Genomic DNA, 56,356 nt, shown 5'->3' with positions numbered 1-56,356 from the left:
GGCTGATCGGCTCGGGACCGGGCTGCTCGGGCTGGAGCCGCACCTGTACGGCTCCGCGATCGCCGAGTTGCGCGAGCAGGCGGTCGCCGCGGACGAGACCGGCTGGACGTCGCTCATGCTCTCCGAGCAGCACTTCGAGGTCGAGGGATACCAGGTGACGCCGAATCCGCTGCTGGTGAACGTCTACCTGGCGCAGCACACGTCGAGATTGCGCCACGGGCAGATGGGGCTGGCGGTGCCGGCCTGGAATCCGCTGCGGCTTGCCGAGGACATCGCGGTCGCCGATCACCTCACCGGGGGGCGGTTGGACGTGGGCCTCGGCTGTGCCTACCGATCCCGCTCGGGCGGGGTGCTGGGGCAGCACTACGGAGTGACCGGCGATCGGGACGCCGAGCGCCGCAACCGCGAGATCTTCGAGGAGTGGTTCGAGGTCATGCTGCTGGCGTGGACCGAAGAGCTCTGGTCCTACGAGGGCGCCTACATCCAGGTTCCGCCACTGGGCATCACCTGGCGTCACCCGGTCTCCGAACGGCTCTCCGCGGGCGTGGAGGACGGCCTGCTCACCCGGATCGGGACGGTGCCCAAGCCCCTCCAGTCCCCGTACCCTCCGCTCTACACGGTGTTGACCGGAGGGCTGACCGGAGGCCGCGAGACCATCGAGTGGGCCGCTCGCGTGGGCAGCACACTGGTGACCATGGCGACCGAGCCGTGTGAGGTCCGGCAGGTGACCGAGACCTACACCCGCGCGGCCAACCGCTACGGCCGCAACGTCTACCTGAACCGCTGGGAGCCGGGCGCCGGGGTCGCACTCTGCCGTTTCCTCGCCGTCGCCCCCACCCACGAGCAGGCGTTGCGCACCGGCCGGCAGGCCGTGCCCTACGTCTGCGACCGGCTCGCCGAGCTCGGCTTCTTCGACGATCAGGCGGGCGGCGTCCCACGCACCCTCGAAGAGCTCATCTCCAGCGGCGCGATACTCCTCGGCACCCCGGACGACGTGGGCGAGCAGGTCACGGGTCTGATCGACGACTACGGCATCGACCACCTCGTCTTCGTCGCCTGTGCGGGCTCCATCAACCACGACCGCATGCTGGACACGATCGCCAGGTTCGGAGACAAGGTCATCGCACGGGTGAGCTGAGGCTGAACGGGTGAACTGAGACTGATCAGCGGCCGGCCTCGGCGAGTTCCGCAAGCTGCCCGATCAGGACGCCGACGTCCTGCCACCGGCCCATGGCGTAGGCCCGCTCGAAGGCCTCGGGGCCGATCCGGTTCACGATCCGGGCCTGTGTCCGCGCCAGCTCCGGACGCTCGCATGCCGGAACCTGTGCGCCCGTCTCGTCGCGGAGCCGGCCGGCCGTCCCGAGAAGTCCCGCGGCCAGCGGTGCGCTGCGCGCGACGAGCGCGCCCGCGAGGGCGTCGAGCACGCTCGCCAGCCGCCACCGGTCGCCCAGTTCGTGGTGCAGGTCCAGACTGGTGACCAGCCGGCGCAGTGCCTGCCGCCCTCGGCCGAGCCGCAGGTCGACCAGGGCGAGCAGGTTCTCGGCCCAGGCGATGCCCTCCCGGAACCGGATCTCGAACGAGATGATCAGGGCTTGGTGCAGATGGCGGACGGCGGTGTCGAGATCCCCCGCGTAGTACGCGGCCGCGCCGAGGTCGATCTGGCACCAGGCCAGCCGCTCGCGATCGCCGATCGGCTGGAAGCAGTGGATGGCCTGCCCGGAGTACCGGACGGCCGAGGCTCCGTCGCCCGACAGCCAGGACAGGAACGCAAGAAGCTGCAGCGCATGTCCTGCCGCCCACCGATCGCCGCTGAGCTCGGCCGCGGCCAGCGACTGCCGGGCGAGGTCCCGAGCCCGGTCATAGTGCCCCAGCTCGCGGGCGATCGCACCGAGCAGGGCCCGGGTCTCCGCCACACCGGCGGGATCGTTCTCCAGCGTGTAGAGCTCCAGGGCGCGCCGAGCATGATCGTCGGCCTCGCGGTAGTCGCATTCGAGTGCGGCGAGCCTGGCCAGGGCCCACAGCGCCTTGGCCCGGACGCCGGAGGGCACGTCGCCGGAGGGCACGTCGGGCGTGCAGGCGGCGAGCGCGGACGAGAGCCAGGCGCGGCCCTCCGCGTAACCGCCACGGAGGTAGTGGTAGCGCCACAGCGACGCGGCCAGCCGCAACGCGCCTTCCGGATCGTCGTCGACCAGCCAGGTCACCGCCGCCCGGACGTCCTCATGACGCTCGGCGATCTTCACCACCTGGGAGCCGAGGTGCGGGCCCTGCAACTGCCGTTCGAACTCCTCCGCCTGGTGCCGATGATGCCGGGCGTGATCCCGTCGCGCCCGGACGTGCTCGCCGGGATGGGCCCTGAGCCGGTCGAGCGCGTGCTCGCGGATGGCGGGCAGGAGCTGGTAGCGCGTCCCCGCGGCCGTCGGCACGACTTTCAGCAGCGACTTGTCGACCAGCCGGCCCAGCATCTCCAGGGGGGAGGTCTCCGGATGCACGGCTCCGGCCGCCTCAAGGGAGAAGGGGCCGTTGAACACGCTGAACCGTCGCAGCGCCCGCCGTTCCTCCGCGGTGAGCAGGTGGTAGCTCCACTCGACCGTCGCCCGTAGCGCCCGGTGCTCCGGGCGTGTCCCGCGTGAACCGTCGGTCAGCACCGCGAACGGATCCCGGAGCCGCTGCGCGATCTCCGGCAGGGTGAACATCCGTGTCCGGGCCGCGGCCAGTTCAATGGCCAGCGGCAGCCCATGACACCGGGCGCAGATCGTGGCGACGGCACGGGCGTCCTGGACCGACAGCGCCTCCACCTTGCCGAGCCCGGCCCGGTCCGCGAACAGGACGGCCGCGTCGTGCCTGACGAGATTCGCGCCCGACCGCACCAGCGCGGGAGGCGGAACGCGCAGCTCCGGCACCGGTTTGAGTAGCTCACCCGGCACCCGGAGCGCCTCCTGGCTCGTGGCGAGGACCCCGAGGTGCGGGCAGCGCCCGAGCAGTTCCCCGAGGATCGGCGCGCACTCTCCGACGAGGTGTTCGCAGTTGTCGGCGACCACGAGAATCCGGTCGTGGGCGATCCGCCGGGAGAGCTCGCCGAGAAGGGGACCGCCGCGGGCATGCAGGCCCAGCGCCTCGGCGATCGCCGCCACGATGCCGTCCCCGTCGGTCAACGGCAGGAGGTCGACGAACGCGATCTCCGCGAAGTCGGCCGCGGCGGCCCCCGACGCGGCGATCGCCAGCCTGGTCTTGCCGATCCCGCCGGGGCCCGTGAGGGTCACCAGCCGCGCCGTGCGCATCAGCTCCCGGATCTCGGCGATCTCGGTCTCCCGGCCGATCAGCGTGCTGATCTGCTGCGGAACGGTCAACGGCCCGGTCGCCCCCCGGGCCGCGGCGACCGGCAGGCGCAGCAGCTCCCGCGGGCTGGTCATCCCTTGCAGGATGCCTGTCTCGACATGACGCAGCCCTTCCCCTGGATCCAGCCCGAGCTCGTCGACGAGCCCGCGGCGGACCCGGTGGTAGGCGCTCAGCGCGTCACTCGTCCGGCCGCTCACGTGCAGCGCGACGATAAGCAGTTCCCACAGGCGTTCCCGGAGCGGATGCTCCGCCACCAGGCGGTCGATCTCCCCGACACCGGACTCCTGCAGCCCCAGTGCCAACCTGGACGCGAACAGTCCCTCGTAGCCCTGGAGCCGCAGTTCGTGGAGGTAATCCACCTCGGCGAGCGCCCAGCCGTGCACCGGGCAGTCCGTGAGCGGCTCACCCCGCCACAGCGCCAGAGCCGTCGACAGCCCCCGCGCCGACTCGGTGAACCGGCCCTCGGCGAAGGACCTCAGCCCGCCGGTGACCAGTTCTTCGAACCGGACCCGGTCCACCCGGGCCGCGTCTGAGTTGAGCAGATATCCCGGATCCCTCCGCTGGATGAGGCGTCCGTCCCCGTGCTCCGGCAGCAGGGCCGCCAGCTTCGCGATGTGGCTGTGCAGCGTGCGGACCGCGGTCGGCGGCGGATTCTCACCCCACAGCGCGTCCACCAGCCCGTCGACGGTGACCATCGCGCCCGCCCGCAGCGCGAGCACGGCGAGCAGGCTCCTGCGCCGCGGTGGCAGTTCGACGGATCGGCCGGCCCGCCGCACGTCGAGCGGACCGAGCACATCGATGTTCCAGCTGCCGGTCCGAATTCCGTCGTCCCCTCGGATGGCACGCTGAACCGTCGGCGATCCGTTCATATCGGCATGGTAGGCCGGGCAATGACAACGATTTCTGTCGATTCAGCGCGGTATCAGCGCTGTTCCAGCGGCTTCTCCCAGAATGCAGAATGGCGAGCTGGTTGTCTTGCGGCTGCTACACCATCGGGGCAGCACCGTCAAGGTCCGGTGGGTGGCGCCCGAGGAGTGACACCGGAAACACCAGGCGAGAAGCAGGTAACCTCGCGGCAGTCTCGTAGACGCTGTTGAGGAAGCCATGTCAGTCCTTGTTCGGCTGCTGGGACCGGTGGACGTCACCGTGGCCGATGAGGCCAGGCCGGTGCCGGGGCTGCGACGCAAGGCGGTCCTGAGCAGGCTGGCGTTGCGTCCGGGAGACGTGGTGAGCATCGACCAGCTCATCGACGCGGTGTGGGACGGCGAACCGCCTGCCACGGCCGTGAACACGCTGCAGAGCAACGTCTCCTACCTGCGACGGGTCCTCGGGACGCCGAAGGCGATCGTGGCCCGTCCCCCGGGCTACGCTCTCGGCACACCGGCGACCGACCTCCGGCTGGCCGAGGACCTGATCAAGCGGGGACGCGGCGCGGCGGAGCCCGCTGAGCGCCTGTCCGCATTGGAACAGGCCCTGGGGCTGTGGCGCGGACAGCCCTTGGCGGACGTCGCCGAGCTGTCCTGGTTCGGCCAGGAGGCGGTACGGCTGGAGCGAATGCGCAGGGCCGCCGAGCTCACGGCCCTGGAGTGCCGCCTGGCGCTCGGGCGGCACGCGGAGCTCGTGCCCGAGTTGGAGGAACTCACCCGCAGGCACCCGTTCGACGAGGATCTGCACGGGCAGCTGATGATCGCGTTGTATCGCAGCGGCAGGCAGGCCGACGCACTGTCGGTCTTCCGGGGGCTGCGCGTGCGGCTGCGCGGCGAACTCGGCATCGACCCGAGCGGCCCGCTGCGCGACCTCGAGGCCGCGGTCCTGCGCCAGGATCCCGGCCTCGATCCCGCGCCCGCGCCCGCCAGGCCGACCGGACGGTCACCCGGAGAGAGCGCAGTCCTGGTCGAGCGAGCCGAGGAGACGGGCCTCATCGACCGGGCGCTCGATCAGGTGATGCGCGACGGCGAAGGCCGGGTCCTGATGTTCGAGGGCCCGGCCGGCATCGGGAAGACGAGCCTGCTCGACCATGCGCGTGAGCGGGCGGCGGCCGTGGGGTTCACCGTTCTCACCGCCCGCAGCACCGACTTGGAGACGGACTATGCCTGGAGCTGCGCGCGTCAGCTCTTCCAGCGGCACCCGGAGGCGGACGAGGTCGTCTCCCCCACCGAGAGCGGCCAGGTCGCCGGCGAGTACGCGATCATCAACGTCCTGTACCGGCTGACCGGCTCGCTGGCGTCCCGCAACCCGCTGTTGATCAGTATCGACGATCTGCACTGGGCGGACGCGGCGTCGGCGCAGTTCCTGGCCTACCTGGCCACCCGTCTCGACGGCCTGCGCGCCGTCCTGGTCATCGGGGCGAGGCCGGGCCACGAGCGCATCGGCCGCATCGCCTCAGCCATCGCCGGGCTTCCGCACACCACCACAAGGGTCCTCCAGCCGCTCACCCACGCGGGCTGCGCGCAGCTGCTCACCCGGGTGATCGGCTCCGAGCCGGATGCCGAACTCGTCGGCCGGTATCACGCCCTGACCCGCGGCAACCCGTTCCTGCTGCGCGAGCTCGCCCAGGAGGCGACCAGCGACGACCCCGTGCAGCCGGAGGGCTCGCCGAGCGTCGCCCGGTTCGTCACCCGGCAGCTGCGGTACCTGCCCGTCGCATCCGTCGCCGCGGCCCAGGTCCTGGCCGTCCTCGGCGACGATGTCGGCAGCGGACTGCTCGCGCAGGTGGCCCGCACCTCGCCCCAGGAGGCGCTGGAGGCGCTGACTCCCCTGGTGTCCAGCCAGCTGGTGACGGTTGACGGGGTTCCCGTCCGGTTCTCCTTCAGCCATCCACTGATCCGCACGGCCGTCTATGACGCGATCCCTGCGACGGCGCGAACCGACCTGCATCTGCGGGCCGCCCACGTGCACGCGCACGACCCGATCAAGGCGGCCACCCACCTGGTGCGGGTCCCGCCCGGCCTCGGCCGGCGTGACCCGGTGCCGGTTCTGAGCGAGGCGGCGGACCTCAGTCTGGCGCGCGGATCGGTCAACGGCGCGGTCTCCTTCCTGCGCCGGATCCTGGAAGAGGATCTCGGCGACCGCCGAGCCGACATGCTGACGCGGCTCGGAACCGCCGAATCCCTCGTCGACGCACCCCTGGGCATCGAGCGCCTGTCGGAAGCGCTGGCGCTGGAGCCCGATCCAGAGAAACGCGCGCAGATCTCCTTCTCCCTGGCCACCGTCCTCTGGCTGACCTGTCGTCCGAGAGAGGCTGCCCGGGTGTGCATGGCATCACTCGAACGCGACCGCGCGGCCTCGACCGGCGCGCGGCAGGCGTTGCAGTCATGCGTGGCGATGGTCGCCTACGGGGCGCGCAACGGCTCTGACCTCGTCGCACTGATCGACGACTACGCCGCCCAGCCGATCGACACGTCCTCTCTGGGCGGCCTCATGCTGGAGTCCAGCCTGGCGCTGCACGATATGCACCAGAACCGGCGGCGCTCGGCCGAACGGCGGGCGCTGAACGTCCTCGAAGGGGACCGGCTGATCGGGATTCCGGCCGGTGAGACGGTGCTGACCTGCTCCTTCTACGCGCTGCGCGCCTGTGACACGCCTCGTCTGATGGCGTCCGTCGACACGCTGCTCGATCACAGCCGCCGGTCCGGTTCCCTGCGCGGGCTCTCACCCGCCCTCTACTTCCGGGCGGAGTGCCTGTACGTGCAGGGCCGTCTGCCCGAGGCGGTCGCCCACTCCCGCCAGGCATGGGGGGTCAGCACCTACGCCACGATGGGCCTCGCGGAGGTGTTCATCGCGGACGTTCACATCAAGGCGCTGGTGGCGACCGGACAGATCCAGGAAGCCGTGTCGGTTCTGAGCCAGGTGAAGGCCGTGCAGGCTTCGGGCGTGACGCCGATCCTCTACTCGCAGGGTGAGATCGCCGTCCATCTCGCCGCCGGCCACACCCAGCGCGCGTTCGAGGTCGCCCTGGCGGCCCGGGACGACTGCCGGTCGCGGCCCTTGGTCAATCCGCTGGTACACGACTGGCGTGCGCCGCTCATCCGGTGCCTGGTCTCGTTGGGGCGCATGGAGGAGGCCCGTGACGTCGCCAACGAACTGCTCGCCGTCGCCACGACCTGGAACACCCCACGGGCAATCGGCCGTGCGCTCCGGTTCGCGGCCTCGACCGAATCCGGGCCACGGCGGCTGGAAATGCTGGCCGAGTCTGCTCGCCTGCTGGACCTCACCCAAGCGAACTTCGAACGCGCCACGTCCCTGTACGCATTCGGTGACGCACTGCGGCGGGCCGGTCATATCCAGGACGCGCGGGCCCGGCTGGGAACAGCCTTGGAACTGGCGACCTTCTGCGGTGCCGGCCCGTTGCAGGCCAGTATCAGGGCGGCCCTCCGTGAAACCGGAAGCCCCGCGCCTGAGCCCGCAGACACGACCGCGCTCACCTGAGACGTCCACCAACGCCCCTTTCAGGGGCAGTAGCTAGTCGGTGTCGGTGGCTGCTAGGACGGTTAGGCGGCGGGCTCCTGGCTCTACGGCGACCAAGCCGATATCCCAAGCGACTTGCTCGAACCAGGCCGTTCGAGTCTCGAACGTGTACCACGTGCACTCGTTCACAAGGCGTTCGACTTCGTCGAAGGGGGCGTCGTCTGCGGCACCGGCCATGCCTGCCATGGACTGCCAGGCGGCCAGCCTGCCGTACGCGCCATAGAGGGCTGATGGGTAGGCACCTCCGGTGGAGGCGGCTGAGAACAGGATCTGCCAGGCGCGGGACGCGGGTTGGGGAGAGACGGACAGGCCCGTTTGGTCAAGCCCCTCCAGGCAGGCCAGGTCCAAGCTTCCAAGGAGGGCGTGAGGCGATTCGATGGGGGCATCCGCTTCGAAGGCTCTTGCCTCGATACGGCCGTTCGACGCGTCGGCCCAGTTCGCGACTGCTTTGGCCATCGATGCCTGTCTGGTCGGGGTGGTGATCTCCAAGGCGGTGAGCGATGTGGTGGTCGGGGGCGTGGTCGGTTGATTTGTTGGGCCGAAGGGGAGCGAGGCGCTCGATCCCTGGGTGCTGTAACGGGGCAGATTGGGATCCCGTTCGACCGGCGAACGGCTCAACGGCAGCCAGCTCAGCGGATGCGACGTCCCTGCTGGTTGTGCCACCGGCTCGCCTCGAAGAACCAGTTCGTGAACGATGCAGGCGCGGAGCTCTTCGGACGCGTCGGGGGCGTCGAAGATCACCGCCAGGTCGGACGGCGACTGGCACGACCCCAGGACGGACGCCACATACCGGGTGCGCCTGTGGCTCCCGGTCGCCGCGTCCAGCCGCACTACTTGCTCCACGTTGGCCCGGCCAGGCGTGGTGGCCAGGAGCCTGAGAACGTGATCGAAGACGCTGCCGAACTGCCACGTCCGGTCGGCTGCCTGATGCAGCGCGATGCCCAGGTCGGCGACGAATGCGGCATCCCCGGCTTCGAGACGCCGGTCCGCGATCTCCCAGACCTCGTGCACGCTCTCCAGATCAGGCAGCCGCCGCAGAATCTCCTCGATTTGGTCCATCGTGACCGAGCCTAGAGGCCGGGCTGCGGTCAGGGGATGAGATGGGGGACTGCAGTGGTGCGGCCGGTGGCCAGGAGGAGCAGATCGGCGACAGGGCCTTGGATCTCGTCTGGGCCTTCGCCGGCCTGCCAATCGGCGTCGGTGGCGATCAGTCTCGTGCCGCGGAAGCGTTTGCGGGCGCCGTAGAACGCGCTGTTGTGGACGTGTTCGAGGGCCGCGACCGCGGCCTCGGTGGGCATCGTCCGGGAGCGTCCCAGTGGGCGGGCGATGTCCTGGCCGTGGACGAGGAAGTCGACGAGCGGGTCCAGGGGGCCGGCACCAGGGGAACGCTTGGCCGAGCCTGCGGTCTCGCGGATCTGGGCGATGATTTCGGCGGGGGTGTACTGGGCGGCGTGGCGACGGGCCTCGTCGGCGTTCATGCGGTTCCAGTTGCCGCGCGCCCGGATCACGCCCTTGATCGTCCCGCCGAGGGTGCTGCGGGTGGAGGTGGCCAGGTGAGCGGCCACGTCATATACGGTCCAGCCGTCGCAGAGCGAGGCCACGGCCCATTCGCGGTCTTCGAGGTCGTCAAGGAAGTCGGCGATGCTGAGGCGTTCGGCCTTGAGGGTGGCGAGGATGTCCATGTCTCTCCTTGTTCGGTGTCTCTCCTTGTGCGGTGCCTTCATGGAGAGGTCGAACGGGAGTCGCCGGAATCGACCGCCTGCTCAGGATTTTTTCCGGTCGCCGCGTTGGACCCGTTCGATCAGGTCGTCGCGGAGGTGGCCGTAGCCGGTCTCGGCCCAGACGCTGCCGGTCTCGAAGTACGGAACGCCGTCGTCCAGGAGGGCCTGCGGGGTCTTCTTGGCACGGGCCGCCTTGGCGCAGGCGCGGCAGCTCTTGATCCGCAGGCGGTTGCGCGTGCCGACCGGGCGCCAGTCGAGATCGACGGCGGCGTCGCCATGGAGCGGGTTGAAGAAGCAGAGGGGGCTGAGCGGGATCTCCTTGCCGCCTCCGGAGACGGCGCGGGCGGAGGCGAGGGCGTCGCGGCCCTGATCGACGAGGACCAGGACGCCCGCGAGGTCGGGCATGCCGGTGGCCGAGTCCAGCACCTTGCCCGCCGCCTGGTACGCGTCGAGGGCGCGGGTCATGAGGGCGTTCGCGCGTTCACCTGTGACGTTCACCTCGTCGAGGAGCTCGCCGAACGTGATGACCTCGTGCGATGCCTGGTCGCGGAGTTGGTCCTCGGAGGCGCGGTTGGCGGTGGCGAAGACCGCGCGGGGCAGGAGAAGGCCGCGTTCGGCTCGTTCGACCGCGGTCACCCGGCGGTGACGCCAGAGCAGGAGACCGGCCAGACCGCCGGCCACCGCCACGCCCGCGGCGGTCAGCGGGACGGTGAGGTCGGTGCCCTCGGACCGGGCCGAAGGAGCCGCGGGTGCCGATGATCGCTGGCGGCTGCGGTAACGACGGTTGATCTCGGCGGAGAGCCGTTTGTACTCCTGGGTGCCCGTACCGGCGATGATCAGATCGACGGTGTGGGAGAGCTTGGCCGCGAGGGGGGCGTCGCGGAGAGAGTCGTCGAGGCTCGCCGCCCACGCCGCGTCCCGTGCCTGGTGGTCGCCGCCCCATTCGCGCGCGGCCAGGTCGTCGGGGTCGTCGTCGAGGGTGATGAAGATGCCGTCGCGGCCGAGCCTGCCGTGGACGACCGTGGCGAGCTGCTCCGGATCGGACCAGGTACCGCCCTTGATCAAGGGCACGAGCAGCACGTAGACCGGCGCCGGGGCCTTCCTCAGCTTGGCCAGGAGGCGGGCACGCTCGGCCTTGGGCAGCGCACCGGCGAGCGACGGGTCAACGTAGATCGGGGAACGCCGCAGCGCCGTGGCGAGCCGTTCGCCGGAGGAGGGTTCAGTCGACACCGAGATACTCCAGAACGCGGGGGACGAAGTCTTTGCCCTTGGCGCCGAACGCCGTGTCGCGCCAGACGCCGGGCACCGTGTAGTGCGGGCGCGGCCCGTCCGGCCCGGGCACTCGGAGGGCCTGGGCAGGGAGATCCTTCACGGGCCTTCCGTTGCAGGACTCGCAGACCGGACGCCGATCCGGCACGAGCCGGGTCGCGCGGCGGGCTGTGGACGGGCCGTGCAGCGGGTTGACGAAGCAGGGCGGGGGCGGGGTTGCGTCGTTGTGGGCGAGGGCCGCCTGCCCCTGGCGAGCCAGGACGATCACCCCGACCAGATCGAGGATCCGTTCACGATCGCCGCCCGCGTCGTCGTAGAGGATCTGTGCGGCGTCGAACGCGGAAGCGGCGTAGGTGTGGCCTCGGTTGCCCTCGGCTTCCGGGAGCATCGCACGGAGGCGTGCCAGCTCGGCGGCTCCCGTGCGGCGCAGCCACCGTACGGTCGGTTTGGTGGGCGCTCCTCTGGATCCCTTTCGTGTTTCCCTGGTGGTTCCCTTGGTGTCTTTCCGGCCGATCGAACGGAACGCGATCGCCCAGCGGCCGGCCCAGTAGAGGGCGATGGCGGCCACGGGCCCTATGAGCAGCAGCCCTAGGAGGAACGGCGATTTGAGCTCTGCCTTGGGCGTCGACAACCGGTCTTCCTGGCCGAACGGGTCGGGCGGTGTCCAGAGGTTGGGCATCGTGGGAGGCGCGGTCCTGGCCGTCCGGCTCTCATCGAGCCGCTTGATCAACCTGTCTGCGAGCCCGGTGAACGGGTGTTCCGAGTCGGGAGCGGAGTCGAGCTCGGAGAAGCCGAAGTACCGCGGCACCTTGAACCCGACGGCCTCCAGCGACCCCCGCGCGTCCGCCATCAGATAGAACCCGTCGCGCCGGAGCCGGTCGTGCAAGGCGAAGAGCAGCGCCTCGTTCCGCCCCTGCGACTCGGACTCCCGGGGATTCGGGACCACGATGACGAACACAGGCCTGCCGAGCTCGCGGCTTGCGGTGGCCATGGCCGCCTTGATGCGAGCCCGATCCGCCTTGCCGAGGGCGAACGCGAGCTCCGGGTCGACGAACAACGGATCCCGCGCAAGCGCCGCGGAGACTCGTACAAGCCGCCGATCCGCCCCCGGCGGATAAGTGACCCCCGGCCGAGGTTCAGCAGCCGCGGCCGGAACGGGAGCGGGGGCGGGGGCAGCGGAGATGGGCCTGGCGGGGGCGGCCGGAGGAGGCGCGGCCAGCGCGGCTGTGGCAGGGGTTGGGAGCAGGAGGGCGAAGGCAGCGGCGAGCAGGGCGGCCGTTCGCTTGCAGGCGGTCATCCGGTCGTCTTTCGGCGGCGGCGCCAGATCAGGAAGGCGAGGAGCGGAAGTCCGCCCAGTGCGGTCCCGGCGCCGAAGGCCAGGTGCTCGCGCTGCTCGGCGCGGCGTTCGGCCCGGTCGTGGGCGTCCAGGCTGATCCTCGTCCGCGACGGCGGGCGAGGTCTCAGGTTGTCGCGGCGTTCACGGGCCTTGCCTGACAGGGCGATCTCCACGAAACGGTCGATCACCGCGACCGCGCCCGCGTCGTAGGGCATCTCCAGGCCGGCTGCGATCCACGCGTCGTCCGCGTTCAGCGTCCGGCCGCTGCCGAACTGCCGCGCCTCGCCACCGCTGCCGTTGGGGCTCACGACGATGTAGACCCCGTCCTTGTCCAGCCGGTCGCGGAGGAGGGAGATGAGGTCCTCGGGATCGAGGTCCTTCCCGTACGTGACGGGTGTGACCACGACGAACGTCCGCACGCCGAGCCGCGCGACGGACCGCTGGATGCGTGCGGCGGCGTCCGCGGGAAGGGCCCTCGGGGCGTGGTCGGTGACGTGGACGGGATCACGCCGCAGCAGCGCGGCGAGGTGATCCGCCCGTGCGGACGGCGACGCGAAGGCCGGGATCGCGGCGCAGGCCACCAGCAGGCAGGCGATCAGACTTCCCGTGAAAAGGACAGACCACCTGCGCCGCATGGCGGGGATTTTAGTGACCGTGGGGCCCTGACTCGCCGGTGGCCACCGGGTTTGTGGGATCAGTCACCCAGTTGGACCACGAGCCCACGTACAGCGCGGCGGGTACGCCCGCGATCGTGAGCGCAAGGATCTCGTGCGCCGCCGTCACCCCAGAGCCGCAGTAGACACCCACGTCCGCCGCGTCGGTGGCGCCGAGTTGGGCGAATCGTTCCCGGAGGATTTGCGAGGGGAGGAAGCGCCCGTCCACGCCCACGTTGCCGTGCGTGGGGGCGTTGACGGCGCCCGGGATGCGGCCGGCGACGGGATCGATGGGCTCCGTCTCGCCTCGATAACGTTCAGCCGCGCGGGCGTCGAGCAGCACGCCCGACTTGGCCAGCACGGCGGCGCCCTCGGCGTCCAGGACCGGCAGGCGCCCGGCCTGGGCGATGAAGTCACCCGGCTTCACGGAGGGTTCGTCGGTCGTTACCGTACGCCCGGCCTCGGTCCACGCATGGTAACCGCCGTCCAGGACCCGGACGCGCTCATGCCCGAAGTACCGCAACGACCACCAGACCCGGGCGGCGGCAGTCGAGTCGGCATCGTCGTAGACGACGACCAGCCGGTTCGAGGAGACTCCGGCGCGCCGCATCGCCGCCTCAAAGTCGGCCGGAGCCGGGAGGGGATGCCGGCCGGCCCGCCCGGGCGGACCGGCCACGTCCCGGTCAAGATCGACGAAGACCGCGGCGGGCAGATGTCCATGCCGGTAGGAGTCGATTCCGGGAGGTCCAGATAGGTGCCACCGTACGTCGAGGAGGATCGGCGGCGGCTCACAGCGAAGCAACCGGGCGAGTGTGGACACATCGATGAGAGGGTGCACATCGCCAGTCTGACCGTCGGCGCCCGGATTAGGGAGAGGCGCGGCATCGTTCCCTCCCACTACACCCCCCGCCCAGCCGCCCTTTCAAAGGACAAGCTTCGCTTGGCATCGTCACGTTGCCTCAGCGTACGCGCCACATCGCCTGTCGCGGGCTCACTCCATGGCGGGGTCACTCCGGCGCGGGATCACTCCGTCGCGGGGTCACTCCCTGACGACCCGCAGCAGGGGGACGAGCTGCTCGGCCGGAACGAGGGAGCCGTGCATGCCGGTCATCAGCGAGGCGAGGGGTTCGAGGCGGCTCGCGACGATGGCCATGTCGGCGTACGGTACGGCGATCACGTCGCCGATGCGGGCCAGCATGTCGGGCTCGACCGGTCCGAACCAGCCCTCCGCCACCGCGTCCTCACGCGTGTAGACCCACGCCCGGTCGCCGAGGAGCTCCTGCCAGGCCGCCAGAACGTCACCGGCCGCGCCGTCCTGGGCGTACACGTAGCGGCACCGGGCGTCGCCACCGAGCATGGCGACCCCCGCCTGGAGCTCGGCCACCGTGTCGAAGTCCACCCGTTCGGTCGGGTCGACCATGCCATGATCGGCGGTGATGTAGAGCCCCGTCCCCGTCGGCAGCACCGAGGCGATCCGTTCGGCGAGCAGATCCACGAAGCGCAGCTGGAACCGCCAGTCCGCCGAGCCCGAGCCATAACGATGCCCGGTCGCGTCAAGATCGGCGTGGTAGACGGTCACGAACGAGCGGTCGCCCTCCCGCAAGGCCTGCTGCGTACGTCCGACCAGCTCACCCATATCGTCGGCGGGACGGTACGTGGCGCCCCTCGCTGTGGCGATGCTGAGACCGGTGTTGCGATAGAACCCCAACGCGACGTACGAGACGTTCACGCCGTCCGCCGCCGCCTTCTGGTAAACGGTCGGGGCAGGCTGGAACGTGGCCGGATCGATGTCCGGGTCCTTCCAGCGCAGGCAGTTAAGTAGCCGCCCGGCGCCCGGGATCGCCACCTGGACCCCCAGCAGACCATGACCGCCAGGCGGCAGACCGGTCGCCAGCGACCCCAGGCTGGCCACGGTGGTGGCGGGGAATCCGGCGGTCAGCGGGCCGCCCGGCAACGAGGACAGGAACGGGGCTTCCGCCGGGTGGGCCCTGAGCAACTCCCAGCCCAGGCCGTCGATGATCAGCACGCACGCCCGCGGCAGGCGCGGCAGGCCCAGCACGTTGGTCGTGCCCGGCACTCCGAGCCCCGCCAGCACCGAAGGCGGCAGGTCGGCCAGCGCACCCGCCCCGTACCGCGGCACCGGAACGGGCGGCGGCGAGGCGCTCAATTCGCCGTGGCGGACGACAGCGCCTCGGCGAAGGCCAGTACCTGGGAGACCGCGTCGGCCCCGTCAGCGGCCTCGCTGACACGCAGGGACAAGTCGTCGGCGGTCACACTGCCGGTGTAGCCGTGGTCGGCCTCGCAGTTCTCGTCACCGCAGGTCGCGGGCTCCAGATCGATATGGGCGATCGCCCCCCAGCCGATGGTCAGCACCACCTCGGTCGGCGGCACGCCGGGCACGTAGGACGCGGGGTCGGGGACCACCCGGGTCACCGCGACCGACTGGACCCTGCCCAGCTTGACGGCCTCGGTGGTGGTGGAGGCGTGTGGTTGAGCCATGCCCTCGCCCGGCGGGTGCTCGTCGGTGTGGCAGACCAGCAGCCGGCTGGCGGACAGCACCAGCACGGTCACGTGCCGCCTGACCTCCATCGCGGGGTCGAACGTCGCCTCGTGATGCACCACGTAGGCGAGCACGGGCTCAGAGCCGATGGCCGACTCCACCGCTTCCGCGACCAAGGCCGGGTAGTAACCGCTGCGCTCAATGGCGGTTCGCAACCCGTGGGCCGTCGCTCGGGTTTCCCTCATGTAACCCATCCTGCCCTGTTCGGGGTGGGCTGCGCACATGCCCGAGCCGAACATGGTCATCCCGGCACCCCCGGGGTACGAGACATGGCATGGAATTCAGAGATCCAATGCCATCGCCGCCTCCGGTCCCGCCGCCACCGGCGCCGACCCCACCAGGCCCGCAACCGCCCATCCCAGCACCAGAACCGCCGGTCCCCCCTCCTGAACCGCCGCCCGGCCCGACGCCTCAGCCGCCACCGGGCCCGGTCCCACCAGGCCCGGCCCCAGACCCGGTCCCACCAGGCCCGGGTCCTGACCCGTCCCCGCCCGGCCCACCACCGGACCCATCGCCACCAGGCCCGATCCCGGACCCGGTTCCGCCCACCCCGGAGCCCAGCCCACCACCGCCCCCCGGCTGAAGCCCAACAAGGCGGCGCCGAACCACGCCCAACCTGCAGCGCCCCTACTGCCGTTAGGAGCGGCTGCCGTTAGGAGCGGCTGCCGTTAGGAGCGGCTGCCGTTAGGAGCGGCTGCCGTTAGGGAAGGCGGCGGGGGCCTAGCTCGGGACGAGGGCCGAGGGGGCGTTCCAGGCGGAGGGTCACGTCCTGGACGGTTATGCCGGTGGGGGTTACCTGGACGGGGTCTAGGACGAGCTTGGCTACTTCTGGGAGGTCGTGGGCCAGCTTGGCCACGCGTTGGAGGAGTTCCTCCAGGGAGGCCACGTCCACGGGGTCGGCGCCTCGGTGGCCCAGGAGGAGGGGCGCTGTGCGGATGGCGCGCACCAGCTCGGCGGCCTCCACGTCGGTGAGGGGCGCCAGGCGGTAGGCGCGGTCGTCCAAGAGGGCGGCGGTCTCGTCGGACAGGCCGAACGAGATCACGGCGCCGAACGAGGGGTCTTCCAGCGCGACGATCCGCGTGGGTACGCCTTCGGAAGGGCCCGGCGCGACGGTGATGCCGTAGCAGGCGAGGAGTTCGGCGGTCTGCTCCTGGGCCGGGGGCCCCTTCTCGAGCCACTCCTCAACGAGGGAACGCGCGCGGCGGCGGTCGGTGCCGGCGAACTCGGGGAGGCGGCCGGACGGGCGCTGGCGCCACTGGGCGTAGCGGATGACGTACGCCAGGGCCCGAACGGCGTCTTCCGGGGCCGGGTAGGACGGGATGGACCCCTCGGCGGCCCAGCCGTCGGGGCCCGGGACCCGCAGGTCGGCGGGCATGCCCTTGGAGCCGAGGTAGGTGGCCACGATCGGCTTGGGGCTCCCGGCGGCGAGGCGGAGGATCTTCTCGGGAACGCGCACGTCATAGCCGCCAATGGTGGGCGGGGTGAAGAGGGCCACCACGGCGTCCACGGTGTCGTCCTGGAGTGCCTCGGCCAGGGCGGCCTCGTACTCGTCGGCGTCCGCGAGAGGGCCGAGGTCGATCCGGCGGCGGCCCTCCAGGCCCAGCGCCGCGGCGGCGTCCTGCGCGAGCAGGCCGAGCGAGTCGGAGTTGTCGATGATCGCGATCCGGTCGCCCGCCGGGAGCGGCTGGTAGGCCAGGAGCTGGGCGACGTCGAAGAGCTCGGAGAGGTCCTCGACCCTGATCACGCCGGCCTGGGCGAAGAGGGCGCTGACGGCGTGGTCGGGCAGGCTGAGGGCGCGGGCGGCGTGCCCGATCGGCACGCCCTGCGTACTCCGGCCGCTCTTGACCGCCACGATCGGCTTGCGGCGCGAGAGGCGACGGGCCAGCCGGGTGAACTTGCGCGGATTGCCGAGCGACTCCAGGTAGAGCAGGACCGCCTTGGTGGCGTGGTCCTCCTCCCAGTACTGCATGAGGTCGTTGCCGGAGACGTCCGCCCGGTTGCCCGCCGAGACGAACGTGGACAGTCCCAGCCCTCGTTCAGCCGTACGCTGCAAGATCGCGATGCCCAGCGCGCCGGACTGGGAGAAGAAGCCCACCGGCCCCCGGCCCGGCATGGTCGGCGCGAGCGTCGCGTTCAGCCGTACCTCGGGATCGGTGTTGGCGATGCCCAGACAGTTCGGTCCGACCACGCGCATCCCGTACGCCCGCGCCAGCCGGACGAGCTCTGCCTGGCTGGCCCGTCCCTCCGGCCCGGTCTCGCCGAAGCCCGAAGAGACCACCACCAGGCCATGGACGCCCTTGCCCGCGCACTGCTCGACCACCTGGTGGACCATGTCGGCCCGGACGGCCACCACGGCGAGATCCACATCATCTGGGATCTCCAAAACCGAGGCATACGCACGTACGCCGGCGACGGCGGTCGCGGTCGGGTGCACGGGATAGATCGGCCCGCTGAAGTCGCCGTGCAGCAGGTTGCGCAGCACCGTCTGGCCCACGCTGTGCTCGGCACGGCTGGCGCCCACGACGGCGACCGACCGGGGAAACAGCAAGCGCTGGATCGAACGCGACTCGGCCCGGTGCTCCCGGGCCGCCATGACCTCCACCGACGTCTCGGTCGGCTCCAGATCGAGCACGAGCTCGATCACGCCGTCCTCGAAACGCTGCTCGGCCCGGTAACCGGCCTCCCGGAAGACCCTGGTCATCCGCCGGTTGTCGGGCAGGACGCTCGCCACGAAACGATTAAGCCCACGCTCCCGGGCCGCAGCCGCGATGTGCTCCAGCAGAACGGCCCCGAGCCCGCGTCCCTGGTGCGCGTCCTCCACGAGGAAGGCGACCTCGGCGGTCCCGGGCCGGTCGGACAACTGGTCATAACGGACGACGGCCACCATGGAGTCGCCGATGGTGGCGATCAGGGCCACCCGCCGGTCGTAGTCGACCGTCGTGAAGTGCTCGATCTCCCGCTCGGTCAGCTGCGGGCGCGGCGAGAAGAACCGGTAGTAGATCGACTCCGGTGACAGGCGGGCGTAAAAAGCGCGCAAAAGCTCAGCGTCATCGCTCCGGACGGGACGCAGATGCGCCGTCCCGCCGTCGGTGAGGACGACGTCGGCCTCCCACTGATCCGGATAGCCCTCGGTCACGTACCCGAGGGTAAGGCACGGGTCCCTGGCCGCCATCACCACAGGTCCATGGAACAAAGCGAGCAAGAGGATGCAAAAACACCGGTTCTCTGGTTTCGCTGCCCGTTCGAGACCTACTGGGGGTCCAAGAACTGTTACGGTCAAGCACACGCCTTTGAAGCCGCTCGCGCGGGCCGTGTTGATCGAGGTGATGACTCCATGACGCGCGTGGTCGTGGTCGGCGATTTGATGACTGACACCGTTGCCCGTGCCGCATTCCCCCTTGCCAAGGGGAGCGACACTCCTGCCGCCGTGACCTCGCACGGAGGCGGCTCGGGAGCCAACGTCGCCTCCTGGCTCGCCCTGGAAGGCGTCGAGGTCGCGTTCGTGGGCCGCCGCGGCTCCGACATCGCGGGCCGCAACCGGGACATGGAGCTCATGGGGTACGGCGTGGACGCCCGCCTCGTGATGGACCAGGAACGCCAGACCGGCACCTGTGTCGTGTTGATCACACACAAGGGCGACCGGACCATGCTCTCGGACCCCGGTGCCAACGGCGCGCTGCTCCCCGAAGACATCGAACGCTGCAAGGACCTGTTCAACCAGGGCACCCACCTGCACCTGTCCGGCTACTCGCTGATCAACGAGGGTTCCCGCAAGGCGGCCAAGCACGCCCTCGACCTCGCCCGTCAGGCACAGATGTCGATCTCCGTGGACGGCGGCTCGTCCTCCCCGCTCAAGCGGATGGGCGCCGAGCCGTTCCTGGAGTGGACACAGGGCGCCCGCCTCCTGGTGGTCAACGCCGACGAGGCCGAGGTCCTGACTGGCCGCGACACCCCCGCCTCGGCCGCCAAGGTGCTCACCGCCTGGTACCCGCAGGTAGTGATCAAGTCCGGCGCCGACGGCGCCCTCTGGTACACCAACGGCCGCCCCGAGCCCATCACCGCCGCCGCCGAGTCCATCGAGAAGATCATCGACGGCACCGGCGCGGGCGACGCCTTCGTGGCGGGCTTCCTCCCTGCCTGGCTGGAGGGCAAGCCCCCGGCCGAGGCCCTCGCCGCCGGCAACCGCCTGGCCGTCCAGGCCATGCAGCACCTGGGCGCCCGTCCCAGCCTCGACGTCCTCGACAACCCCATCAAGAACTAACGCTGCACCCAGACGCGAAAACGGCGAACATCAGCACCCGCGTCTCCGCGCGACCGCCACCCCTCTCGAAGTAGGCGGCTGGGATGCGCTTGGGCTCATGGGCAACCAGTTGCGCAAAGCCTGCCTCGTCGACCCGCATCAGCAGGGAGTCGAGCAACTCCTCCACGAAGCGGTCAAACGGGCCACTCCACAAACGTCCCATCAACCAATGCCATCTAATGGGGCGGGGCTGGGGCTTTGCGGGGGGTGAAGCGGCGGGAGTCGTCTCGGACGGCGTTCCAGAGGCGGTTGAGAGGGTGGCCTACCGCGTAGCGCTGGAGGTCGGCGCGGTGAACGAAGGCGCCGGTCATGATCTCGGCTTTGGGTTCGAGGTCGTCGTAGAGGCGGAGGGAGCGGAGGGGGACCTCGTCGGGCTCGCCTGGGCCGCCCATGCGGCGGCCGATGGACTCGGTGACGACCATGCAGCCGCGGACGAAGCCGGAACGCAGGAGTGACAGGCCGTAGTGGATGTCGTCGATGTCGGCCACGACGTCCAGGCGATCACGGAAGTTGGGGCCGTACCAGCAGGCCAGGAAGTCGGCCACCAGGCCGGCTGGGGGCACCACCAGGGGCACCTCGGCCAGCCGGCTGGTGGGGACCGGATCATCGGGGAGGTCCGCGGGTGTGAGGTTGGTGAGCAGGATCGGGGCGCCGCGGGCGAACTCGATCACGTCGTAGTCGCGGAGGCGGTGGTCGCCGTCCGCGGTGCTGACGATGCTGCCGCAGATCAGGTCGACCTGGCGGGTCTCCAGCCGGGACCACAGATCCTTGGTGCGGACGTGGACGACCTTGAACTCCACTTCTTGCTGGCGGAACTCCTCCGACACCCGTTCCCAGGAGCGGGAAATGATCGGGAGCGTGAATTCGGTGGTGCCGACGGTGAGCATCCGGCCGAGGCGGCGGCGGCTCCAGTTGACCGCGTCCGTCCACTGGGCCACGGCCACGCGTGCCAGCTGGACGGCCTCCTCGCCTGTGGGCGTGAACAGGTAGTCCTTGCCGCGGCCCTGCCGCAGGGTGAGCACCTCGCCGCACATCGCCTGGTAGTTGCGGTTGAGCGTGTCGAGCTGCTTTTGCACGCTGGACTGCTCGCGGCCGAGGACGCGGGCGGCCCGGAGCGCGGATCCGGTCTCGTGCACGACGAGCAGGGTCCGGAGCTGATCGAACGTGGTGTCGAGCAGGCCGGGTGGGCAGTCGAGCAGCCGGTCCACGGCGGAGGTCTTGGAAGACACGGACAGGGACGGTACTACTCCTGCCGTGCCTCGGTAGACCCGCCCCCACATGGCCTTGAGAGCATTTCAACAGGGCGATGGTTCAGTTGATCACCGCCAGGACCAGTGGTAGGACGGCGGGGGCGCCCGCCTGGCGGAGCCGGCGGGTGGCCACGGTCATCGTCCAGCCGCTCTCGATGCGGTCGTCGACGAGCAGGACCGGGCCGCGGACAGCGGCGGCGACATCGTCGGGCAGAGCCAGCGAATGCCAGACCGAGCGGAGGCGCTGAGCGCTGTTGTGCCGGCGGGGCACCGGCTCACCCAGGGGAACGAACTCGCCCAGGTAGGGCAGGCGGCCGATCTCCGCGATGCGGCGCCCGAGACTGCCGATCAGGCGGGGGCGGGTACGGGAACCGATGGTGACCACACCCGTCGGGCGTTCGGCCCAGTCCCAGGCGGACAGCACCTTGACCACGGCGTCGAACATCTCGTCCGGTATGTCGGTGTCGGGGGCGCCCTCGGCGAGGATCTCGCGCAGGCGATTGCCCCAGCCGATGTCGGTGAGGCGGCCCAGGGCGCGGCCGGGTTCGGCCAGGATGCCGGCGTCCATGCGCCCGGAGACGCCGAGGTCGTCCTTGACGGCGGGGGGCCACATGCGCCGGGGTGCGACGTCGACGCCGGGGCGGCGCAGGCGGTCGCGGGCCTGGGCGGCGCCTGTTTCGCTGACGCCGGTCGGCCAGTAGGTGCCCGTGCAGTTGTCGCAGCGACCGCACTGCTTGGCCTCGGGGTCGTCGAGCTGGCGGCGCAGGAACTCCTCGCGGCAGCCGGTGGCGTCGAGATAGTCGAGCATCGCCCGCTGCTCGCGGGTGCGTTCGGCGGCCACCCGCTCGTAGCGCTCCCGGTCGTACGCCCAGTCGTGACCGGTGGCGGTCCAGCCGCCCTTGACCCGGCGGACCGCACCGTCGACGTCGAGGACCTTGAGCATCATCTCCAGCCGGCTGCGGCTGAGGTCGACCTGGGGCTCCAGCGCGCTGGTGGAGAGTGGGCGCCCGGCGGCCTCCAGGGTGTCAAGGGTCGTCCGGACGATCGGCTCCGGCGGGAACGCCAGGCTGGCGAAGTAGGCCCAGATGTCGCGGTCTTCCAGGCCGGGCAGCAGGATGACCTCGGCCCGCTCGACACCGCGCCCGGCCCGGCCGATCTGCTGGTAGTAGGCCACCGGCGACTGCGGCGCACCCACGTGCACGATGAAGCCCAGATCGGGCTTGTCGAAGCCCATGCCGAGCGCGCTGGTGGCCACGAGGGCCTTGAGCTTGTTGTCCTGGAGGTCCTGCTCGGCTTGGAGACGTTCGGCCGGGTCGGTCTGGCCGGAGTAGGCGGCCACGTCATAGCCGCGTTCGCGCAGGTATCCGGCGATCTCGTGGGCGGCGGCCACGGTCAGCGTGTAGATGATGCCCGAGCCCGGCAGACCGCCGAGATGCTCACCCAGCCAGGCGATGCGCATCTCGGCGATGGGGAGGCGGACGACCGCCAGGCGCAAGGACTCGCGTTCGAGCGGGCCGCGCAGCACCAGGGCTTCCGAGCCGCCGCCGAGTTGCTCGGCCACGTCCTTGGTGACGCGGGCGTTGGCGGTGGCCGTGGTGGCCAGGACCGGAACGCCGGGCGGGAGATCGGCCAGCAGCGTCCGGAGGCGGCGGTAGTCGGGGCGGAAGTCATGACCCCAGTCGGAGATGCAGTGGGCCTCGTCGACCACGATCAGGCCGGCCCCGGCGGCGAGTTTGGGCAGGACGAGGTCGCGGAAGTCGGGATTGTTGAGCCGCTCCGGGCTGACCAGGAGCACGTCGACCTCGCCCGCCTCGACCTCGGCGAACACGCGGTCCCAGTCTTCGGTGTTGGCGGAGTTGATCGTGCGGGCGTGGATCCCGGCGCGGTCGGCCGCCTCGATCTGGTTGCGCATCAACGCCAGCAGCGGCGACACGATCACCGTCGGACCGGCGCCCCGCTCGCGCAGCAGCCGGGTCGCCACGAAGTAGACCGCGGACTTGCCCCACCCCGTGCGCTGCACGACCAGCGCGCGCCGCCGCTCGACGACCAGGGCGCGGATCGCCGTCCACTGGTCGTCGCGCAGCCGCGCGTGCTCCCCCGCCAGCGCCCGCAGGCAGCGCTGCGCCTCATCGAGCAGCGCCTCATCGAGCAGCGCTTCATCGGGCAGCGCTTCATTGGGCAGGGCCTCGTCGGCATGCCCGTCGTTGCCCTGCTCGATAGGACGCAGACTCTCCTCGTCAACCATGCCTCCTTGCTACCAGCCCCCACCGACGCCTCGCACCAGAACCGCGTTCTGTGGATAACTCGATGGCGACCACCCGACCTAGATTGTAATCCTGACTAACTCGCTCTACTGTTTATCTCGTCAGGGAAGCTACATAGCGGTCTGAACGAGGAGAACGCCATGGACGAGCAGCCGCGCACCAGCCCCGACGCGGCCACGACCGCCTTGCCGCTCATGGGCATGAGCATCGCGATCAGCGGCATGTACTTCGACAGCTCCGCGCTGGGCCTCAGCGTGATCGGAGTCCAGGCCGTCGTCATGATGGCGCTGCTGTACGTGGTCGTCCGCAAGGCCGTGCGAAGCCGGTCGGCCGCCGCCGATGACACTCCGTTGCTGCGACTCCGCGTCACGATCCCCATGGCTGTCACGCCGATCGCCATCGCCGGACTGGTCACCGCGGTGAGCTACGGGCTCTTCCCGGACAGCGACGGCGCGGGCATGCTGGCCGGGGCGGCCGTCGGCGGCGGGCTCATACTGAGCGCCAGCGCCCTCGTCCTCCGGCTGGCCATGCGCAACACCCGCCGCTGAACGCCCGGCATCCATGCCGGGGGCTGCGCGTCTGCTCAGCAGGCGCGCATGTTTGCCCGTGAAATCCGTCTCCAGATGACTCGTGCCATTCGTTCTCCGCCGTTACCCTCCGCCCACACGACGGCGGAGGAGGCGGATTCAGGCATGAGAGTACAAAGGTGGCTCACAACATGTGCGCTGGGTGTGTCGGCCGCACTCCTGACGCCGACGCCGACTACCGCCACGCCAGCTGCGGCGACGCCAGGGGCGCCGATTGGGGCGGCGCAGGCAGGGATGACGCTGGCGCACATTCCTCCGCGGCCGGTCTCCGACGTCCTGGGACATCGCGGCCGGTGGATCACCGATTCCCAGGGGCGGCGCGTCATTCTGCACGGCTTCAACATGGTCGCCAAGGCGGCGCCGTACGATCCGTCCAAACTCGGGTTCGGCGAGGAGGACGCGAAGTTCCTGGCGGCGCACGGCTTCAACGCGGTGCGGATCGGGATCGTGATGACCGGCCTTCAGCCACGGCCGGGTGTGTTCAACGAGAGCTATCTCGCCAGCCTCAAGGCCACCATCGACCTGCTGGGCCGATACGGCATCCGCAGCCTCATCGTGTTCCCGCAGGACCTCCTCAACACCAAGTTCCGGGGCACGGGCTACCCGGACTGGATGATCCGCACTGACGGCATCCCGCCCGACCTCATCAACTTCGACATGTTCACCAACCTGCTGTTCAACCCGGCGCTCCAGCGGGCGAACGACAACTTCTGGAACAACGCGCCCGTCCATGGCAAGGGCCTGCAGGAGTGGTACACCGACGCGTGGGTGCACGTCGCGAAGAAGTTCCGGAACAACCCGGCGGTCCTGGGCTATGACCTATGGAACGAGCCGTGGCCGGGAAGCGCCTGGCCTACCTGCGCCCCGCCGTTCGGATGCAAGGACTTCGACTCCAAGAAGCTCGCGCCCTTCTTCACCAAGATGATCCGGGCCATCCATGCCGTGGACCCCAAGCATCTGACCTTCTACGAGCCGAACCTCCTCGCGACGTTCGGCCCACCCATCCACCTCGGCAAACCGGGGGACAAACAGAGCGGCCTGTCGTTCCACACCTACTGCCCGGACATCTCGGGTAAGCCGATCCCGGACTGGATGTACGCCGTCTGCCACACGATCCAGAAGGGCGTCTTCCACCAGGCCATGGCCCAGTCCAAGCGCACCGGCGACGCGCTCATCCTGACCGAGTTCGGCGCGACCCCCAATCCCCAGGAGCTCTCCTACGTCGCCCGGCTCGCCGACAGTTACCAGCTCCCGTGGCTGGAGTGGACCTACTGCCGTTGCAAGGACCCGACAGAGGCAGGGATCACCGAAGGCCTGGTCTACGACCTCACCAAGCCCCGCAGCGGGGCCAACATCAACACCCCTGTCTTGAACGCCTTGGACGAGCCGTACCCCCAGGCCATTGCGGGCACGCCCCAGAGCTATGGCTTCAACCCGCAGACCAGGACGTTCACCCTGACCTACAAACCGCAGGGCCGCGCCAACACCATCGTCTACACATCCCCAAGGAACTACCCGGGCGGCTACCGAACCACAGTGACCGGCGCAGACATCCTCTCCCCGCCCAACTCACCGACCCTCACACTGAGGGCCAAGCGAGGCGCGACCTCCGTGAAGCTCACCCTCACTCCATAGCGTGATCATCTTTGTCCGGCGTGGGACGAATGATGATCATTCAGATGATGACGACCTCGAGCGTCCGGGGACCGTGCACGCCCTCGACCCGGTCGAGCTCGATGTCGCTGGTCGCCGAGGGGCCGCTGATCCAGGTCAGCGGACGGGACGGGTCGAGCCGGGCGAACGCCTCCGGCACCGTCCGGACGATCTGGTCCAGCCGCACCACGCACAGGTGATGGTCGGGCACCAGCGTCAGCGCGCGCCGCCCCTGGTCCGGCGACCCGTCCAGGACGATCGTCCCGGTCTCGGCGATCGCCAGCGCGCAGCCGGTCACCACCCCGTCCAGAGCATCGAGCTCGGCGGCCGACAGCGCCGGATCGTCGCTGACCGCGTCAACCCCCTCAAGCCACTCCCCTGGCACACCAACAGGCGCGGCGATACGCCCACCCCGCGCCGCCAGCAGCGCAGCAACCACAGAACCCGCAGCCACCACAGTGCCCGCAGCACCCGCAGCAGCTGAGGCGGTGTGGTGTACGACTGCCTTGTAGTCCACTAGGCGGTCGATCAGGAGGTCGACGATGTCCGTTCCGGTACGACTGCGCTGGTAGTCCCTGGGCACCGCCACATCCTCAGGGCGTTCAACCGCGGGCACGTCCGCCAGTGCAGCCCGCACCTTCGCCAGGATCTGATCCCGCGTGCTCATCGGTTGCGCTCCCACCACTCGCGGAACGATTCGGGTGGGGGCGCCGGTATGTCCCTCGTGTCCGTCCAGCCCGCCAGCGGCCCCGGCAGCCGACGCGGCGTCAGCCGACGGAAGCGCCCAGCAGCACGCTGTCCCGCCTTCAGCAGCCCTGGCGATTCCAGAACACGGCGGGCTCCGGCCATCGCCAGGCGCTCAACCCGATGTCCCTTGCCCGCTGCAACCTTGGCCCGCAGGTCCAGCAGCACCTCGGGGATGTTGATTTCGACCGGGCAGACGTCGTAGCACGCGCCGCACAACGTCGAGGCGTACGGCAGCGACGCGTCCAGCTCCGACGACATCCCACGCAGCTGCGGCGTCAGGATGGCGCCGATCGGCCCGGGATAGACCGACCCGTACGCGTGACCACCGGCACGCTCGTACACCGGGCACACATTCAGGCACGCCGAGCAGCGGATGCAGCGCAGCGCCTGCCGCCCCACCTGGTCCGCCAGAACGTCAGTCCGGCCGTTGTCCAGCAACACCAGATGGAAGTCCTGGCCCTCGGCAGCCCCAGTCCACATCGACGTGTACGGGTTCATGCGTTCACCGGTCGACGAACGAGGCAGCGTCTGCATGAAGACTTCGAGATCCTGCCAAGTCGGCACGAGCTTCTCGATGCCCACCACGGAGATCAGCGTCTCGGGCAGCGTGAGGCACATCCGCCCGTTGCCCTCCGACTCCAGCACCACCAAGGTCCCCGTCTCCGCCACCGCGAAGTTCGCCCCTGAAATCCCGACCTTGGCCGACAGGAACCGTTCCCGCAGGTGCAGCCGAGCCGCTTCCGCCAGCGCCGGTGGATCGTCCGCGAGGTCGTCGGGAGCCGGCCGCCCCCATTCCGACATCGACCGCCGGAAGATCTCGCGGATCTCGGCACGGTTGCGGTGGATCGCCGGCACGAGGATGTGCGACGGCCGGTCGTCGCCCAGCTGCACGATCAGCTCGGCGAGGTCGGTCTCGTACGCGGTGATCCCGGCGTCGGCCAGCGCCTCATTGAGCCCGATCTCCTGCGTCGCCATGGACTTGACCTTGACGACCTCGGTCTCACCGGTGGCCTTCACCAGCGCGGTGACGATCCGGTTGGCCTCGGCGGCGTCCGCAGCCCAGTGCACATGCCCGCCGGCCTTGACCACGGCTGCTTCGAGCTGCTCCAGGTAGACGTCCAGGTGGCGCAGCACCCGGTCCTTGATGGCCGCCCCGGCCGCACGCAGCTCCATCCAATCCGGCTGCTCGCCCACGACAGCGGCTCTCTTGCCCCGGATCGTGTGCGTGGCCTTGTGCAGGTTGTGCCGGAGCTGCGAGTCACCGACCGCCTTGGCCGAGGCAGCGGGGAAGGCGGGCATCCCTACGAACGTCCCGGACACGCCTGTCACGCGGGATCCTCCTCTGTGGACGCGAGGATCTGCGCCAGGTGCATGGTCCGCACTCCGGCACGCTGCCGTCGCATCGTCCCGCCGATGTGCATCAGGCAGGAGTTGTCTGCCGCACACAGCACTTCGGCTCCGGTGTCCAAGACGTTCCGCACCTTGTCAGTGCACATGGCCGCCGACACCGCAGGGTTCTTCACAGAGAACGTGCCACCAAAGCCGCAGCACTCCTCCGCACCGCCCAACGGCAGCAGCTTGAGACCGCGTACCGCCGACAACAACTTCTCCGGCTTCGTCCCCACCCGCAGTGAACGCAGCGAATGACAGGTCGGGTGATACGTCACGACGTGTGGGAAGTAGGCACCCACGTCCACTACGCCCAGCACATCGACAAGAAACTCCGACAGCTCGTACACCCCGGACGGAGGTTCGACACCCAGCGTCGGATACCACTCCCGCACCATGGCGGCGCAGGATCCAGACGGCATCACTACCGCGTCGTACCCAGTGAAGATCTCGCCCACGCGGCGCGCCAGCGGCTCAGCGTCAGCCCGGTAGCCAGTGTTGAAGTGCATCTGGCCGCAGCATGTCTGCGCAGACGGAAACTCCACAGTGCAGCCGAGCCGCTCCAGCAGCCGTACGGTCGCCCGCCCAGTCCCCGGGAAAAGCGTGTCGTTAACGCAGGTCACGAACAGCGCGACGCGCAAGGTCCGATCACCCCCCGATCCCATACACACGGCTAGCTGTTCCCCCGAACACCTCGGCGCACTCCGCCTCGCTCAGCCCATCGAGAGCGGCTTCAGCGAGCTCCATCACCTGGCCGTACGAGGCAGCCAGCGTGCAGACGGGCCAATCCGACCCGTACATCACTCGCCTTGGCCCGAACGCGTCCACCACGTGCCGCGCGTACGGCAGGATGTCTGCGCTCTTCCAGCCAGGCTCCGCTCCATTGACGACGGCCTCGGTGACGAGCCCGGACAGCTTGACGGTCACGTTGGGCAACCCCGCCATGGCCATGATCCATGACGCCCACGGTTCCCACACTCCACCCGCGATGTCCGGCTTGCCGGCATGGTCGAGCACGAACGACACCTCGGGCAGCACCTCCGCCACTGCCAGCGCCGCGTCCGCCTGCGGGGGTTTGACCAGCAAGTCGTACACCAGACCGGCCTCCCCCACGGCCCGCAGCCCGCGCCGCACGTCCGGGCGCGCCAGCCAGTCCGGGTCGGGTTCGTCCTGCACCTGGTGCCTGATTCCGACCAGCGGCCCGGAGAGGGCCGCGATCGTGTCGGCGACGTCAGGCGTTGTGAGGTCGATCCAGCCGACCACACCCTCGATCGGCTTGGCGTCTGCCGTGGCCAGCAGTTCGCGGGTCTCCTCCAGGCTGTGCAATGCCTGGACGACGATCGACCCGGTCACCCCATGGGGTTTCGCCACCTCGGCATAGCGCTCTACGTCGAACCGGCCGCGCAGGGGGTCCGCCCAGGGACCGTCCATCCACGCGTACTCACGGACAGCGGTGTCCCACAGGTGCTGGTGCGCGTCGATCATCATCGAGCTCCTCGCGAAGGAACGGGAACGTCGGCGGCCAGCAGACCACCATCACGCAGGTCCGTCCAGAGACTCTCGGGAATGTCCCTTTCGAACAAGGCCGCGTTGTCCTCTGCCTCGGCGGGAGTACGGCAGCCGGTGAGCACGCTCGCCACCACTGGATGCCCGAACGGGAAGCGCAGCGCGGCCGCCCGCACAGGCACCCCGTGCCCATCGCAGACGAGCCGCAGCTGCGCCACGCGCTCAAGCAGTTCCGGCGGCGCGGCCGCGTAGTCGTAGGTCGTCCCCCCGGCCAGGAGACCCGAGTTGTAGACGCCGCCGATCACGACGGATGTGCCACGCTCAGCGCACGCAGGCAGCAGCTCACCCAAAGCCGACTGATCCAGCAGCGTGTATCGCCCCGCGCACAGCACCACATCCAGGTCCAGCCGCCGGACGAAGCGGGTCAGCATCTCGGCCTGGTTCATGCCCGCGCCGATGGCACCGACGATCCCTTCGTCCCGGAGCTCCGCCAGCGCCGGGTAGGCCTCGGCATAGACCTGCTCCTCATGCTCATCCGGGTCGTGGAGGAGGAGCACGTCGACCCGGTCGAGCCGCAGCCGTTCGAGAGAGTCCTCCAACGACCGGCGCACGCCGTCACGGCTGAAGTCCCATTCCCGCTTGACCGGGGGTTCCCCGACGAAGCCCTGGTCATCTGGCTCCTCGCCAGGCCGGCGCGGCCGCAGCAACCGGCCGACCTTGGTCGAGATGGTGTACGAGTCGCGCGGCATGGCTTTCAGGACGTCACCGAGCAGGTGCTCGGCGGTGCCCGCGCCGTAATGGGGAGCGGTGTCGAGGTAACGCATGCCCAGACTCAGCGCACGCCGCACCGCATCGTCGCCCGCAGGCACCGGCGCGTAGAGCCCCCCGATGGCCGCACTGCCGAACGACAGCGCGGTCACCGGAACACCCGACCGCCCAAGCAGCCGCAGCTCCCCCACGCGCATGGATGTCACTCCTGAGCCTGTCCCGATGTAACCCGGGAAATGACCAGCGCGAACAGGATGATCGCACCGTAGATGGCCTGCTTCCAGAACGATGCGACCTGGGCCAGCGTGAGCAGGTTGTCGACCACGCCGAGCAGCAGCACGCCGGTGATCGCGCCGGTCATGGTGCCCTTGCCGCCGTTCATCGAGATCCCGCCGATGACGGCCGCCGCCATCACCGTGAAGATCATGTTCTGGCCCTGGTTGGCGTTGATGGCGCCCACGTAGCCGGTGAGACAGAGCCCCGCCGCGGCGGCGAGCACGCCCGCGACCACGTACACGACCCAGGTCACCCGCTCCACCCGGATGCCCGCGGCCCGGGCGGCCTCCGGGTTACCGCCGATCGCGTACAGTGCGCGGCCTAGCCGGTGGTAGCGCAGCACGAACCCGGCCACCCCGAAGCAGACCGCCGCCAGCCACACCGACAGCGGCAGCTTGAGGAACGTGGTCGTGGCGATGGAGAAGAACGGCTCGGGCATGTCGAACAGCGTCTTGCCCTCCGTGGCGCCCGTCAGCAGGCCTCGCAGCACGATGAGCATGGCCAGCGACACGATGAACGCGTTGAGCCGCAGCTTCACCGACAGGAAGCCGTTGAACGCCCCGATCGCTCCGCCCACCACGAAGATGGCCAGGATCCCCAGGAACGCGGGCCACTCCGTGCCGAAGCCCGCCGACGCCGCCGGGATGACCAGCAGCGCGCCGAGCCCCGGCGCGATGCCGACCGTCGACTCCAGGGACAGGTCGATCTTGCCGGTGATGAGGATGAGCGACTCGGCGAGCACCACCAGCGCGAGTGCCGCCGAGGCGCCCAGAATGCTGATGATGTTGCGTTCGGTCAGGAAGCTGTCGTTGACGACGGCGCCCAGCACGACCAGGGCGATGAGCGCGGGCACCAGCGTGAACTCGCGCATCCGGCGCAGCGCCGCGCTCGCCCCGGCCGCGCCGCCCGCGGACTTCGCCTCGCCGCCGCCACCGCCCCGCGGCTCGGCCACGGTCTGAGTCATGAGGAAACCCCCTCGATCGATGCCACGAGCTCGTGGTCGTTCCATCCGGCCGCGTGCTCGGCGGTGATCCGGCCGTGCAGGAACACCAGTACCCGGTCGCAGGGCCGCAGATCGTCCAGCTCGTCGGAGATAATGATCACGGAGGTGCCGCGCTCGCGGATCTCGTCGACGATGGCGAGCAGCGCCTCCTTGGACTTGACGTCGACGCCGGCGGTCGGGTTGATCAGGACCAGCAGGTTCGGCTCGACGGCCAGCGCGCGGGCCATGACGACCTTCTGCTGGTTGCCGCCGGACAGCCCGTTCACCGGCTGGTCCGGGCCCTGCGTCATGATGTCCAGCTCGCCGATGGACGCGGTCGCGGCCGCACGCAGCCGCCGCGGCGTGATGATCCCGAACGGCCCGAGCCGCCCCGAAATCGTCATGGTGGTGTTCTCGCCGACCGACAACTCCGGGACCAGGCCCTGGGCGTGCCGGTCGCGCGGCACGAACCCGATCCCGGCGGCCATCGCCTTCCGCACGTCGCCGAACGGCAGCGGCCTGCCGTCCAAAGTCGCGGTCCCGGTGTGCGGCTTGCGCAGGCCGACCAGCGTCTCGGCCAGCTCGATCTTGCCGCTGGCGCTGGACCCGGCCATGCCGATCACCTCGCCGCGCCGTACCTCCAGCGAGACGTCCGAGAACGCGCCGTCCGACAAGCCGTCGACCGCCAGCCGTACCTCGGCCGCTACAGGCTCGCGGTGACCGGTGCTGCGGCCCAGGTCGGCCGCCTCCCCGGTCATCGCCTCCACCAGTGCGGCGCGCGGCAGGTCCGCCACCGGCTCGGTGGCGATCCAGCGGGCGTCGCGGAACACGGTGACGGTCTGGCAGACCTCGTACACCTCCTGCAGGTGGTGGGAGATGAACAGGAACGTCACCCCCGACTCCTGCAGCGACCGCATGCGGGTGAAGAGCCGTTCGATCTCGGCGCTGTCGAGCTGCGCGGTCGGCTCGTCGAGGATGATGAACCGCGCCCCGAACGACAGCGCCCGCGCGATCTCCACGAACTGCCGGTCCTGCACGTTCAGCTCGCGGGCCGGAATCGCCGGGTCGACCTGGACGTCCCAGGTCTCCAGCAACCCGGCCGCCTCCCGCCGCATCCGCTTCCAGCCGATCACGCCGCGCGTGCCCGGCTGGCGGTTGATGAAGAGGTTCTCCGCGACCGTCAGCTCCGGAATGATCGTCGACTTCTGGTAGACGCACGCGACCTTGGCACGCCAGCCGTCACGGTCGCCCAGCGCCGGTGCGGGCTCGCCGTCGAAGCGCACCTCACCGCTGTCCGGCGGGAAGATCCCGGTCAGGATGTTGACCAGCGTCGACTTGCCCGCACCGTTCCGCCCGACCAGTGCGTGCGATTCACCCGGGTTGACGGTGAGCCGCGCGTCCGCCAAGGCGACCGTCGAGCCGAAGCGCTTGGTGATCCCGCTTGCTTCGGCAAGCGGCGGCGCGGGGCCCTTGAGTGGTTCAGCGGTCATCACTTGCCCACCGTGTTGCCCCACAGCGACTTGTCGTCGACGTTCTCCTTGGTGACGAGCGGCGCGGGCAGCTGGTCCTCAAGGATGCCGCTGGGCAGCTTGACGATCTCACTGCCGTGGTCGGTCTTGCCGGGCTGGAAGGTCTTCCCCTCCATCGCGGCCTTGATGTAGTAGAGGCCCCACTTGGCGTAGGCGTCGGCGGGCTGCGACACGGTCGCGTCGATCTCGCCCTTGCGGATGGCGTCGAACTCCTGCGGGATGCCGTCGTTGGAGACGATCGAGATGTGCTTGGGGTCGCCCGCCTTGAAGAGCATGTTCTTGCTCTTGAGGGCCTGCAGGGTCGGCGCGAGGTAGACGCCACCGGCCTGCATGTAGATGCCCTTGAGGTCCTGGTTGGCGTTGAGGAGGCTGTCCAGGCCGGAGGCGGCCTTCTCGGCCTTCCACTCGGCCGGGATCTCCAGCACCTTGATCTGCGGGTAGTTGCTCTTCATGCAGCTGCGGAACGCCGTGGACCGGTCGCGGCCGTTCACCGAGGCGAGGTCACCCTGGATCTGCACGACCTTGCCCGACTTGATCTTGTCGCCGAGGTACTTGCAGGCCTTCTCGCCGTACGCCATGTTGTTGGCGCGGACGACCATCGCGACCTTGCCCTTGTCCGGCGCGACGTCCACGGCCACCACCGGCACGCCCTTGCGGTCGGCCTGGTTGAGCCCTGCCACGATCGCGGCGCTGTCCAGCGGCGCGATGACCAGCCCGCGCACGTTCTGGTTGAGCAGGTTGTTGATGTCGGTGATCTGCTGCGTGGGGTCGGAGTTGGAGTTGACCGTGGGCAGGATCTCGACGCCCTCCTGCTTGGCCATCTGCGGTACGTAGTTGTTGTACGACTGCCAGAAGGGCGAGGTCAGCAGCGGCAAGCCGACGCCCACCTTGCCGCTCTTGGCGCCACCGGCCGGGGTGCCGCCGCCGCTGTCCGACGTGCTGCCGCAGCTGGCGAGCAGGACGGCGGACAGCGTCGCCGCGGCCCCGGCCAGGATCTTGGTGCGGATCATGTGAATCCTCCTCGGGAAGTGCCTTCAGTTACGGGGCCGAAGGCGTTCAGTTACAGGGCCGACAGTTACAGGGCCGACAGTTACGGGGCCGACAGTTATGGGGCGGAAAGCGTTCAGTGACGAGGCCGAAGCCGTAGTCCTTGCATGCCGCCGTCGACGGCGAGATCGATGCCCGTGGTCGCGGCGGCCAGCGGGCTGGCGAGATAGGCGATCGCGGCGGCGACCTCCTCGGGTGAGACAAGGCGCCCGCTGGGCTGGCGGGCCTCCAGCGCGGCGCGTTCGGCGTCCGGGTCGGCGGCCTTGGCCAGCAGGCGGCCGATCCAGGGGGTGTCGGCCGTGCCGGGGTTCACGCAGTTGACCCGGATGCCCTCGCGCACGTGGTCGGCGGCCATGGCGAGGGTCAGTGACAGGACCGCACCCTTGGTCGCCGAGTAGAGGGCCCGTTCCGGCAGGCCCGCCGTGGCTGCGATCGAGCAGGTGTTGACGATCGCCGCGTTGCCGGACTCGCGCAGGTAGGGCAGGGCGGCCCGGCTGACCCGGACCATTCCGAAGACGTTGACCTCGAAGACGCTGCGCCATTCGTCGTCGTCGTTGGCCTCGATCGTCCCCTGTGCGCCGATCCCGGCGTTGTTGACCACGACGTCCAGGCCGCCGAGATGCTCGGCCGCGTCCCGTACCGCCGCGCGTACCGAGGCGTCGTCGGTGACGTCGGCCTTGACATAGTGGATCGGCTTGGGCGCCCCCTGCTTTTCAGAAGGCACGGCCAGGTCCAGGCAGACCACGGACGCGCCGCGCTCGGCCAGGAACGCGGCGGTGGCCAGGCCGATGCCCGACGCGCCGCCAGTGATCAGAGCCTTGATCCCGTCGAACTCCATCAACTCCTCCAGACCTCGCCGTCGGGGTAGGCGTAGGCGGCCAGGCTCGCCGCTTTCATCTGGGTGGACATGCCCGGTGTGGCCGGCGCCAAGTAATGGCCGCGGGACATCCGCACCGGGTCTTCGAAGTGCTCGTGCAGGTGGTCGACGTACTCGATCACCCGGTTCTCGGTGCTGCCGCTGACCGCGACGTAGTCGAACATCGACAGGTGCTGGACGGCCTCGCACAGCCCGACGCCGCCCGCATGCGGGCAGACCGGGACGCCGAACGCGGCGGCCAGCAGCAGGATCGCGACGTTCTCGGTGACGCCCGCGACCCGGCAGGCGTCGATCTGCAGCACGTCGATCGCCTCGGCCTGGAGCATCTGCTTGACGATGACCCGGTTGGCGATGTGCTCGCCGGTGGCGACCTTGACCGGCGTCACGCCGCGGCGGATGGCGGCATGGCCGAGGATGTCGTCCGGGCTGGTCGGCTCCTCGATCCAGTACGGGTCGAACGGCTTCAGCGCCTCCATCCACGCGATCGCGGGTGCGACGTCCCAGCGCTGGTTGGCGTCCACCGCGATCCGTACGTCCGGGCCTACCGCCTCCCGGGCGAGCCGCATACGGCGCACGTCGGCGACCAGGTCGGAGCCGACCTTGAGCTTGATCTGGGTGAAGCCGTCGGCGACCGCCTCGCGTGCGAGCCTGCCGAGTTTGTCGTCGGTGTAGCCGAGCCAGCCCGGCGTGGTGGTGTACGCGGGATAGCCGCGTTCGAGCAGATCGGCGGTGCGGGCGGCGCGGCCCGGGGCGGCGTCCCGGAGGAGTTCGAGCGCCTGGGCGGGGGTGAGCGCGTCGGTGAGGTAACGCCAGTCGGCGAGATCGACGATCTGCTCCGGCGTCATCTCCGCCAGCAGCCGCCAGACCGGCTTGCCCGCGACCTTGCCCGCCAGGTCGAACGCGGCGTTGATGATCGCGGCGGCGGCCATGTGGACCGCGCCCTTCTCGGGGCCGAGCCAGCGCAGCTGCGAGTCGTGCAGGAGGCGCCGGGCGAATCCACCGAGGTCGCCCAGGTCCAGGTCGGTGCCCTCGACCAGCGGCGCGTACGCGTCGATCGCCGCGACGCAGACCTCGTTGCCGCGCCCGATGGTGAAGCAGAAGCCGTGGCCCTCCAGGCCCTCGTCCGTGCGGAGGACGACGTAGGCGGCGGAGTAGTCGGGGTCGGGGTTCATCGCGTCTGAGCCGTCCAGCTCCCGGGAGGTCGGGAAGCGGACGTCGTGCGCCGTCAGCGAGACGACTTTCACCGAACCACCTGCCTTCACCGGATCACCCGCCATCACCGGACCACCTGCTTCTGGCGGCCCAGGCCCTCGATCTCCAGCTCCATCACGTCGCCCGCTCGCAGGAAGGGCTCCCCGGGGCGGCCGAGGGCCACACCCGCCGGGGTTCCGGTGTTGATGACGTCGCCGGGCTCCAGGACCATGAACTGGCTGAGGTACCAGATCACGTGGTCGACGCCGAAGACCATGTTCTTGGTCGAGCCGTCCTGGCGGAGCTCGCCGTTCACCCAGAGGCGGAGGGCGAGGTTCTGGGGGTCGGGCACTTCGTCCGCGGTGACGAGATGGGGGCCGAAGGGGTTGAACGTCTCGCAGGACTTGCCCTTGTCCCACGTCCCGCCGCGTTCGAGCTGGAACTCGCGTTCCGACACGTCGTTGCTGATCGCGTATCCGGCGACGAGCTCGCGGGCCTGCTCGGGCGAGTCCAGGTAGCGGGCCTGGCCGCCCAGGACGATCGCCAGCTCCACCTCGTAGTCGGTCTTGACGCTGCCGCGCGGGATCAGGACGTCGTCGTGGGGTCCGACCACCGTGTTGGACGCCTTCATGAAGATGACCGGCTCGGCGGGGAGCTCGGCGCCCGTCTCCTCCGCGTGGTCGCGGTAGTTGAGGCCGACGCAGATGACCTTGCCCGGCCGCGCGATCGGAGCGCCGATCCGCCCGGTGGCGTCCAGCGCAGGCAGATCGCCCGCGGCGAGCGCCCGGCGCGCACGATCCATGCCTTCGCCGAGGAACGCACCGTCGATGTCGGCGGTGATCCCCGACAGATCGCGTGGCGTGCCGTCCTCGGCCAGGACCGCGGGGCGCTCGGCGCCCACCGGTCCCACGCGCAGCAGCTTCACGAAGCCGTCCCCCTCACGCTCTCGCCCGATCTCCGGAAGTGATCGGACCACTCATGAACTCATCAGACCACTTTCCCCCCATATGGTGGCAAGACCCTGTAACAAAGTCGTTATTTGTCCGGATTGGTCAGACCACATGATCAGATGTCAAGATGGCGGCGTGACCGAAGACAGCACCCCCCGGACCACCGTCACGGCGCGCGCGATCGCCCAGATCAAGGCGAAGCTCGCCTCCGGTGAGCTGATCCCGGGGCAGCGGCTGCCCACCGAACGGGATCTGGCCGCCGAGCTCGGGCTCTCGCGCAGCTCCATGCGCGAGGCCATCCGCGCGCTCACCGTGCTGGGCGTCCTGGAGGCCCGGCACGGCGCGGGCGTCTACGTCACCCAGCTGGAGCCCAGCGACCTGCTGGAGACGTTCGGCGCGGTGGCGGAGATCTCGCGCGGCGAGACACTGGTGCACCTGGTGCAGGTCCGCAAGATCCTGGAGCCCGCCGCCGCGGCGACCGCCGCCGCCCGCATCACCGAGGAGGGACTGACCCTGCTGCGCGCCGAGATGCGCGCGATGGAACGCGGCACGAGCTCCGAAGAGATCGTCGGGCACGACCTCGAGTTCCACCGGCTCATCACCGAGGCGGCCGGCAACCCCGTGCTCGCCGCGATACTCGGCGGACTCAACAGCCGCACGTTCCGGGCCCGCGTCTGGCGCGGATACCAGGAGGAGAACGTCTTCACCCGGACGTTCACCGAGCACGAGGCGATCTACCGGGCGCTCGCCGAGCGCGATCCCGAGGCCGCCCGCATCGCCGCCGCGGTCCACATCGGCGCGGTCGAGGGCTGGGCCCGCAACCAGGCCGCCGACGGCCTGGCCGCAGAGGGCGCCGTTCAGCACGGCACATAACGCAAGGTAGCCTGCCCGGGGAAGATCACTGATCAGCCACGGAGGATCACTTTCGCGTATGGGGCGGGCAGCGGATCGGGTACGGCGCACCTTCCGGGTTCTGATGGACGGGGCTCCGGCGGATCCCCCGGAGGACGAGCCGGGCGAGCTGGTCGACCCACGGGCGATCGATCTCGTGCTGCGGGTCGGCGATCTGCTACTGGCCAGCGGCGAGTCGACCGAACGCATCAACGAGGCGATGCTCAGCCTGGCGCAGGCCTTCGAGCTGCCGCGCTGCGAGGTCCAGGTGACCTTCACCGCGCTCCAGATCTCCGTACACCCCGGTCAGGGCGCGATACCCGTCACCGCCGCCCGGACCGTCCGGCGCCGCACCCCGGCGTTCTGGCGCCTCGCCGAGCTGCACTCCCTCGTCCAGGAGTCCTCCATCGGCATGCTGGATCTGGACGAGGCGCACAAGCGGCTCGCTGAGATCAAGCACGGCCGGGCCCCCTATCCGCCCTGGCTCCTGGTCGTGTGCTTCGGGCTGATCGCGGCCTCCGCGGCCGTGCTGGTGGGCGGCGGCCCGCTGGTCGCGAGCACCGCCTTCGTCGCGACCCTGCTGGGCGACCGCACCGCCGTGGCGCTGGCCCGGCGCGGGGTCGCGGAGTTCTTCCAGCTCTCGGTGGCCGCGGCGATCGCGGCGGGCGCCGCCGTGCTGGTGATCGCGCTGGGCAACCCCAACCGGGCGTCGACCATCGTCACCGGCGCGATCCTGGCGCTGCTGCCCGGCCGCCCGCTGGTGGCGAGCATCCAGGACGGCATCACCGGCAACATGGTCAACGCCGGCGCCCGCCTGCTCGAGGTCTTCTTCCTGATCAGCGCGATCGTGGCGGGGCTCGGAGTGATGGTCTACGCCGCCGTGAACATCGGCGTGAACATCGACGTCAAGCATTTGCCCGACTTCCCCGCCTCCCTGTCGCCGGTCGCGATCCTCGCGGCGGCGGGTGTCTCGCTGACCTTCGCGGTCTGCCTGGTGGTCCCCCGGTCCGTCCTGGCGCCCGCCGCCATCGGCGGCGGGCTGATCTGGACCCTGTACGTCATGCTCCTGGAGGGGGGCGTCAAGCCGGTCCTGGCCTCGGCGATCTCCGCCGTGGTGATCGGCACGCTGGGCAGCTTCTACGCCGGGCGCCGCCATGCCCCCGCGCTCCCCTACGTCGTCCCGGCCATCTCCCCGCTCCTGCCCGGCACGCTGCTCTACCGCGGCATGGTCGAGATCAACACCGGCTCACCCGAGGCCGGCATGCTCAGTCTGGTCTCGGCCCTCTCGGTCGGCCTGGCGCTCGGCGCCGGCGTCAACCTCGGCAACGAACTCGTGCGCGCCTTCCAGCGCGTCGGCCTGAGCGCGTCCGGCCGCTGGGCCCGCCCGGCCGCCCGCCGCACCCGCGGTTTCTGACGCCGGAAATGTCGGTGGCGGAGGATACCTTCGCGCCATGTACCGACAGGGAGACATCCTCATCCTGCCCGTGCCCGAGGAAGCCGTGCCCCAGGCCGTACGCGACCTCCCGCCGGCGCCGCGTGACAGCCGGGGCCGGATGGTGCTCGCCCTCGGCGAGGCCACCGGGCACGCCCACGCGCTCGTCGCCTCGGGCACCCTCCTGCGCGACCCCGATCCCCTGAAGGCGGACTACCTGCACCTGCCGTCCGGCGGGCGGCTGAGTCACGAGGAGCACGCCGCCATCAGCCTGTCCAAGGGCTGGTACCGGGTGATCCGCCAGCGCGAGTACGTGCCGGGCGCGGTCCGGGTCGTGGCCGACTGATGGGCGCGGCAATGACCGGCACTGACATGGCCGGCACAGATATGGCCGGCACAGACTGGCAGGCGGCGGCGTTCACGACCGACACCGCGGACCGCACCCGAGCCGAGGCCGGGATCCGCGCCGCCTACAAGGCGGCCGGGCTGCCCGAGCCCGAGCGCTTCGTCTGGGTCCCCTCCCCGATGGCCGGCGCCATAACGGCAGCAGTCCTATCCGGCCACGCCGAGCCCCTGGGACAAGTCGGCCTAGGCGAGCAAGTCGCCGCCGCCCGCACCGCCCTTGCGAGCGCGGGCGCGGGCGGGTCTGTGCGTGAGGCCGTGCGGACCCGGCCGTGGGAGCGTGCGCGTACGGAGGCCACCGCCGCGCTGGGTCCGCAGGGCTGGGCACGCGCCTGGGCCGAGACCGGCGCCCCTCTCTGGTCCCAGGTCAACGACCTCGTGTCTCGCGTCCGGCAGGCCATGCGCGCGCCGATCGAAGCCTCCGCCGACGACCCCGCCAGGGGCTCCACGGACGATTCCCGCCGAGCGGCCGCCGACGCTGCCGTGGCGGCGCTGCGGGGTGCCTGCGTCGAGGCCGTGCTGGGCCAGCACGACGCGCCATGGCTGGCGCTCTTCGACTCCCTCGATCGTCTCGACGGGCTGTCCGGCCTCGCGGAGGCCGCGCGTTCGGCGGGCTGGTGGTGGCCGTACGAGCGGCTCGCCATCGTCTCCGAGCGCCCCGTCGAGCTGCACCGCGACGAGCCGGGCCGTCTACACCGGGGCGACGGCCCGGCCCTCGTGTACGCCGACGGGTTCGCGCTGCACGCCTGGCGCGGCATGCCGATCCCGGCCGGCTTCATCGCCTCGCTGGACGGCCTGAGCCCCGCCCGGATCGACGCGGAGGAGAACGCCGAGCTCCGCCGGGTGATGCTGGAGATCTTCGGCTACGACCGCTATCTCGCCGAGACCGGCGCCCGGCCCGTCCACAAGGACGAGACCGGGGTGCTGTGGCGCATCGACCTGCCGAACGACGAACCCATCGCCATGGTCGAGGTGGTCAACTCCACCCCCGAGCCGGACGGCACGTACCGCACCTACTACCTGCGCGTCCCGCCCGCCACCCGCACCGCCCGCGAGGGCGTCGCCTGGACGTTCGGCGTGGACGAGGCCGACTACCACCCCGAGCGGGAGACCTGACCAGGAGCAGGCCCCCGGAGCAGGAGCCCGGGAGCAGGGGCCCTGCCACAAGCCGGTGCCCGTCGGTGGCCTCTTCCCCGCTACCGACGGGCACCTGTCGCCCCTACGCCTTGGGCGCCTGGTCGGTGTACTCGTAGTGCGTCACCAGGTCAAACCCCAGGAGCCGGCCCCCGGGCCCCTTCTCATAGCTCTCGGCGGCGAGCGGCGCCCCGGTCCGGGGGTCGATGATGGTCCGGTCAGTGTTGCCTGAGACGCCCTCCGACTCAGCCCCCGTCCGCTCCAGCGCCTGCCCCCGGCGGCCTCTCTGGTCGGTGACCTCGCCTAGCGAACGCACGTCGGGCAGGTCGGCGAGCACCCGGTAGGCCGCGGCACGCAGTTTGGGCCGCACCAGGCCGACGGGTTCGGTGATCAGTGTCCCGGCGGCCGCCCAGAGCTGGGCCGAGTCACCCTCCACTGGCCCGGCCAGGCCTCCGGCCCGGGTCCAGGCGAGCAACTGCCGCCGCAGGGTCGCCGGATCGTCCGAAAGCGTCGCCGGGTTCAGATCGCCGGACGGCTGCCCGTGCATGCCCGTCCCGCTCGCCATCCGCTCGGTCTGGGCGGGCCCCGGCCGCAGGTCGAACCAGCGGCACCGGCCCCGGATGGGGATCTCTGGGCTCACCGACCCGTCCGGCCGGATCTCGCCGCCCTTGTAGCCGACGATCCTGTTGTCGTCGCAGCGCTCCTTCAGCCGGCGAGGGCTCCCCGCGGCGCGCCAGGCCGCCGCGTCCGCCCGCGACACCGGTTCGCCCCCCAGGCTCCGATAGGACGACCAGCCGGGGGTGCCGCCCTTCGTCGGATACCAGAACTCCTCCAGCGTGCGGTACACCACGCGGTACGGGCGCTTGGCCGTACCCACGTCGATACGCTCGTGGTTCTCGGTGCTGAACCGCAGATAGCGGCCGGTGACAGGTGTCGCCTCGCTCCGGGTGGCGGCGGCGAGCAGGACGCGGCGGGCGGGGGTGTCCTGCGGTTGCGGCACGGAGCCGACGTCGCTCCCGGCGATCACGGCGGCCGCGGTGACCGCCGCCGCGAGCGGAAGCAGCCCCGCCCCCAATGTCCAGCGCGCCCGCGCCCCACGCAGGGCCCGCAGCCCACGGCCCGGCGCGACGATCCCGGCGCCCGGGCTCGCGGCGCCCGCCGTGGTGGCGGGCGTCTCGGCCGCCAGGGCCATGAGGCGCGCGCGGCCTGCGGCGGCGACGTCGGAGGTGGCCTCAGGCTCGGTGAACACGTTCTCGATCAGGTCCAGTTCGTCCATGAGTTCTCAGTCCTTCTCGGTCGTCGCGTCGAGGCGGCCACCCAGGGCGGTGCGCAGGCTGGTCCGGGCTCGGTTGAGGCGGGAGCCCACCGTGCCGCGCGGGATGTCGAGGGCCTGGGCGACCTCGTCGTAGGAGAGACCGCCCAGCACCGATAGGAAGATCACATCCCGGTCGCCCGGGGAGAGCGCCTTCATCGCCCGTACGAGGTCGGGCCGCAGCTCGGCGGCCGCAACCCGGGCGGTCACCTCGTCCTCGTGGCCGGCCACGGAGTCCTCGGCCTTCATCCGGCCGAGCGCCCGCAACCTGCGCTGCTCGGTGCGCCGGTGCTGGGACACCAGGTTGGTCGCGATCCCGTACAGCCATGGCCGGACGGCGGCGCCGCGCGACACGTCGAAGTCGGCCCGGCGCCGGAAGGCGATCAGGAAGGTCTCGGCGGCGAGGTCGTCGGCGGTCTCGCGGCCGAGCCGCCCGGCCAGGTAGCGGTGGATGTCGGTGAAGTAGCGGTCGTAGAGCTGCGCGAACAGTTCGGGCACACGCAGCGACTCCGCGACAAGGGAGGCGTCGTCGCGGGCCTGGGGAGGAGCTTTCATCGAGTTCCTTTCGGGCCACGGTCACCCGGTTGTTGGCCGCGTGCCCGATCGTGTTCACGGCTGCCCAGTGACGACTGCCGCGAAGCCCAATCCGCCAGCGCGGTGGCGTTCAGCCGCGTAGTGCACCGCCCGCCCGGCCGCCCGACCGCCCGGCCGCCCGACCGCCGCCAGGCTAGGCGATCATCACCCCGGATCCTGCTCGCAGATATCGTCGCTGGCGCGGTGCTCGCCCTGCTGGCGCGGGATGCCACCGGTCTTGAGCCCGCGGAAGCCCGCACCGAGGATCAGGTCCACGGTGTCGCGCGGGGTCGTGGCGGCGGCGACGGCTCTGGCGCCCGGGATCAACACCGCCAGGGCCTTCGCCTGCGCGGCCCCGCCCGTTCCGTACCGAATCTGGGTCGTGGCGGCCGGACGGCTGAGATTGCCGACCTTGGTGACCGTGAGACCCCGGTCCTTGAGGGTGCCGGCGACCAGCCGCGCCTGGCCCTCGCTGCCGGAGCCGTTGAGCACCCGGATCCGCACCTTGGCCGCGGTCGCGGGCGGCGGCTTGGCGGCGGGTTCGGTGATCTTCTCGTCGTTGCGGACCGCGTTCAGGAAACGTGTCGCGGCGGGCTGGGCGAGCTGGCGGCGGTTGCGGTCCGCGGCGTACGGCTCGTCCGGCACCGTCATGAAGCGCACCTTGCCCGCGGTCAGGTCCCGCATGCCTTGCGCGATCCTCAGCATGCGGGAGACCGTCAGGTCGCGGTCGGTGGTGAGCGACCTGGCAGAGGCGGTGAGCAGGGAGTTCAGCCGGCCCGGGTCGGTGAGGACACCTCCGCTCATGGCCTGCTTGGCGAGTGATGCGAGGAAACGTTGCTGCCGCTGGATGCGCTGGGTGTCCGAGCCGTCGCCGATCTCCTTCCGGGCCCGTACGTAGGCCAGCGCCTGCTCGCCCGACACGCGGTGCGGGCCTTTGGCCAGCCGGAGGCCCGACTTCGGATCGTTCACCGGCTCGTCCAGGCAGATCGGTACCCCGCCGACGGCGCTGGTGATCTTCTCGAAGCCGACGAAGTTCACCTGCACGAAGTGGTCGATCTTGATGCGCGTGAGCTTCTCGATCGTGTCCATCGTGCAGGTCGGCCCGGCGCGCCCGATCGCCTCGTTCAGCATGGCGAGGGAGGAGGCGGGTGCCACCGTGCCGTCCTTGCGCTTGCACGCGGGGACCGGCACCATCAGGTCGCGCGAGAAGCTGATGCCCAGCGCCTGCCCGCCGCCGGGCGACAGGTGCAGCAGGATCATCGTGTCCGAGGCGGGCACCTTGTTGCGCAGCGACCGGCCATACCGCGCGTTGGCGCCCTCGCGCGTGTCGGAGCCGATCACGAGGATGTTGAGCGCGTCGTTCAGCTTCTTGGGCCGCGCGCCGGTGATGAGCTTGCTCGTGTCCTCGTGCTGGATGCTGTTCTGGATACGCCAGTAGTAGCCGTACGCGCCGAGCGTGGTCGCGACGACCGTGCCGGCGAGGGCGATGGAGACCCAGGCAAGGGCACGGCCGCGGCTCCGCGGTGAGGTGATCGTGGTCATCGGCGTGCGTCGATGGCCCTGACGAGGCGGTCCCGCTGGCGGCCGAGCGAGGCGGGCGGGGTGTGCTCCAGTTCGAGACCGAGCGCGCGGAGCAGCGTGAGGAGATCCATATCCGGCGGGACCTTTCGCGGCGGTTTGTAGTGACTGTCAAGGGCGCCGCCGATGTCTCTCCACATCCGCCCGTTCGGGTTCACGCGCGTCCCTCGTCAGTGGTCGTGGGTATCGTCGGTGGTCATGGGCGGTTTGGACGACGTACGGCGCACCCTCCTGGCGCTCCCTGACACCGAGGAGGTCCCGGGGCGCAACGGGCACACGTATTTCCGCACGTCCGGCACGATCTTCACCTGGGTGACCGAGGACGAGCGGAAGGCGATGGTCAAGGCGATGCGGGCCGAGCAGACCGCCCTCGTCGCCGAGGCGCCGGAGATCTACGAGCCGGGCTACTCGTCGGGACGCTTCGGATGGGTCGTCGTCCACCTGGCCAAGGCGCCCGCCGACGAGCTGGCCGAGCTGCTGAACGAGGCGTGGCGCCTCACCCATCGGCCGCCGCGTCAGAGGTGAGGGATGCGTTCGAGGACGCCTCCGGCGAAGACGTCGTAGAGGCCGAGCGGCTCCAGGTGGACGTACCCGATGTGACAGTCGCACACGTCGAGAGGGCAGGGACGCGGCTTGAGCGCCGGACGGAACGAGCCGTCGTAGAGGTTGCCCAGGACGGCCGGGACGAAATGGCAGCGGCGCACCGTGCCCTCGCCGTCAACCGAGACCACGGTGTCTCCGGTGCGGCACGCCTGGCCGCGGCTGGCGTGCGGGTGACGGCTGAACGAGAAGAGGGGATCGATCGCGGTCCAATCGGCCGCTTCGGCGTCGGTGTAGGTGCGTCCCTCGGCGGCGTTCACCCAGACGTAGGTGTCAGGCGGCAGGTCGGCGCGGAGGTTCCGGGCGGCGGCGAGGTGCTCGGGCTGCCCGACGATGCCGACGCTGAAGCGGATGCCGCGTGCGTTCAGGTTGCTGCACTTGGCGAGGAAGCGCTCGTACGGGACCTGCCCCGGATGGTAGGTCGTCCACAACGCGAGGGTGGACGTGTCGGCCTCGGCAGTCCAATCCACGCGGTGGCTGAGATTGGTCTGGATGGCGACGCGTTCGACGTGCGGAAGATGGCTGAGCTCGATCAGGGCGCGGCGGTACCACGACCGGACGAGCCCCTCACCCCACGGCGTGAAGAGCACCGAGACCGGGTGGACCTGGGCCGACACCCAGCCGACGAAGCGTTCCAAGGCCGCTCGGTCGGCGCGGAGCTGCTCCGGGGTGTCGCGGCGCTTGGCGAACGGGCAGTAGGGGCAGTCGTAGTCGCAGCTGGCGAGCGGCCCCCGATAGAGGATCGTCAGATGGCCGGTCGTCATCGCGCCTCGTACGAGTCCATGAGCCCGCGCACCCGGCCGGAGAAGAGCGCCGGTCCGATCGCGTCGGAGTAGGCCAGCCCTTCGGCCGTGAGCCTGATGGCGTTCTCCTCGAGGTCGAGCCAGCCGTGGTTGGCGAAGGTGGCCGTCTCCTGGCGGAAGTCGTCGGCGGCGTCGGTCCCGAAGCGCTCACGGTAGGCGGCACGTTCCAGCCCTGCCGCCTGGAGGAGGGACTGGATGAAGTGCCGTCGCCTGCGTTCCTCGTCATCGAGGGTGAATCCCACGCGAGCGGTGCCGAAGTCGTTCTCGCCGACGTAGGCGTCGATGATGCCGCGTACCTGGCTCGTCCCCACCGCGTACTCGAACGAGTAGTGCAGCTCGGACGTGTACGAACGCGCGCCGCAGCCCAGGCCGACCATGCCGTCGGTCTGGCAGCAGTATTCGGTGCCGCCGGAGCCGCTCCCCGCCAGCCGGAACATGCGCATCGACACCTGCTCGTAGCCGTTGGCGAGCAGGTGGTCGCGGCCGATCCGGTAGAGCTCCAGCCGCTGGTCGTCCCAATCGCGGCCCTGGCGGCCGAGACCGGTGAGCGGGCGGACGTAGAGGGGATAGAGGTAGAGCTCCTCCGGCTTCCAGGTGAGGGCGGAGTCGAGCGAGTGCAGCCAGGTCTGCGGTGTCTGCCCGTCGATGCCGTAGATCAGGTCGATGTTGAGGATCGGGAAGCCGACGGCACGGATGCGGTCGAGCGCGGCCTCCACCTCGGTGCGCTTCTGCGGCCGGACGGCGGCGCGCGCCTCGGCGTCGACGAAGCTCTGCACACCGATCGACACCCGGGTGGTGCCGCGATCGCGAAGGACCGTCAGCCGGTCGGTGGTGGCCGTGGCCGGTGAGGTCTCCACGCCGAGGGGGATCGCCGCGAGATCGCCGAAGCGCCCGGCGATGTCGCAAAGCCGTTCCAACTCGGACGCGGTGAGGTAGGTGGGTGTGCCTCCGCCGAACGCGGCCGTGGCGAACAAGGCGTCGTCGCCCAGGGCGTCCCGCACTGCCGAGGCCTGCCGTTCGAGTGCGTCGAGGTAGGCGCCGGTCAACTCCTCGGGTGCGCCCGTACGCGTGAAGAGGTTGCAGAAGCCACAGCGCATCTCGCAGAACGGGACGTGGAGATAAAGGAAGAGCGCATCGCGGGACTCGTCCGCCCACACATCGCCGAGCTCGGGCTCTGGCCGCAGTGGGCGATAGGCGGTCTTGTGAGGGTAGGCGTAGACATAGCCCTCGTAGGGCGTCACTGAGGTCAGGGGCTTGGCAGGGTTCACGAAAGCACGAACTCCCCGTACGGAACGGTCCAGACGACCTCGTGGCCGATGCGGTGACCGGTGTGCCCGTCCTCGCCGTACGCCGTCCCGTGATCAGAGCACACGATCACGAAGCACGGCCGACGCATCAGGTCGAACAACCGCCCGAGTTGCCCGTCCACGTAACGAAGCGCGGCGGCGTGGCTGGCCAGCGAGTCACCATCCTCCCGCGTTCCACCGTCCAGGTAGAACCAGTTGGGCTGATGCAAGGCGGCCACGTTGAGCAGCAGGAACATCCGGCGATCGGCGGGCAGCCTGCCCACGACCTCGCCGATCCGGTCGATCTGGTGGGCGAGCGAGCCGGGATCGGTGACGCCGAACGACGGCTCCCAATGGCTCTCGGCGAACAGGCCCGGCAACGCCGAGCCCAGCGGCGTCAGCTTGTTGAAGAAGCCCACGCCACCGACGCACACCGTGTGATAGCCGATCTTGGCGAGGCCCGCCGGGAGGTCGGCGGCGTCGAACGTCCACGTGCCTGCGGCCGTGGTCTCGCTGCCGGGAAAGCTCCCCGCGAACAGCCTCGGATGGGGTCCGGGGGCGGCCGGCGTCGGCAGGAAACCGGCGAGCATCGCGGTGTGCGCCGCGTAGGTGAAGCTGCCGGGTGTGTGCCGCCGCTCCCATCGCCCGCCCGGCAGTAGCCCCGTGAGCGTCGGCGTGTCGCCCGCCGCTGCCAACTCGGCCGCGACGTCGTAGCGCAGCGTGTCGAGCGTCACCAGCAGCACATCATGGCTGCCAATGACCTCGTTCATGTCGTTCATACGGGGACGTTCCTCAACAGAGCGGCTCTGACCTGGGCAGTGTAGGTGTCGAGCCCCTCGGCCGATGTGCCGGGCAATCCCGTCAATCCCGGCAGCAGATCCCCGAAGGCGTTCACCTCACCGACGGCGAACCGCCGCCAGCCGACGCCCACCAGAAGATCGACCCCCACCATGAGGCTGTGCGGGAAACACCCGGCGGCCTGCTCGCACACCTCCAGTGCCCGTCGCCAGCCGCCCTCCCCCAAGGCGTCCCGCACAGCCGTCAGGTCTCCGCGCGCGCCGCCCAGATGGAGGTTGGTCATCGCATGCCTGCTGGTCCGCACCACCGCGTGGGTCGCCTCACCGGCGATCACGACGACCCGCAGATCCAGTGTCCGGCCGTTCATCGACGCCTTGGGCATCCAGGCCTCGACGTGCAGGCCGTCCGGGGCGAGGGCGTCGACCAGCGCCGCGACCCCGCGTTCGGACTCGTACGAACGCACGCGCAGCGAGTTGTGCGGGCCGCGCGGCGTCATCGCCACCGACGTGACCGCCTTGATCCGGCCGCCCGGGCCCGTCTGCAGAGCGACGACCCCGGCCGCCGACGACCCGTGCGCGGGCTTGACGAAGACGCGCCGCACGCGCCCGTCCGCCATCCGCGTCCGCAGCTCGTCGTAGCTCTTCACCTGCGGCAACGCCACCGGAACGGGAACGCCGGCCGAGCTGAGCAGCGCATGGCAGCGCCGTTTGTCGAACATCACCGCGATCTCGTCCGGAGCGTTCAGGAACCGTGCCCCGGTCGCACCGATCCGTTCCAGCGCTGCGGTGAACGTCGCGTACCAGCGTGCTCCACCCCCGACCCGAGAAGGATCGCCCGGACCTCGCAGCAACGCGTCCGCCTCGGCATCCTCGCCGGGCGAGTCGATGCGCAGCAACGTGCCCGGCTCGATCGTGAGCTCGGCTCCCCGGAGCACGTCCGGCCAGGCGATCACCTGGGGCTCGACGTCACAGGCCGCAGTGAAGAACGCCACCCGCCGGTCCCCCGGCGTCCCGATGACGGTGAACGTCATTCCGTCGCCGCCACGTAGAAACCGACATTCCACTCGTCGGACCACTCCACCTCACGCGTCGCGTCGCTCGCCAAGAGCTCGACACCGGCCAAGGCCGAACGTGCCCGCTCCAGCATCGGCTCCGACAGGAAGGCGTAGTCCATGTTGAGGCTCTTCAAGTGGGTCAGGGGTTGCCCCGACAACAGAGCTTCGACTCCCCGGTCGGTCAGAGTTCCCATGCTGACGCTCAGCGACTCCAGCCAGGCCACCACGGGAGCGGACGCCAACCCCTCCGCGATCTCGTCTTGGATCTCGCTGTTCTTCAGGCCGAGGTGCCGGAGTGCGGGCAACCGCTCCCCCGCCAGGATCGGCGCCAGGTCGTCGAGAGCCGCGTCGCCCCCGTACTGCTGGACGCCGAGCCACAGGTCGAGCTCCTCCAGGTTGGGCAGATCGCTCGCCCCCACCGCCCGGACGACGTCCGCCGGCAGGCCGCCCGACTCGAACCGCAGCACTCTCAGCACCTCGCTGCGGAACGGGCTCAGCACAAGATCATCGGATGGCGACCCGCCGCCGCGGACCTCCAGCCGTTCGAGCCCGGGGAACGCCTGGACCACCGGCGTGATGTCTCCCTGCCCGATCCACGACAGGTGGTATTCCTCGTCCAGGATGTCGCCGAGGAACAACGCGCGCAGGGCCGGGAAACGATCCGCGTTCGCAACCAGCGCCTTCGCCGCCACGGGGTCATCGGCTCCCCAAAACCCCATGATGAGGCTGGTCACCTTCGCGGTGTCGACGGCCGCCATGAACCGCTCGAACAACTCCGGGAACCCATCAAGCTCGGCCCAGTCACCCCGGACGGCCCAGGCCACCTCAGCCGCCTCCGGCAACTGCCCCTCGGTGTCACAGTCGAACGTGAAGACCGGCAGCCCGTCGAACTCGGAGAGATGCTCATCGATCGCCACGACGCCTACTCCGAGACCGCGACGTAGCGCCAGTCGTCATCCTCTGGCGTCTCCTGCTCGCTCAGATCGACCTCGACACCGGGCAAGGCCGCGCGCACCCGCTCCATCATGGCGTCGGACAGAAAGTGATGATGCAGGTCCAGGCGCTTCAGATGGGTCAGCGGCTGCCCCGACAGCAGGCTCTCCGCGCCATCGTCGGTCATCATCCCCATGGCCAGGCTCAACGACTCCAGCCGCGCCACGACCGGCGCCCCGGCCACCGCCGCCGCGATCTCGTCCTGGATCTCGGCGTCCTCCAGCCCGAGCCGCCGGAGCGCGGGCAGCCGTTCACCGCTCAGCACCGGGGCAAGGTCCGCGACCGTGGTGTCTCCCCCGTACTCGTCGACGCCGAGCCACAGGTCGAGCTCCTCCAGGTTGGGCAGATCGCTCGCGCCCACCGCCCGGACGACGCTCGCCGGCAGGCCGCCCGACTCGAACCTGAGCACCCTCAGCACATCGCTGCGGAACGGCTCAAGGAGCAGCCCCGCTCCACCGCGCACCTCGAACCGCTCCAGCAGGGGGAACGCGGCGAGCAGGGGGCTGACGTCGGAGTGCTCGATCCACGAGATCTCCGACTCCTCACCGGTGATGTCGCCCAGGAAGAGCGCCCGCAGCTTGGGAAACCGGTCGGCGGCCCCGGTCAGCAGCGCCACCGGATCAGCGGCCTCCGCGTCGTACGAGGCACCCCAGTACCCGATGATCAGGGCCGTCACCTCGGTGGTGTCGACCCGTTCCAGGAAGGCCGCGAAGACGTCGTCGAACGGATTCTCGTCGAAGCTCGTGCGAACCATCCAGGCCACCTCCCCCGCCTTGGGAAGGTCGGCGTCCGGCGCGGTCTCCTCGGTGAAGCCCGCCACCGGCAGCCCCGCGTACTCCTCAAGGTGCTCGTACACGCCCATGCGGTCCCTCTCATTGATCGTCGGATCCCTGTCCTACCAGGAACGCACGACAAACCAGGGCAGCTAGACCAAATGGCTACGAGTCTTCTGGCGAACCTGCGCCAGCTGAGGCACACGCTCGTCGAGCGACATGATGATGCTCCTTGAGGTCGCCATGCGCATATCCGGGAGGTCGCATGACGCTCAGCATTTTCCATTTCCGGACTGACCAGGCGCGGCAAGCAAAGAGGCCCTATACAGAATCCCTCAAAGCAAATCCTGTGGCCACTCGCCAGCGCCACACTCACCGGCTACATGCTCTGACCTCGAAAAGTTCTGGCCTGATACGGCCAGATCACCGGCCAACCAAACCCGGGAAACAGCGATCCAAATGTTCGACCGGACGCCATTAAAACCCCGGAGGTTCCCCCCATGAGCAAGAAATTCGGTGCCCTTCTCGCCGTCGGCGCCGCCGCCCTGATGATTTCAACCGCCACGGGCTGCAAGGTAGAGATCAACCAGTCCGGCGAAACCACCGGAGGCTCCGGCTCCACCGGCTCCGGCTCCCGCTCGGGCTCCGGCGGCTCCGGCGGCACCCGCACCACCCCCAATGGTGGGAAGGGCACCCCGACGCCCCAGCCGGGCAAGCCGCGCCTCGTGGTCTCCGACGACTCCGTCTATCTGGTCTGCCCCGGCGACGATTGCACCCAGGAAGTCACGCTCCGGAACACGGGCACCGCGTCCATGAAGCTCTACAACTTCGTGATGCTGGACGACGCCAACTTCTGGGCCGACAAAACGTGCGCCAACTACGAACTCAAGCCGGGCCACAGTTGCACCTTCCGAGTCTCCTACCGGGGCCCGGCCGAGAACCACATCTACACGGCCCGCCTGGTCATCCACCAGAGCCTCCCGGGCGACCCCACCTACATCGCCCTGACCAAGCAGCCCATCCCGGCCTGACCAAACCAGCCGACGCACCCACCATCACAGGTGCAGGCGGCTGGTTCCCGTGCTGCCGTCGCTGTAGGTCACCTTGACCTGGATACCGTTCCTAACGGCATCATCATCGAGTTCATCACCCGGCAGCCAGAGTGCGAAGCGTCCCTTGGACACTGTCGCGGCCACTTCGCCGTGGTCTTGACTGCGGTAAGTGACCTTCGCGACCTCGGAGCCGGCCGCGCCGACTGCCAGGGAGAGCTGGCCGTCGTCGATGGTGCCGGTGCCCAGGTCGGTTGTGAGTAGATCGCGTGGGCCGGGTGCGGTGTAGTTGACGGGCGTTCCGATCGAGCCGAACCCGTCCTCGAACTTGTAGGTCGAATTGCCGGCGATGCACATCGCCCGGAAACCGTTCCTGGTCGCGAGCACTACGGTTGTCCATTTGCCGCGCCGTTCAACGATGACCGCATCCGCGCTGCGCAGATCGTTTGCATAGCCGGCTCCGGCGCCGTGCTCCTGCAGGGTCTCGCGGCATTTGGCGCCCGCCTTGGCGCGTGCCTCCGGTGCCATTCCTTCAGGGCTTGGCGTCCAGGTCGCGAACGCACGATCCCCACCAGTGATCGACGGCAGCACGGCCACCACGGCTGCTGCCGCTGTGACGATCCCTCCGGCGAGCACGAGCTTCCAGGCAGTTCGCGAGTTGCGCGACGGCCGGTCGGATCGTCCACCCGCCCGCAGCGACGGCGGCCCCGACGGGTCGGTGGCCAAGATACGCGCGAGGTCGGTCTGGGCTCGCGCACCTTGGGGGTCGATGTCCCGGTCAGCGGGGTCGAGGCTTCGCAGGGTGGTGAGGATGTTCTGGTTGCGGGTCATGACTCAGCGATCCTTTCGGCGGTGCGGGACGGCGCGCTCGACGGCTGTGACAGGTGGTCCATATGAAGCCGGAGGGCTCGTCGGGCCCGGCTCAGGCGCAGGCGGAACGCGACCGGTGAGATACCAAGAACCGCCGCAGCCTGTGGTGCCCTCAGCTCCTCGAAGACAGCCAGGGCCAACGCCTCTTGATAGACCTCTGACAGGCGGCTCCACGCCCTTGCGAGGTCCACCCGACGCACGACCAGATCCGCATCCTGATCTGTGCTGGACAAGGCAGGGGTTGTGACCTCCCTGAGGCGTACGCCGAGCGTGCGCCGGCGCTCCGCTCCCCGGTGATCATTGAGGAGCACGTTCCGAGCGATGCCGAACAGCCAAGCCCGCGCGTCCTCGCGATGTTTCGGCAGTTCGCCGATGCGGCGCCACGCGACCAAGAACGCATCCGCGACCACGTCTTCGGCGTGGTCAGGATGTGCTCGCCGCTGTACGAACCTCAACAAGTCCGCGTACGCCGCCTCGTACAGCGACTCGAAGATGGGCTCCGAGTCCGGAGCCCGAGAAGGGGTACCCATGCCCTGTACCTGTCCACCAACCAGCCGAGTGTGTCGCAACGGGCATCCGCACATGGTCGCCAGGCACGCACCACGCCACCGAAGTGATGGATCTACCGCGGCTTCTAGCCGAACCGCCCAGCCTTGACCTGAGCCAAGAACCCGGCCAGCGCACCAGCCCCCAACCGCAGGGAGTCACCCGCTGGGTCCTTGGAGTCCCGAATCAAGGCGACACCGGCAAGGTTGGTGGAAACCTCGACGCACTCACCCTGCCCGCCTTGGCTGTAGCTGCTCTTGCGCCACTGAACGCGATCTTCGTCCACGGCTCGCCTCCACAAACAGCCTGCTACCCGTCGTACCGACCAGCCTTGATCTCTCGCATGAGACCCGCGAGCTCACGTGACCCCAACGCCAGATGCCCGCTGGCAGGAGCCTTGGAATCGCGGATCAGCGTCACATCAGCAGTGTTGGTGGAAACCTCGACGCACTCACCACCCTGGGTGCTGCTCCTCTTGCTCTTCCGCCATAGAACGCGGTCGTTCATTGCATGGCCTCCGACACGGCGGCTCCTAGCCGAACCGCCCGGCCTTGATGTCAGCCAGAAGCCCGGCCATTTCCCCGGACCACAACACCACATGCCCCATCCCTGGAGCCTTCGAATCCCGGATCAGAGTGACGCTGGCAAGGTTGGTGGAAACCTCGACGCATTCGCCCTCGCCGCCATGTTGACTACGGCTGCTCTTACGCCACTGCACGTGGCCTTCGTCCACGGGACGCCTCCATTGCTACCCGTCGTACCGACCGGCCTTGATCTCTCGCATGAGACCCGCGAGCTCACGTGACCCCAACGCCAGATGCCCGCTGGCAGGAGCCCTTGAATCGCGGATCAGCGTCACATCAGCAGTGTTGGTGGAAACCTCGACGCACTCACCCTGCCCACCCTGCTGGCTACGGCTGCTCTTACGCCACTGGACCGTCATCCATACTCTCCATGACCGTCAGGACCAGGACCATCGAATCGACATCGGACAGCGCTTTCGACCTGATCTGATCGAAACGTATCGCAAGGCGCCGCGCCTGCTCCGGGTCTTCGATCAGCCGACCGCCAAACTGAGCTTCGACATATCCGACCGCGTGGCCATCTGACTTTTCCAGGAGCAGGAGGCCGCCGTTCATGCCAACGTACGATCCGATCGACTCTCGGACAACCTGGATCGTGATCTTGGGAGACTTACCCATCTCGAAGAGATGCCGCAGTTGCTCCTTCATCACGGCGGTACCACCGACTGGCCGCCGGATCGCCGCTTCGTCGACCACGACCCACAGGTAGGGCGCGTTCTCTCCGACAAGGATTTCCTGCCTCGCCAGCCGAGCTCTGATCAGCTCCTCCACTTCTCCCGTTCTGTCATCGCCCGCCCGGATGTATGCCTCGGTCTGCAGGAGGCCGGGAATGGACATGGGCTGGAAGGTCTTGACTTGCGACGCCTCCCTCTCGTGCACGAGGAACGCCTGCAGCCACTCCTTCAGGTGCTCCTTTTGACCGTGGAACCAGAGCGTCTGAAACAGGACGTCCGTTCCGAAGTAGTCGTCGAGGCGGGCGCAGAACTTCTCGTCCGGGCGGTTCCGGCGTGACTCGTACGCCTGGATCGTCGCGCGTGTGGTGTAGAGCTCCTTGGCGAGCCGGTCTTGGGTGAGGGCGCGGGCTTCGCGCTGGCGGCGCATCTCGTACGCGAGGCAGGCGGCCATGCTGTCGCGCGGATCAATCGGTTCAGACGGGGGCATTTCCACGGACCTCGCTTGCTATAACGCGAAGTAGCACCGGAACGTGTTCCCACCATAGTCCGGGATCGTCACGCTGTGGAGGCAGATGACATCAGAACGCGACGTCCCGCGAGGATCAGCCGATGCAGCGGAAAGCCTTCGAGTGCTCTTATCTGGCCACGCCCGGTGCGGTCGGCATCGCCCGCAGGGCGGCTGAGCTCGCCGTTCTTGGCTGGGGCGTGCGTCGGGAGAAGGCCGACGACGTCGGACTCGTCGTCTCGGAGCTGCTCACCAACGCCGTCCGCGCCTGCCCGCACTCGGAGGTGCGCGTCACGGTCGTGTGGAACACTGCGCAGGTGATCGTGGAGGTCTGGGATCGCTCTTCCGCGCCTCCGGTGCCGAGACGGCCGGCGGCCCTCGACGACTTTGGCCTGGACGATCCCGGCGGGCGAGGTCTCGGGATCGTCCAGGCGCTCGCCCGCCGGTGCGGCAGTCGGCCAGATGGCGGCGGCAAGACGGTTTTCGCCGTTATCGAGGTCGGGTGACTACAGGAGCTCACGCAGGCGGGTGGCGAAGGCGGCGGGGTCCTCGACGAAGCCGATGTGGCCGCCGGGGAACATGGCGGGCTCGACCCCGAGCTCCGAGGCGAGTGCCCTGGAGGCCCGGTCGCAGATCTGCCCCGCCGAGTCCTCGCCGATGGCGACCACGACGCGGGTGCCAGCTGAACGCAGGGCGCCGAGATCGGGCTGCCAGTGATCGGTCGCGCGCAGTTCGTGCTCGAACCAGCGGCGCTCGTCGGCCACCGTCTGCGGATCGCGCTCGCCTCCGTACATCGCCTCAATCGCTCCCTCGGGGAGGACGATGTTCGCCTGAGCCATGAACTTCCGCCAAGCCCCCATCACGTCACCGCCGAGGTACGTGGCGATGATGTCCTCGGTCCCGGCGTAGATCTCGGCGCGGTCAGGGAGCAACTCGACCAGCGGGGGCTCGTGAGCGATGACCTTGGTGATCTGCTCCGGGCGAGTCTGGGCGAGGGCCAGGGCTGTGTCGGCTCCGCCGCTGGAGCCCAGCACCACGGCGGGACCGGCGTCCAGGTGGGCGAGGAGCCTGGACAGGTCGTCGGCGCGCAGTTCCGGGGTGGAGTCCTGCCTGGGGTCGTCGACCGGGCTGCGGTTGATTCCGCGCGGGTCCGTCGTCAGCACCGTGTGGTCGGTGGCGAGCAGGTCGGCGAGCGGCGCGAACGCCGCGGCGTCCATCGGCGCGCCGACGAGCGCGATCAGCGGGCCCTCGCCGCGTACCTCGAAGTGCAGGCGTGCGCCGGGGACGTCCAGGGTCTGCATGGTCAGGGTGCTCATCGATCCTCCTGGTCAGGTTGCCTCTCACCCCTGCGTCGAACGAGAGACAGCCGGATCGACAGCTCGGAAAATCTTTCTCAGGCCAGGTAGTTGGTGCGGCCTTCGTCGTCAACGTCGAACGGCCCGGAGGGAAGGACGCAGAACTCGTTTCCCTCGGGGTCGGCCATGACGAGGAAGCCGCCCTCGTCGTACTCACTCAGCCGCCTGCCTCCCAGCTCCTCGATCCGCCGCTGCTCGGCCGCTGGATCCGGCGATGCCAGGTCGAGGTGCACCCGGTTCTTGCCGGTCTTGGGTTCGGCGACCCGCTGGAAGCCCAGCGCCAGGCCGTTCTCACGGCGGAGCCAGACGTACGGGCCGGTCCTGGCTGCAACGGGCCGGCCGAGGAGCGCTCCCCAGAACCCGGCCAGGCGTTCGGGGTCACCGCAGTCAATCGTGATGTCCTTGATCACCAGGTGTGCCATCTGACGATCGTCCCAGGACCACTCTCGCGGGGGAGGCGGATGGGCCACGCGGGGGAAGTCCCGC

54 protein-coding genes (1 of these 54 cut by a window edge) are annotated in these 56,356 nt (G+C 69.8%); 12 read left to right on the top strand and 42 right to left on the bottom strand.

What is annotated here, in order from left to right; all coding sequences use genetic code 11:
- Window positions 1–1,138: the 3' portion of an LLM class flavin-dependent oxidoreductase gene (locus tag ACH34W_RS24580; RefSeq protein ID WP_395963360.1), read on the top strand. The gene continues 38 nt to the left of window position 1, outside the view; 1,138 of the gene's 1,176 nt are visible here — the last part of the coding sequence; its start codon lies off the left edge, out of view; it ends in the stop codon at window positions 1,136–1,138.
- Window positions 1,139–1,163: 25 nt separating this feature from the next.
- Here ACH34W_RS24580 and ACH34W_RS24575 read toward each other — a convergent pair whose 3' ends face one another.
- Complete coding sequence (locus ACH34W_RS24575; protein WP_395963359.1) at window positions 1,164–4,205, bottom strand: BTAD domain-containing putative transcriptional regulator; 3,042 nt, start codon at window positions 4,203–4,205, stop codon at window positions 1,164–1,166.
- Window positions 4,206–4,440: 235 nt separating this feature from the next.
- Here ACH34W_RS24575 and ACH34W_RS24570 point away from each other — a divergent pair, with 235 nt between their 5' ends.
- Window positions 4,441–7,764 (top strand): BTAD domain-containing putative transcriptional regulator, encoded by a 3,324-nt coding sequence (locus ACH34W_RS24570; RefSeq protein WP_395963358.1) that lies wholly within the window; start codon window positions 4,441–4,443, stop codon window positions 7,762–7,764.
- A gap of 33 nt (window positions 7,765–7,797) precedes the next feature.
- Here the strand turns inward: ACH34W_RS24570 and ACH34W_RS24565 are convergent, their stop codons facing one another.
- From ACH34W_RS24565 to ACH34W_RS24520, 10 genes are all read right to left on the bottom strand, one after another.
- Entirely contained in the window at window positions 7,798–8,862 is a 1,065-nt protein-coding gene (locus tag ACH34W_RS24565) for a DUF6183 family protein (RefSeq protein ID WP_395963357.1), read from the bottom strand.
- Between the two features lie 29 nt (window positions 8,863–8,891).
- On the bottom strand, window positions 8,892–9,485 hold the full coding sequence (locus ACH34W_RS24560; RefSeq protein ID WP_395963356.1) for a maleylpyruvate isomerase family mycothiol-dependent enzyme: 594 nt from the start codon (window positions 9,483–9,485) through the stop codon (window positions 8,892–8,894).
- An 81-nt stretch (window positions 9,486–9,566) separates the two neighbouring features.
- Window positions 9,567–10,754 carry a hypothetical protein gene (locus ACH34W_RS24555; RefSeq protein WP_395963355.1) on the bottom strand — a complete coding sequence of 396 codons (1,188 nt, stop codon included), beginning with the start codon at window positions 10,752–10,754 and terminating at the stop codon, window positions 9,567–9,569.
- Complete coding sequence (locus ACH34W_RS24550) at window positions 10,744–12,090, bottom strand: hypothetical protein (RefSeq protein WP_395963354.1); 1,347 nt, start codon at window positions 12,088–12,090, stop codon at window positions 10,744–10,746. The genes ACH34W_RS24555 and ACH34W_RS24550 overlap by 11 nt, the downstream gene beginning before the upstream one ends.
- Window positions 12,087–12,764 (bottom strand): hypothetical protein, encoded by a 678-nt coding sequence (locus ACH34W_RS24545; RefSeq protein ID WP_395963353.1) that lies wholly within the window; start codon window positions 12,762–12,764, stop codon window positions 12,087–12,089. Before ACH34W_RS24545 ends, ACH34W_RS24550 begins: the two co-directional genes overlap by 4 nt.
- Window positions 12,765–12,774: 10 nt before the next feature.
- On the bottom strand, window positions 12,775–13,620 hold the full coding sequence (locus ACH34W_RS24540) for a sulfurtransferase (protein WP_395963351.1): 846 nt from the start codon (window positions 13,618–13,620) through the stop codon (window positions 12,775–12,777).
- A 201-nt stretch (window positions 13,621–13,821) separates the two neighbouring features.
- Window positions 13,822–14,949 (bottom strand): alkaline phosphatase family protein, encoded by a 1,128-nt coding sequence (locus ACH34W_RS24535; RefSeq protein ID WP_395963350.1) that lies wholly within the window; start codon window positions 14,947–14,949, stop codon window positions 13,822–13,824.
- Window positions 14,946–15,527: a DUF5998 family protein gene (locus ACH34W_RS24530; RefSeq protein ID WP_151563482.1), complete on the bottom strand. Its 582-nt coding sequence runs from the start codon at window positions 15,525–15,527 to the stop codon at window positions 14,946–14,948. Before ACH34W_RS24530 ends, ACH34W_RS24535 begins: the two co-directional genes overlap by 4 nt.
- A gap of 96 nt (window positions 15,528–15,623) precedes the next feature.
- Window positions 15,624–15,860, bottom strand: a complete 237-nt coding sequence (locus ACH34W_RS24525) for a hypothetical protein (RefSeq protein WP_395963349.1) — start codon at window positions 15,858–15,860, stop codon at window positions 15,624–15,626.
- A 182-nt stretch (window positions 15,861–16,042) separates the two neighbouring features.
- Entirely contained in the window at window positions 16,043–18,514 is a 2,472-nt protein-coding gene (locus ACH34W_RS24520; protein ID WP_395963348.1) for a GNAT family N-acetyltransferase, read from the bottom strand.
- A gap of 162 nt (window positions 18,515–18,676) precedes the next feature.
- Here ACH34W_RS24520 and ACH34W_RS24515 point away from each other — a divergent pair, with 162 nt between their 5' ends.
- Window positions 18,677–19,603, top strand: a complete 927-nt coding sequence (locus tag ACH34W_RS24515; protein ID WP_395963347.1) for a carbohydrate kinase family protein — start codon at window positions 18,677–18,679, stop codon at window positions 19,601–19,603.
- Between the two features lie 215 nt (window positions 19,604–19,818).
- On the opposite strand, the gene ACH34W_RS24510 is transcribed toward ACH34W_RS24515, so the two are convergent.
- Entirely contained in the window at window positions 19,819–20,871 is a 1,053-nt protein-coding gene (locus ACH34W_RS24510; protein ID WP_395963346.1) for a LysR family transcriptional regulator, read from the bottom strand.
- 82 nt (window positions 20,872–20,953) lie between these two features.
- The gene (locus ACH34W_RS24505) at window positions 20,954–23,137 is read right to left on the bottom strand and encodes a RecQ family ATP-dependent DNA helicase (protein WP_395963345.1); all 2,184 of its coding nucleotides are present in this window, start codon (window positions 23,135–23,137) and stop codon (window positions 20,954–20,956) included.
- A 159-nt stretch (window positions 23,138–23,296) separates the two neighbouring features.
- Here ACH34W_RS24505 and ACH34W_RS24500 point away from each other — a divergent pair, with 159 nt between their 5' ends.
- Window positions 23,297–23,704, top strand: coding sequence for a hypothetical protein (locus ACH34W_RS24500; protein WP_395963343.1), 408 nt, complete (start codon window positions 23,297–23,299; stop codon window positions 23,702–23,704).
- 273 nt (window positions 23,705–23,977) lie between these two features.
- Window positions 23,978–25,378, top strand: a complete 1,401-nt coding sequence (locus tag ACH34W_RS24495) for a cellulase family glycosylhydrolase (RefSeq protein WP_395963341.1) — start codon at window positions 23,978–23,980, stop codon at window positions 25,376–25,378.
- Window positions 25,379–25,418: 40 nt separating this feature from the next.
- On the opposite strand, the gene ACH34W_RS24490 is transcribed toward ACH34W_RS24495, so the two are convergent.
- The 11 genes from ACH34W_RS24490 to ACH34W_RS24440 all read right to left on the bottom strand — a co-directional run bounded on the left by ACH34W_RS24490 (window position 25,419) and on the right by ACH34W_RS24440 (window position 36,633).
- Window positions 25,419–26,063, bottom strand: a complete 645-nt coding sequence (locus ACH34W_RS24490; RefSeq protein WP_395963340.1) for a lactate utilization protein C — start codon at window positions 26,061–26,063, stop codon at window positions 25,419–25,421.
- A complete protein-coding gene (locus ACH34W_RS24485; protein ID WP_395963524.1) occupies window positions 26,060–27,463 on the bottom strand; it encodes a LutB/LldF family L-lactate oxidation iron-sulfur protein in 1,404 nt (467 codons plus the stop codon). The genes ACH34W_RS24490 and ACH34W_RS24485 overlap by 4 nt, the downstream gene beginning before the upstream one ends.
- 5 nt (window positions 27,464–27,468) lie before the next feature.
- Window positions 27,469–28,173, bottom strand: coding sequence for a (Fe-S)-binding protein (locus ACH34W_RS24480; RefSeq protein WP_395963339.1), 705 nt, complete (start codon window positions 28,171–28,173; stop codon window positions 27,469–27,471).
- Between the two features lie 7 nt (window positions 28,174–28,180).
- Window positions 28,181–29,020 (bottom strand): amidohydrolase family protein, encoded by an 840-nt coding sequence (locus ACH34W_RS24475; RefSeq protein ID WP_395963338.1) that lies wholly within the window; start codon window positions 29,018–29,020, stop codon window positions 28,181–28,183.
- Window positions 29,017–30,003, bottom strand: a complete 987-nt coding sequence (locus ACH34W_RS24470) for an aldo/keto reductase (protein ID WP_395963337.1) — start codon at window positions 30,001–30,003, stop codon at window positions 29,017–29,019. The genes ACH34W_RS24475 and ACH34W_RS24470 overlap by 4 nt, the downstream gene beginning before the upstream one ends.
- A gap of 5 nt (window positions 30,004–30,008) precedes the next feature.
- A complete protein-coding gene (locus ACH34W_RS24465) occupies window positions 30,009–31,046 on the bottom strand; it encodes an ABC transporter permease (RefSeq protein ID WP_395963336.1) in 1,038 nt (345 codons plus the stop codon).
- Window positions 31,043–32,554 (bottom strand): sugar ABC transporter ATP-binding protein, encoded by a 1,512-nt coding sequence (locus ACH34W_RS24460; RefSeq protein WP_395963335.1) that lies wholly within the window; start codon window positions 32,552–32,554, stop codon window positions 31,043–31,045. The genes ACH34W_RS24465 and ACH34W_RS24460 overlap by 4 nt, the downstream gene beginning before the upstream one ends.
- On the bottom strand, window positions 32,554–33,603 hold the full coding sequence (locus ACH34W_RS24455; RefSeq protein WP_395963334.1) for a sugar ABC transporter substrate-binding protein: 1,050 nt from the start codon (window positions 33,601–33,603) through the stop codon (window positions 32,554–32,556). Before ACH34W_RS24455 ends, ACH34W_RS24460 begins: the two co-directional genes overlap by 1 nt.
- A gap of 113 nt (window positions 33,604–33,716) precedes the next feature.
- A complete protein-coding gene (locus ACH34W_RS24450) occupies window positions 33,717–34,478 on the bottom strand; it encodes an SDR family NAD(P)-dependent oxidoreductase (protein WP_395963333.1) in 762 nt (253 codons plus the stop codon).
- Window positions 34,478–35,761 (bottom strand): enolase C-terminal domain-like protein, encoded by a 1,284-nt coding sequence (locus ACH34W_RS24445; protein ID WP_395963332.1) that lies wholly within the window; start codon window positions 35,759–35,761, stop codon window positions 34,478–34,480. The genes ACH34W_RS24450 and ACH34W_RS24445 overlap by 1 nt, the downstream gene beginning before the upstream one ends.
- A gap of 32 nt (window positions 35,762–35,793) precedes the next feature.
- Window positions 35,794–36,633: a fumarylacetoacetate hydrolase family protein gene (locus tag ACH34W_RS24440; protein WP_395963523.1), complete on the bottom strand. Its 840-nt coding sequence runs from the start codon at window positions 36,631–36,633 to the stop codon at window positions 35,794–35,796.
- Between the two features lie 160 nt (window positions 36,634–36,793).
- On the opposite strand from ACH34W_RS24440, the gene ACH34W_RS24435 reads away from it, so the two are divergent.
- From ACH34W_RS24435 to ACH34W_RS24420, 4 genes are read left to right on the top strand one after another with little or no spacing between them, the layout of a single operon-like run.
- Entirely contained in the window at window positions 36,794–37,531 is a 738-nt protein-coding gene (locus ACH34W_RS24435) for a FadR/GntR family transcriptional regulator (RefSeq protein WP_395963331.1), read from the top strand.
- Between the two features lie 58 nt (window positions 37,532–37,589).
- Window positions 37,590–38,963: a threonine/serine exporter ThrE family protein gene (locus ACH34W_RS24430; RefSeq protein ID WP_395963330.1), complete on the top strand. Its 1,374-nt coding sequence runs from the start codon at window positions 37,590–37,592 to the stop codon at window positions 38,961–38,963.
- Between the two features lie 37 nt (window positions 38,964–39,000).
- Window positions 39,001–39,327 (top strand): hypothetical protein, encoded by a 327-nt coding sequence (locus ACH34W_RS24425; protein ID WP_395963329.1) that lies wholly within the window; start codon window positions 39,001–39,003, stop codon window positions 39,325–39,327.
- Window positions 39,328–39,338: 11 nt separating this feature from the next.
- Window positions 39,339–40,499, top strand: a complete 1,161-nt coding sequence (locus ACH34W_RS24420; RefSeq protein WP_395963328.1) for a DUF6745 domain-containing protein — start codon at window positions 39,339–39,341, stop codon at window positions 40,497–40,499.
- Between the two features lie 103 nt (window positions 40,500–40,602).
- Here ACH34W_RS24420 and ACH34W_RS24415 read toward each other — a convergent pair whose 3' ends face one another.
- The 3 genes from ACH34W_RS24415 to ACH34W_RS24405 all read right to left on the bottom strand — a co-directional run bounded on the left by ACH34W_RS24415 (window position 40,603) and on the right by ACH34W_RS24405 (window position 43,944).
- Complete coding sequence (locus ACH34W_RS24415) at window positions 40,603–41,793, bottom strand: CU044_5270 family protein (RefSeq protein WP_395963327.1); 1,191 nt, start codon at window positions 41,791–41,793, stop codon at window positions 40,603–40,605.
- A gap of 6 nt (window positions 41,794–41,799) precedes the next feature.
- The gene (locus ACH34W_RS24410; RefSeq protein ID WP_395963326.1) at window positions 41,800–42,384 is read right to left on the bottom strand and encodes an RNA polymerase sigma factor; all 585 of its coding nucleotides are present in this window, start codon (window positions 42,382–42,384) and stop codon (window positions 41,800–41,802) included.
- Between the two features lie 183 nt (window positions 42,385–42,567).
- Window positions 42,568–43,944, bottom strand: coding sequence for an LCP family protein (locus tag ACH34W_RS24405; RefSeq protein WP_395963325.1), 1,377 nt, complete (start codon window positions 43,942–43,944; stop codon window positions 42,568–42,570).
- A gap of 234 nt (window positions 43,945–44,178) precedes the next feature.
- On the opposite strand from ACH34W_RS24405, the gene ACH34W_RS24400 reads away from it, so the two are divergent.
- Window positions 44,179–44,505 carry an MmcQ/YjbR family DNA-binding protein gene (locus ACH34W_RS24400; RefSeq protein WP_395963324.1) on the top strand — a complete coding sequence of 109 codons (327 nt, stop codon included), beginning with the start codon at window positions 44,179–44,181 and terminating at the stop codon, window positions 44,503–44,505.
- Here the strand turns inward: ACH34W_RS24400 and ACH34W_RS24395 are convergent.
- The 6 genes from ACH34W_RS24395 to ACH34W_RS24370 are packed head-to-tail and all read right to left on the bottom strand — an operon-like array spanning window position 44,496 to window position 50,376.
- Window positions 44,496–45,344: an STM4011 family radical SAM protein gene (locus tag ACH34W_RS24395; protein ID WP_395963323.1), complete on the bottom strand. Its 849-nt coding sequence runs from the start codon at window positions 45,342–45,344 to the stop codon at window positions 44,496–44,498. The two genes, ACH34W_RS24400 and ACH34W_RS24395, sit on opposite strands and share 10 nt — an antisense overlap.
- Entirely contained in the window at window positions 45,341–46,651 is a 1,311-nt protein-coding gene (locus tag ACH34W_RS24390; protein WP_395963322.1) for an STM4012 family radical SAM protein, read from the bottom strand. Before ACH34W_RS24390 ends, ACH34W_RS24395 begins: the two co-directional genes overlap by 4 nt.
- Window positions 46,648–47,448 (bottom strand): STM4013/SEN3800 family hydrolase, encoded by an 801-nt coding sequence (locus tag ACH34W_RS24385; protein WP_395963321.1) that lies wholly within the window; start codon window positions 47,446–47,448, stop codon window positions 46,648–46,650. The genes ACH34W_RS24390 and ACH34W_RS24385 overlap by 4 nt, the downstream gene beginning before the upstream one ends.
- Window positions 47,445–48,497: an STM4014 family protein gene (locus tag ACH34W_RS24380; protein ID WP_395963320.1), complete on the bottom strand. Its 1,053-nt coding sequence runs from the start codon at window positions 48,495–48,497 to the stop codon at window positions 47,445–47,447. Before ACH34W_RS24380 ends, ACH34W_RS24385 begins: the two co-directional genes overlap by 4 nt.
- Window positions 48,494–49,438 carry an STM4015 family protein gene (locus tag ACH34W_RS24375; protein ID WP_395963319.1) on the bottom strand — a complete coding sequence of 315 codons (945 nt, stop codon included), beginning with the start codon at window positions 49,436–49,438 and terminating at the stop codon, window positions 48,494–48,496. Before ACH34W_RS24375 ends, ACH34W_RS24380 begins: the two co-directional genes overlap by 4 nt.
- Before the next feature lie 5 nt (window positions 49,439–49,443).
- Window positions 49,444–50,376: an STM4015 family protein gene (locus ACH34W_RS24370; protein ID WP_395963318.1), complete on the bottom strand. Its 933-nt coding sequence runs from the start codon at window positions 50,374–50,376 to the stop codon at window positions 49,444–49,446.
- 411 nt (window positions 50,377–50,787) lie between these two features.
- Between ACH34W_RS24370 and ACH34W_RS24365 the strand changes: the two genes are divergently transcribed.
- Entirely contained in the window at window positions 50,788–51,318 is a 531-nt protein-coding gene (locus tag ACH34W_RS24365) for a hypothetical protein (RefSeq protein WP_395963317.1), read from the top strand.
- Between the two features lie 24 nt (window positions 51,319–51,342).
- Here the strand turns inward: ACH34W_RS24365 and ACH34W_RS24360 are convergent, their stop codons facing one another.
- The 7 genes from ACH34W_RS24360 to ACH34W_RS24330 form a co-directional block, all read right to left on the bottom strand.
- Window positions 51,343–52,167, bottom strand: coding sequence for a hypothetical protein (locus tag ACH34W_RS24360; protein ID WP_395963316.1), 825 nt, complete (start codon window positions 52,165–52,167; stop codon window positions 51,343–51,345).
- Window positions 52,164–52,736, bottom strand: coding sequence for an RNA polymerase sigma factor (locus tag ACH34W_RS24355; RefSeq protein WP_395963315.1), 573 nt, complete (start codon window positions 52,734–52,736; stop codon window positions 52,164–52,166). Before ACH34W_RS24355 ends, ACH34W_RS24360 begins: the two co-directional genes overlap by 4 nt.
- Before the next feature lie 104 nt (window positions 52,737–52,840).
- Window positions 52,841–53,038, bottom strand: coding sequence for a DUF397 domain-containing protein (locus tag ACH34W_RS24350; protein WP_395963314.1), 198 nt, complete (start codon window positions 53,036–53,038; stop codon window positions 52,841–52,843).
- Between the two features lie 23 nt (window positions 53,039–53,061).
- A complete protein-coding gene (locus ACH34W_RS24345; protein WP_395963313.1) occupies window positions 53,062–53,259 on the bottom strand; it encodes a DUF397 domain-containing protein in 198 nt (65 codons plus the stop codon).
- 25 nt (window positions 53,260–53,284) lie between these two features.
- Window positions 53,285–53,485, bottom strand: a complete 201-nt coding sequence (locus ACH34W_RS24340; RefSeq protein WP_395963312.1) for a DUF397 domain-containing protein — start codon at window positions 53,483–53,485, stop codon at window positions 53,285–53,287.
- A 15-nt stretch (window positions 53,486–53,500) separates the two neighbouring features.
- Entirely contained in the window at window positions 53,501–53,695 is a 195-nt protein-coding gene (locus ACH34W_RS24335; RefSeq protein ID WP_395963311.1) for a DUF397 domain-containing protein, read from the bottom strand.
- A complete protein-coding gene (locus tag ACH34W_RS24330) occupies window positions 53,676–54,497 on the bottom strand; it encodes a Scr1 family TA system antitoxin-like transcriptional regulator (protein ID WP_395963522.1) in 822 nt (273 codons plus the stop codon). The genes ACH34W_RS24335 and ACH34W_RS24330 overlap by 20 nt, the downstream gene beginning before the upstream one ends.
- A 122-nt stretch (window positions 54,498–54,619) precedes the next feature.
- Between ACH34W_RS24330 and ACH34W_RS24325 the strand changes: the two genes are divergently transcribed.
- Complete coding sequence (locus tag ACH34W_RS24325; RefSeq protein ID WP_395963310.1) at window positions 54,620–55,021, top strand: ATP-binding protein; 402 nt, start codon at window positions 54,620–54,622, stop codon at window positions 55,019–55,021.
- Here the strand turns inward: ACH34W_RS24325 and ACH34W_RS24320 are convergent, their stop codons facing one another.
- Window positions 55,022–55,831 (bottom strand): alpha/beta fold hydrolase, encoded by an 810-nt coding sequence (locus ACH34W_RS24320; RefSeq protein WP_395963309.1) that lies wholly within the window; start codon window positions 55,829–55,831, stop codon window positions 55,022–55,024.
- Between the two features lie 77 nt (window positions 55,832–55,908).
- Window positions 55,909–56,292, bottom strand: a complete 384-nt coding sequence (locus ACH34W_RS24315) for a VOC family protein (RefSeq protein ID WP_395963308.1) — start codon at window positions 56,290–56,292, stop codon at window positions 55,909–55,911.
- Window positions 56,293–56,356: the final 64 nt, after the last annotated feature.

This window comes from Actinomadura sp. 6N118 (assembly GCF_044326415.1).
GTDB lineage: Bacteria > Actinomycetota > Actinomycetes > Streptosporangiales > Streptosporangiaceae > Spirillospora.
This window is presented reverse-complemented; position numbering and strand designations above follow the sequence as displayed.

Coding starts and splice junctions, on each gene's coding strand:
- ACH34W_RS24575 (WP_395963359.1), bottom strand. CDS start 4,205: ATGAACGGATCGCCGACGGTTCAGCGTGCCATCCGAGGGGACGACGGA.
- ACH34W_RS24570 (WP_395963358.1), top strand. CDS start 4,441: ATGTCAGTCCTTGTTCGGCTGCTGGGACCGGTGGACGTCACCGTGGCC.
- ACH34W_RS24565 (WP_395963357.1), bottom strand. CDS start 8,862: ATGGACCAAATCGAGGAGATTCTGCGGCGGCTGCCTGATCTGGAGAGC.
- ACH34W_RS24560 (WP_395963356.1), bottom strand. CDS start 9,485: ATGGACATCCTCGCCACCCTCAAGGCCGAACGCCTCAGCATCGCCGAC.
- ACH34W_RS24550 (WP_395963354.1), bottom strand. CDS start 12,090: ATGACCGCCTGCAAGCGAACGGCCGCCCTGCTCGCCGCTGCCTTCGCC.
- ACH34W_RS24545 (WP_395963353.1), bottom strand. CDS start 12,764: ATGCGGCGCAGGTGGTCTGTCCTTTTCACGGGAAGTCTGATCGCCTGC.
- ACH34W_RS24530 (WP_151563482.1), bottom strand. CDS start 15,527: ATGAGGGAAACCCGAGCGACGGCCCACGGGTTGCGAACCGCCATTGAG.
- ACH34W_RS24520 (WP_395963348.1), bottom strand. CDS start 18,514: ATGGCGGCCAGGGACCCGTGCCTTACCCTCGGGTACGTGACCGAGGGC.
- ACH34W_RS24515 (WP_395963347.1), top strand. CDS start 18,677: ATGACGCGCGTGGTCGTGGTCGGCGATTTGATGACTGACACCGTTGCC.
- ACH34W_RS24505 (WP_395963345.1), bottom strand. CDS start 23,137: ATGGTTGACGAGGAGAGTCTGCGTCCTATCGAGCAGGGCAACGACGGG.
- ACH34W_RS24500 (WP_395963343.1), top strand. CDS start 23,297: ATGGACGAGCAGCCGCGCACCAGCCCCGACGCGGCCACGACCGCCTTG.
- ACH34W_RS24495 (WP_395963341.1), top strand. CDS start 23,978: ATGACGCTGGCGCACATTCCTCCGCGGCCGGTCTCCGACGTCCTGGGA.
- ACH34W_RS24490 (WP_395963340.1), bottom strand. CDS start 26,063: ATGAGCACGCGGGATCAGATCCTGGCGAAGGTGCGGGCTGCACTGGCG.
- ACH34W_RS24475 (WP_395963338.1), bottom strand. CDS start 29,020: ATGATGATCGACGCGCACCAGCACCTGTGGGACACCGCTGTCCGTGAG.
- ACH34W_RS24470 (WP_395963337.1), bottom strand. CDS start 30,003: ATGCGCGTGGGGGAGCTGCGGCTGCTTGGGCGGTCGGGTGTTCCGGTG.
- ACH34W_RS24465 (WP_395963336.1), bottom strand. CDS start 31,046: ATGACTCAGACCGTGGCCGAGCCGCGGGGCGGTGGCGGCGGCGAGGCG.
- ACH34W_RS24460 (WP_395963335.1), bottom strand. CDS start 32,554: ATGACCGCTGAACCACTCAAGGGCCCCGCGCCGCCGCTTGCCGAAGCA.
- ACH34W_RS24455 (WP_395963334.1), bottom strand. CDS start 33,603: ATGATCCGCACCAAGATCCTGGCCGGGGCCGCGGCGACGCTGTCCGCC.
- ACH34W_RS24450 (WP_395963333.1), bottom strand. CDS start 34,478: ATGGAGTTCGACGGGATCAAGGCTCTGATCACTGGCGGCGCGTCGGGC.
- ACH34W_RS24430 (WP_395963330.1), top strand. CDS start 37,590: ATGGGGCGGGCAGCGGATCGGGTACGGCGCACCTTCCGGGTTCTGATG.
- ACH34W_RS24425 (WP_395963329.1), top strand. CDS start 39,001: ATGTACCGACAGGGAGACATCCTCATCCTGCCCGTGCCCGAGGAAGCC.
- ACH34W_RS24420 (WP_395963328.1), top strand. CDS start 39,339: ATGACCGGCACTGACATGGCCGGCACAGATATGGCCGGCACAGACTGG.
- ACH34W_RS24415 (WP_395963327.1), bottom strand. CDS start 41,793: ATGGACGAACTGGACCTGATCGAGAACGTGTTCACCGAGCCTGAGGCC.
- ACH34W_RS24410 (WP_395963326.1), bottom strand. CDS start 42,384: ATGAAAGCTCCTCCCCAGGCCCGCGACGACGCCTCCCTTGTCGCGGAG.
- ACH34W_RS24405 (WP_395963325.1), bottom strand. CDS start 43,944: ATGACCACGATCACCTCACCGCGGAGCCGCGGCCGTGCCCTTGCCTGG.
- ACH34W_RS24400 (WP_395963324.1), top strand. CDS start 44,179: ATGGGCGGTTTGGACGACGTACGGCGCACCCTCCTGGCGCTCCCTGAC.
- ACH34W_RS24395 (WP_395963323.1), bottom strand. CDS start 45,344: ATGACGACCGGCCATCTGACGATCCTCTATCGGGGGCCGCTCGCCAGC.
- ACH34W_RS24385 (WP_395963321.1), bottom strand. CDS start 47,448: ATGAACGACATGAACGAGGTCATTGGCAGCCATGATGTGCTGCTGGTG.
- ACH34W_RS24380 (WP_395963320.1), bottom strand. CDS start 48,497: ATGACGTTCACCGTCATCGGGACGCCGGGGGACCGGCGGGTGGCGTTC.
- ACH34W_RS24370 (WP_395963318.1), bottom strand. CDS start 50,376: ATGGGCGTGTACGAGCACCTTGAGGAGTACGCGGGGCTGCCGGTGGCG.
- ACH34W_RS24365 (WP_395963317.1), top strand. CDS start 50,788: ATGAGCAAGAAATTCGGTGCCCTTCTCGCCGTCGGCGCCGCCGCCCTG.
- ACH34W_RS24360 (WP_395963316.1), bottom strand. CDS start 52,167: ATGACCCGCAACCAGAACATCCTCACCACCCTGCGAAGCCTCGACCCC.
- ACH34W_RS24355 (WP_395963315.1), bottom strand. CDS start 52,736: ATGGGTACCCCTTCTCGGGCTCCGGACTCGGAGCCCATCTTCGAGTCG.
- ACH34W_RS24345 (WP_395963313.1), bottom strand. CDS start 53,259: ATGAACGACCGCGTTCTATGGCGGAAGAGCAAGAGGAGCAGCACCCAG.
- ACH34W_RS24335 (WP_395963311.1), bottom strand. CDS start 53,695: ATGACGGTCCAGTGGCGTAAGAGCAGCCGTAGCCAGCAGGGTGGGCAG.
- ACH34W_RS24330 (WP_395963522.1), bottom strand. CDS start 54,497: ATGCCCCCGTCTGAACCGATTGATCCGCGCGACAGCATGGCCGCCTGC.
- ACH34W_RS24325 (WP_395963310.1), top strand. CDS start 54,620: ATGCAGCGGAAAGCCTTCGAGTGCTCTTATCTGGCCACGCCCGGTGCG.
- ACH34W_RS24320 (WP_395963309.1), bottom strand. CDS start 55,831: ATGAGCACCCTGACCATGCAGACCCTGGACGTCCCCGGCGCACGCCTG.
- ACH34W_RS24315 (WP_395963308.1), bottom strand. CDS start 56,292: ATGGCACACCTGGTGATCAAGGACATCACGATTGACTGCGGTGACCCC.